Origin of the sequence: Thauera sp., from assembly GCF_035444905.1 — a bacterium.
GTDB lineage: Bacteria > Pseudomonadota > Gammaproteobacteria > Burkholderiales > Rhodocyclaceae > Thauera.
Genome location: NZ_DAOMPS010000001.1, coordinates 1 through 56005, shown reverse-complemented (window position 1 = coordinate 56005; position 56005 = coordinate 1). Strand labels below are relative to the sequence as shown.

The 56005-nt window shown below is 70.4% G+C and carries 50 protein-coding genes (1 of these 50 cut by a window edge); 23 read left to right on the top strand and 27 right to left on the bottom strand.

The features are described from left to right. Positions 1–1167, top strand: partial view of a multifunctional CCA addition/repair protein gene (locus PLC66_RS00250; protein WP_324536713.1) — the 3' portion only. The gene continues 63 nt to the left of window position 1, outside the view; 1167 of the gene's 1230 nt are visible here — the last part of the coding sequence; its start codon lies off the left edge, out of view; its stop codon occupies positions 1165–1167. Then, positions 1164–1967: an alpha/beta hydrolase gene (locus PLC66_RS00245; protein WP_324536712.1), complete on the top strand. Its 804-nt coding sequence runs from the start codon at positions 1164–1166 to the stop codon at positions 1965–1967. Before PLC66_RS00250 ends, PLC66_RS00245 begins: the two co-directional genes overlap by 4 nt. Positions 1968–1991: 24 nt before the next feature. Here PLC66_RS00245 and PLC66_RS00240 read toward each other — a convergent pair whose 3' ends face one another. Next, positions 1992–3167 (bottom strand): class I SAM-dependent methyltransferase, encoded by a 1176-nt coding sequence (locus PLC66_RS00240; protein WP_324536710.1) that lies wholly within the window; start codon positions 3165–3167, stop codon positions 1992–1994. 71 nt (positions 3168–3238) lie between these two features. On the opposite strand from PLC66_RS00240, the gene PLC66_RS00235 reads away from it, so the two are divergent. The 3 genes from PLC66_RS00235 to PLC66_RS00225 are packed head-to-tail and all read left to right on the top strand — an operon-like array spanning position 3239 to position 5907. Continuing rightward, on the top strand, positions 3239–4027 hold the full coding sequence (locus PLC66_RS00235; RefSeq protein WP_324536708.1) for a pteridine reductase: 789 nt from the start codon (positions 3239–3241) through the stop codon (positions 4025–4027). A 60-nt stretch (positions 4028–4087) separates the two neighbouring features. Next, positions 4088–5035: a tRNA 2-thiocytidine(32) synthetase TtcA gene (gene ttcA / locus PLC66_RS00230; protein ID WP_503012160.1), complete on the top strand. Its 948-nt coding sequence runs from the start codon at positions 4088–4090 to the stop codon at positions 5033–5035. Next, a complete protein-coding gene (locus PLC66_RS00225; RefSeq protein WP_324536706.1) occupies positions 5035–5907 on the top strand; it encodes an FHA domain-containing protein in 873 nt (290 codons plus the stop codon). The genes ttcA and PLC66_RS00225 overlap by 1 nt, the downstream gene beginning before the upstream one ends. 40 nt (positions 5908–5947) lie before the next feature. Here PLC66_RS00225 and PLC66_RS00220 read toward each other — a convergent pair whose 3' ends face one another. Beyond that, complete coding sequence (locus tag PLC66_RS00220; RefSeq protein ID WP_324536704.1) at positions 5948–6358, bottom strand: PsiF family protein; 411 nt, start codon at positions 6356–6358, stop codon at positions 5948–5950. Between the two features lie 140 nt (positions 6359–6498). Between PLC66_RS00220 and PLC66_RS00215 the strand changes: the two genes are divergently transcribed. The 3 genes from PLC66_RS00215 (at position 6499) to PLC66_RS00205 (ending at position 11318) form a co-directional block, all read left to right on the top strand. Then, positions 6499–6900, top strand: a complete 402-nt coding sequence (locus PLC66_RS00215) for a YqaA family protein (protein ID WP_324536702.1) — start codon at positions 6499–6501, stop codon at positions 6898–6900. A gap of 91 nt (positions 6901–6991) precedes the next feature. Further along, entirely contained in the window at positions 6992–7345 is a 354-nt protein-coding gene (locus tag PLC66_RS00210; RefSeq protein ID WP_324536700.1) for a RidA family protein, read from the top strand. Between the two features lie 94 nt (positions 7346–7439). Continuing rightward, positions 7440–11318 carry a DUF3683 domain-containing protein gene (locus tag PLC66_RS00205; RefSeq protein WP_324536698.1) on the top strand — a complete coding sequence of 1293 codons (3879 nt, stop codon included), beginning with the start codon at positions 7440–7442 and terminating at the stop codon, positions 11316–11318. 79 nt (positions 11319–11397) lie between these two features. Here PLC66_RS00205 and PLC66_RS00200 read toward each other — a convergent pair whose 3' ends face one another. From PLC66_RS00200 to pyrE, 4 genes are read right to left on the bottom strand one after another with little or no spacing between them, the layout of a single operon-like run. After that, positions 11398–12183 carry an NAD-dependent deacylase gene (locus PLC66_RS00200; RefSeq protein ID WP_324536697.1) on the bottom strand — a complete coding sequence of 262 codons (786 nt, stop codon included), beginning with the start codon at positions 12181–12183 and terminating at the stop codon, positions 11398–11400. Further along, positions 12180–14261: a molybdopterin-containing oxidoreductase family protein gene (locus PLC66_RS00195; protein ID WP_324536695.1), complete on the bottom strand. Its 2082-nt coding sequence runs from the start codon at positions 14259–14261 to the stop codon at positions 12180–12182. Before PLC66_RS00195 ends, PLC66_RS00200 begins: the two co-directional genes overlap by 4 nt. A gap of 52 nt (positions 14262–14313) precedes the next feature. Next, positions 14314–14958: a cation:proton antiporter gene (locus PLC66_RS00190; protein ID WP_324536693.1), complete on the bottom strand. Its 645-nt coding sequence runs from the start codon at positions 14956–14958 to the stop codon at positions 14314–14316. Further along, positions 14939–15583, bottom strand: coding sequence for an orotate phosphoribosyltransferase (gene pyrE / locus PLC66_RS00185; RefSeq protein WP_324536691.1), 645 nt, complete (start codon positions 15581–15583; stop codon positions 14939–14941). Before pyrE ends, PLC66_RS00190 begins: the two co-directional genes overlap by 20 nt. A 41-nt stretch (positions 15584–15624) precedes the next feature. Between pyrE and PLC66_RS00180 the strand changes: the two genes are divergently transcribed. Continuing rightward, positions 15625–16407, top strand: coding sequence for an exodeoxyribonuclease III (locus PLC66_RS00180; RefSeq protein ID WP_324536689.1), 783 nt, complete (start codon positions 15625–15627; stop codon positions 16405–16407). Positions 16408–16435: 28 nt separating this feature from the next. Here the strand turns inward: PLC66_RS00180 and rquA are convergent, their stop codons facing one another. Beyond that, positions 16436–17128: a rhodoquinone biosynthesis methyltransferase RquA gene (gene rquA, locus PLC66_RS00175; RefSeq protein ID WP_324536687.1), complete on the bottom strand. Its 693-nt coding sequence runs from the start codon at positions 17126–17128 to the stop codon at positions 16436–16438. Between the two features lie 248 nt (positions 17129–17376). On the opposite strand from rquA, the gene PLC66_RS00170 reads away from it, so the two are divergent. From PLC66_RS00170 to PLC66_RS00160, 3 genes are read left to right on the top strand one after another with little or no spacing between them, the layout of a single operon-like run. Further along, the gene (locus PLC66_RS00170; protein WP_324536685.1) at positions 17377–17688 is read left to right on the top strand and encodes an ElaB/YgaM/YqjD family protein; all 312 of its coding nucleotides are present in this window, start codon (positions 17377–17379) and stop codon (positions 17686–17688) included. 14 nt (positions 17689–17702) lie between these two features. Continuing rightward, positions 17703–18095, top strand: coding sequence for a phage holin family protein (locus tag PLC66_RS00165; protein ID WP_324536683.1), 393 nt, complete (start codon positions 17703–17705; stop codon positions 18093–18095). Then, on the top strand, positions 18064–18507 hold the full coding sequence (locus PLC66_RS00160) for a YqjK-like family protein (RefSeq protein ID WP_324536681.1): 444 nt from the start codon (positions 18064–18066) through the stop codon (positions 18505–18507). The genes PLC66_RS00165 and PLC66_RS00160 overlap by 32 nt, the downstream gene beginning before the upstream one ends. On the opposite strand, the gene PLC66_RS00155 is transcribed toward PLC66_RS00160, so the two are convergent. Beyond that, positions 18440–19687, bottom strand: a complete 1248-nt coding sequence (locus PLC66_RS00155; protein WP_324536679.1) for a uracil-xanthine permease family protein — start codon at positions 19685–19687, stop codon at positions 18440–18442. The two genes, PLC66_RS00160 and PLC66_RS00155, sit on opposite strands and share 68 nt — an antisense overlap. 115 nt (positions 19688–19802) lie before the next feature. After that, complete coding sequence (gene upp, locus PLC66_RS00150) at positions 19803–20435, bottom strand: uracil phosphoribosyltransferase (protein ID WP_324536677.1); 633 nt, start codon at positions 20433–20435, stop codon at positions 19803–19805. A gap of 134 nt (positions 20436–20569) precedes the next feature. Here upp and PLC66_RS00145 point away from each other — a divergent pair, with 134 nt between their 5' ends. The 3 genes from PLC66_RS00145 (at position 20570) to PLC66_RS00135 (ending at position 21963) form a co-directional block, all read left to right on the top strand. Continuing rightward, entirely contained in the window at positions 20570–21127 is a 558-nt protein-coding gene (locus PLC66_RS00145; protein WP_324536675.1) for a hypoxanthine-guanine phosphoribosyltransferase, read from the top strand. Between the two features lie 20 nt (positions 21128–21147). Beyond that, positions 21148–21495, top strand: a complete 348-nt coding sequence (locus PLC66_RS00140) for a DUF1840 domain-containing protein (protein WP_324536673.1) — start codon at positions 21148–21150, stop codon at positions 21493–21495. 72 nt (positions 21496–21567) lie between these two features. Then, a complete protein-coding gene (locus tag PLC66_RS00135; RefSeq protein ID WP_324536671.1) occupies positions 21568–21963 on the top strand; it encodes a putative zinc-binding protein in 396 nt (131 codons plus the stop codon). Here the strand turns inward: PLC66_RS00135 and PLC66_RS00130 are convergent. The 4 genes from PLC66_RS00130 to PLC66_RS00115 form a co-directional block, all read right to left on the bottom strand. Then, positions 21952–22539: an NADPH-dependent FMN reductase gene (locus PLC66_RS00130; RefSeq protein ID WP_324536669.1), complete on the bottom strand. Its 588-nt coding sequence runs from the start codon at positions 22537–22539 to the stop codon at positions 21952–21954. The two genes, PLC66_RS00135 and PLC66_RS00130, sit on opposite strands and share 12 nt — an antisense overlap. 32 nt (positions 22540–22571) lie before the next feature. Continuing rightward, the gene (locus PLC66_RS00125; RefSeq protein ID WP_324536667.1) at positions 22572–22862 is read right to left on the bottom strand and encodes a hypothetical protein; all 291 of its coding nucleotides are present in this window, start codon (positions 22860–22862) and stop codon (positions 22572–22574) included. 6 nt (positions 22863–22868) lie between these two features. Beyond that, positions 22869–23144: a hypothetical protein gene (locus PLC66_RS00120; protein WP_324536665.1), complete on the bottom strand. Its 276-nt coding sequence runs from the start codon at positions 23142–23144 to the stop codon at positions 22869–22871. Between the two features lie 203 nt (positions 23145–23347). Then, on the bottom strand, positions 23348–24028 hold the full coding sequence (locus PLC66_RS00115; RefSeq protein ID WP_324536663.1) for a Crp/Fnr family transcriptional regulator: 681 nt from the start codon (positions 24026–24028) through the stop codon (positions 23348–23350). Positions 24029–24092: 64 nt separating this feature from the next. Here PLC66_RS00115 and PLC66_RS00110 point away from each other — a divergent pair, with 64 nt between their 5' ends. The 8 genes from PLC66_RS00110 (at position 24093) to PLC66_RS00075 (ending at position 41921) form a co-directional block, all read left to right on the top strand. Next, complete coding sequence (locus tag PLC66_RS00110) at positions 24093–26081, top strand: CHASE2 domain-containing protein (protein ID WP_324536660.1); 1989 nt, start codon at positions 24093–24095, stop codon at positions 26079–26081. 98 nt (positions 26082–26179) lie between these two features. Then, positions 26180–29614 (top strand): FecR domain-containing protein, encoded by a 3435-nt coding sequence (locus PLC66_RS00105; RefSeq protein WP_324536658.1) that lies wholly within the window; start codon positions 26180–26182, stop codon positions 29612–29614. 67 nt (positions 29615–29681) lie between these two features. Next, positions 29682–30140, top strand: coding sequence for a hypothetical protein (locus PLC66_RS00100; RefSeq protein WP_324536656.1), 459 nt, complete (start codon positions 29682–29684; stop codon positions 30138–30140). Positions 30141–30340: 200 nt separating this feature from the next. After that, positions 30341–33595, top strand: coding sequence for a trypsin-like peptidase domain-containing protein (locus PLC66_RS00095; RefSeq protein WP_324536654.1), 3255 nt, complete (start codon positions 30341–30343; stop codon positions 33593–33595). 30 nt (positions 33596–33625) lie between these two features. Continuing rightward, positions 33626–35377: a hypothetical protein gene (locus PLC66_RS00090; RefSeq protein ID WP_324536652.1), complete on the top strand. Its 1752-nt coding sequence runs from the start codon at positions 33626–33628 to the stop codon at positions 35375–35377. A 275-nt stretch (positions 35378–35652) separates the two neighbouring features. Continuing rightward, positions 35653–40146, top strand: coding sequence for a glutamate synthase large subunit (gltB, locus tag PLC66_RS00085; protein WP_324536650.1), 4494 nt, complete (start codon positions 35653–35655; stop codon positions 40144–40146). Continuing rightward, positions 40143–41615 (top strand): glutamate synthase subunit beta, encoded by a 1473-nt coding sequence (locus PLC66_RS00080; RefSeq protein ID WP_324536648.1) that lies wholly within the window; start codon positions 40143–40145, stop codon positions 41613–41615. Before gltB ends, PLC66_RS00080 begins: the two co-directional genes overlap by 4 nt. Before the next feature lie 123 nt (positions 41616–41738). Next, a complete protein-coding gene (locus PLC66_RS00075; RefSeq protein WP_324536646.1) occupies positions 41739–41921 on the top strand; it encodes a hypothetical protein in 183 nt (60 codons plus the stop codon). Positions 41922–41975: 54 nt separating this feature from the next. Here PLC66_RS00075 and PLC66_RS00070 read toward each other — a convergent pair whose 3' ends face one another. From PLC66_RS00070 to PLC66_RS00005, 14 genes are all read right to left on the bottom strand, one after another. Then, positions 41976–42980, bottom strand: a complete 1005-nt coding sequence (locus tag PLC66_RS00070; RefSeq protein WP_324536644.1) for an adenosine deaminase — start codon at positions 42978–42980, stop codon at positions 41976–41978. A gap of 91 nt (positions 42981–43071) precedes the next feature. After that, positions 43072–43647, bottom strand: coding sequence for a HupE/UreJ family protein (locus PLC66_RS00065; protein WP_324536642.1), 576 nt, complete (start codon positions 43645–43647; stop codon positions 43072–43074). Positions 43648–43728: 81 nt separating this feature from the next. Continuing rightward, positions 43729–44361 (bottom strand): urease accessory protein UreG, encoded by a 633-nt coding sequence (gene ureG / locus PLC66_RS00060; protein WP_324536640.1) that lies wholly within the window; start codon positions 44359–44361, stop codon positions 43729–43731. Continuing rightward, positions 44358–45056 (bottom strand): urease accessory protein UreF, encoded by a 699-nt coding sequence (locus PLC66_RS00055; RefSeq protein WP_324537075.1) that lies wholly within the window; start codon positions 45054–45056, stop codon positions 44358–44360. The genes ureG and PLC66_RS00055 overlap by 4 nt, the downstream gene beginning before the upstream one ends. Positions 45057–45058: 2 nt before the next feature. Then, on the bottom strand, positions 45059–45550 hold the full coding sequence (gene ureE / locus PLC66_RS00050) for an urease accessory protein UreE (RefSeq protein ID WP_324537073.1): 492 nt from the start codon (positions 45548–45550) through the stop codon (positions 45059–45061). 86 nt (positions 45551–45636) lie between these two features. Beyond that, the gene (gene ureC / locus PLC66_RS00045; RefSeq protein WP_324536638.1) at positions 45637–47388 is read right to left on the bottom strand and encodes an urease subunit alpha; all 1752 of its coding nucleotides are present in this window, start codon (positions 47386–47388) and stop codon (positions 45637–45639) included. After that, a complete protein-coding gene (locus PLC66_RS00040) occupies positions 47388–47693 on the bottom strand; it encodes an urease subunit beta (protein WP_324536636.1) in 306 nt (101 codons plus the stop codon). The genes ureC and PLC66_RS00040 overlap by 1 nt, the downstream gene beginning before the upstream one ends. Before the next feature lie 184 nt (positions 47694–47877). Next, complete coding sequence (ureA, locus tag PLC66_RS00035) at positions 47878–48180, bottom strand: urease subunit gamma (RefSeq protein ID WP_324536634.1); 303 nt, start codon at positions 48178–48180, stop codon at positions 47878–47880. Positions 48181–48219: 39 nt separating this feature from the next. Continuing rightward, positions 48220–49089, bottom strand: coding sequence for an urease accessory protein UreD (locus tag PLC66_RS00030; protein WP_324536632.1), 870 nt, complete (start codon positions 49087–49089; stop codon positions 48220–48222). 193 nt (positions 49090–49282) lie between these two features. Next, positions 49283–50914 carry a sulfatase-like hydrolase/transferase gene (locus tag PLC66_RS00025; RefSeq protein WP_324536630.1) on the bottom strand — a complete coding sequence of 544 codons (1632 nt, stop codon included), beginning with the start codon at positions 50912–50914 and terminating at the stop codon, positions 49283–49285. A 167-nt stretch (positions 50915–51081) separates the two neighbouring features. Beyond that, entirely contained in the window at positions 51082–51237 is a 156-nt protein-coding gene (locus PLC66_RS00020; RefSeq protein WP_324536628.1) for a DUF2474 family protein, read from the bottom strand. Beyond that, positions 51237–52244, bottom strand: coding sequence for a cytochrome d ubiquinol oxidase subunit II (gene cydB / locus PLC66_RS00015; protein WP_324536626.1), 1008 nt, complete (start codon positions 52242–52244; stop codon positions 51237–51239). Before cydB ends, PLC66_RS00020 begins: the two co-directional genes overlap by 1 nt. Before the next feature lie 5 nt (positions 52245–52249). Beyond that, positions 52250–53677, bottom strand: a complete 1428-nt coding sequence (locus PLC66_RS00010) for a cytochrome ubiquinol oxidase subunit I (RefSeq protein ID WP_324536624.1) — start codon at positions 53675–53677, stop codon at positions 52250–52252. A gap of 159 nt (positions 53678–53836) precedes the next feature. After that, complete coding sequence (locus PLC66_RS00005; RefSeq protein WP_324536622.1) at positions 53837–55690, bottom strand: MFS transporter; 1854 nt, start codon at positions 55688–55690, stop codon at positions 53837–53839. Positions 55691–56005: the final 315 nt, after the last annotated feature.

Below are 56005 nucleotides of genomic sequence, written 5' to 3'. Positions count from 1 at the left end.
CGCGACTGGGTCGTCGTCGGCAGCACCGCGGAAGCCATGCTCGCGCAGGGCTTCCGGCCGGTGGGGCGCGACTTCCCGGTGTTCCTGCACCCGGACAGCAATGAGGAATACGCGCTCGCACGCACCGAGCGCAAGTCGGGGCGCGGCTACACCGGCTTCGTCTGCCATGCTTCGCCCGAGGTCACGCTCGAGGAGGACCTGCGCCGGCGCGACCTCACCATCAATGCCATCGCCCGCGATGCCGACGGGCGACTGATCGACCCCTATGGCGGCGTCGCCGATCTCGAGGCGCGCCTCTTTCGCCACGTCTCGCCGGCCTTCGCCGAGGACCCCTTGCGCATCCTGCGCGTGGCCCGCTTCGCGGCGCGCTTCACCGACTTCAGCATCGCGCCCGAAACGCTCGCGCTGATGCGCCAGATGGTGGCTGCCGGCGAGGTGGACCACCTGGTCGCCGAGCGCGTCTGGCAGGAGCTCGCGCGCGGGCTGATGGAAACACGCCCCTCGCGCATGATCCGCAGCCTGCGCGACTGCGGTGCGCTCGCCCGCATCCTGCCCGAACTCGACCGCCTGTTCGGCATCCCCCAGCCGGCCCGGCACCACCCCGAGATCGACACCGGCGAGCATGTGCTGATGGTCATCGATCAGGCCGCGGCCGCGGCACAGCCGCTGGCGGTGCGCTGGGCCTGCCTGCTGCACGACCTGGGCAAGGGTGACACGCCCGCCGCCGTCCTGCCGCACCACTATGGCCACGAGGCCGCCAGCGCGCGGCGCGCACGCGAAGTGTCGGAGCGTCTCAAGGCACCCGCCGACTGCCGTGAGCTGGCCGAAATGCTGGCGCGCGAACACGGCATCCTCGGCCAGGCTGCCAGCCTGCGCGCAGACACCATGGTCAAGCTGATCGAGCGCTGTGACGCACTGCGCCGCCCCGAGCGCTTCATGCTGATGCTGCAGGGCGCGGCCTGCGACCACGCCGGACGCGGCGACCAGCGGGAATCCGTCACGGACTGGCCGCCACTGGCGCGCTGGGCGGCAGTGCTTCACGCGGTGCGCGGGATCGACGCGGGTACAATCGCCCGCAATTGCCGTGACAAGGCACTGATCCCGCAGGCCCTTCACGCTGCCCGCGTAGCGGCCGTGAAGGCGCTCGACCGCAAGGAAGAACAATGAATACCACCCGCTTCGGTGAGCTCGAGGTGCTGTGCCACGCACCCGCCCGCCCCACTCACACCGCGCCGCTGCTGTTCGTGCATGGCGCCTATGTCGCCGCCTGGTGCTGGGAAGAGCATTTCCTGCCCTGGTTCGCCGCGCGCGGCTGGTCCGCCTATGCGCTGTCGCTGTCCGGCCACGGCGGCAGCCGCCAGCGCGAGCACCTCGACTCCTATTCGATCGACGACTACGTGCGCGACGTCGCCGAGGTCGCCGCCAAGCTGCCGGCCGCGCCGGTGCTGATCGGCCACTCGATGGGCGGCATGGTGGTGCAGAAGTACCTCGAGCAGTACGACGCGCCAGCCACCGTGCTGATGTCCTCGGTGCCGCCGCAGGGGCTGATGGGCTCGGCCTTCGGTCTCATGTTGAAGCGCCCCGCCCTGCTCTCAGACCTCAACGCCATCATGGCGGGCAACGACGTCAACATCGAGAGCCTGCGCGAAGCCCTGTTCCACCAGCCGGTCGATGCCGCCGACCTGCGCCGCTACTACATGCTCAGCCAGCCCGAGTCGCACCGTGCGATCTGGGACATCTCGCTGTTCAACCTGCCGCACCCCGCACGCATGCACCAGGCGCCGATGCTGATCCTCGGCGCCAGCCACGACGCCCTGATCCCTGCCGACCAGGTGCATATGACGGCGGCCACCTATGGCCGTCGGGCCGAGATCTTCCCCGACATGGGCCACGGCATGATGCTCGAGCACGGCTGGCAGGACGTCGCCGCCCGCATCGAGGCCTGGCTGGTCGAGCGCCAGCTCTGAGCCCCAAGCGGCGCGGCCTGTGCGCTACAGGGTGTGCAGGCGGTCACCGCGCGCAAAACCGAGCAAGGGCGCATCGAGCCCCCTGGTGAAGGCCAGCACCTTGAACAGCTCGCCCATCTCCTGCGGCGCGGTCAGACGATGGACCGCGCGCGCCGCCCGGATGTAGTCCGCGCCTTCACGCGGCCCGCGCCGCTCCAGGCACTCGAGCACGCCGCAGTTGAACAGGAACTGCGCCTGCGTGGCATAGCCCTGGACCTGCAGCCCGGCATCGAAGCCGGCGGTGGCGACCGCGGTGAAATCGACGAAGGCGGTAATGTCGTTGAGTCCAGGCCACAGGAAGGGGTCGCCATGGGCGTGATGGCGGTAGTAGCACAGCAAGGTGCCATTGGCGCGCGAAGGCAGGTAGTACTCGGCACGCGGATAGCCGTAATCGATCAGCAGCATCAGGCCGCGCTGCAGACGCTCGGCCCAGGCCTGGACCCAGGCATTGCCCGCCAGATTCAACTCGCTGACGTATTCGCCCTGCGCCGGCACCGGCAGCTCGAGCGCGCGCGCGGCGGCCAGCACCGCGCCGGCGGCGGGCTGGTCGGCCCAGCACAGCCGGCGCACACCAGCGGCATCGCGCTCGAACGCGACCCCGCGCTCGAAAAGCCCCTCGGCACGCGACACGACCAGATGCACCGGCATCACGTCGAGCACCTCGTTCGCCACCACCACGCCTTCGAAGTGGTCAGGCAGGGCGTCGAGCCAGCGCACGCGCGCGGCGAGCTTGGGCGCCCGCGCCGCCAGGGTGTCAAACTGACGCGCACGCAACTCGCCCGACAGCTCGAGGATGCCGTAGGCTTGCGGCAGACAGCCACGCCGCTCGAGCTCGAGCAGCATGTCGGCGGCGAGCAGGCCGGTACCGGCGCCGACCTCGATCAGCTCGGGCGCGCTCGCGCGCAGCCCCTGTTCGACCTGCGCCGCCAGGGCCTGACCGAACAGCGGCGTCAGCTCGGGCGCCGTGATGAAATCGCCGCCCGGCCCGAACTTTCGGGCGCCGCCGCTGTAATAGCCAAGGCCGGGCGCATACAGGGCCAGCTCCATGTAGCGCGAGAACGGGATCCAGCCCCCCGCCGCGGCGATCTCGGCGACGATCAGTTCGAGCAGGCGCGCGCTCTGGGCGCGCGCATCGGCAGTGGGTTCGGGCAGGGAAGACATGGCAGGATCGATGCGGCGCGACGGAAGTCCGCGATTGTAATGGCAGGCCGAACAACCGAGTTGGACAAGCGATGACGCCCCCTCCCCCTTTCGCCTCGACACAGGCCGTTGACGACGCCAGCAACACCGCGCCGCTGATCCTCGTCACCGGCGCCGCACGCCGGGTTGGCGCCGAGATCGCGCGCCAGCTGCATGCGGCCGGCGCGCGCGTGGCCCTGCACTACCGCCGCAGCGCGGACGAGGCCGAGACCCTGGCGGCCGCCTTCAACCGCCAGCGCCCCGACTCCGCCTTCACCGTCGGCGGCGACCTCGCGCGCTTCGGCGCCGCGGAGGACATCGCCGCCCAGGTCCTGGCCCGCAGCGCGCAGGTCGATGGCCTGGTCAACAACGCCTCGAGCTTCTTTGCCACCCCGCTCGGAAAGATCGACCGCGCCGCCTGGGACGAGCTCATGGGCTCCAACCTGATGGGGCCGCTGTTCCTGTCGCAGGCGCTCGCGCCGGCGCTCCGGGCCAGCGCCGGCGCGATCGTCAACATCGTGGACATCCACGCCGAACGCCCGCTGCAGCGCTACCCGCTGTACAGCGCGGCCAAGGCCGGGCTGGGCGCGCTGACCCGCGCCCTGGCCATCGAGCTCGCGCCCCGGGTCAGGGTCAACGGCGTCTCGCCCGGACCGATCGACTGGCCCGAGGACGAGCAGTTCTCCGCCGCCGAGCGCGCGCAGATCATCGAGCACACCTTGCTCAAGCGCGTCGGCAGCGCCGACGACATCGCCCGCACGGTGCGTTTCCTGATGTTCGACGCGCCCTACATCACCGGCCAGATCATCGCCGTCGATGGCGGACGCAGTGCGCATCTGTGAGGCAGCCGCAGCGGGCAGGCGTATAATTCGGCTCGTTTTTCCCGTCGATCGAGTTAGCCCGTGTCCCTTGCCACCGCCCCTGCCGCGCCCCCCGTCGCCCCGCCTGCCCCGGTCGGCAGCGAGGCCGACGTGCGCCACTCCAATACCTTCCTGCGCCTGAAGAAGAAGCTCGAACGCAGCGTCGGCGAGGCGATCGGCGACTACAACATGATCGGCGATGGCGACACCGTGATGGTGTGCGTCTCCGGCGGCAAGGACTCCTACACCCTGCTGTCCTGCCTGCTGGCGCTGCGCGAGCGCGCACCGGTGGATTTCCGCATCGTGGCGATGAACCTCGACCAGAAGCAACCCGGCTTCCCCGACCACGTGCTGCCCGACTATTTCGAGTCGATCGGCGTCGAGTACCGGATCGTCACCGAGGACACCTACTCGATCGTCAAGGACAAGATCCCTGAGGGCAAGACCACCTGCTCGCTGTGCTCGCGCCTGCGCCGCGGCATCATCTACCGCAGCGCCAGGGAGATCGGCGCCACCCGCATCGCGCTCGGCCACCACCGCGACGACATGCTCGAAACCCTGTTCCTCAACATGTTCTTCGGCGGCAAGATCAAGGCCATGCCACCCAAGCTGGTGAGCGACGACGGCCAGCACGTCGTCATCCGCCCGCTCGCCTACTGCACCGAGGCCGACATCGCCCGCTTTGCGCGCACGATGGACTTCCCGATCATCCCGTGCAATCTGTGTGGTTCGCAGGAGAACGCCCAGCGCAAGCAGATCAAGGCCATGCTGCAGGGCTGGGCGCGCGACTACCCGGGCCGCATCGAATCGCTCGCCACCGCGTTGAAGAACGTCGTGCCCTCGCATCTGGCCGACGCGCGCCTGTTCGACTTCGTCGGCCTCAGCCGGCAGACGGTAGTGGATGAGGGCGACACTGCCTTCGACCCGCCCGAGCTGCCCCCCGCCCAGGCCGCCACCGTGCGCCTGCTGATGCCCGGGGACCAAGCCTGATGTCCGAGCGGAAGAACCTCTGCGTCCTCGTCGCGCTGCACCGTGACAACGGGCCGCTCGCCACGCAGTTGGGCGAACAGGAGGCTCTTCACGCCGCCGAGCGCTGCGCCAACCGCATCGAGCGCGCGATCGCCGCACAAGGCGGACGCATCGTGCTCACCGCGACCGGCACCACCATTGCCTGCTTCGAGCGCTGCGACGCCGGCGTGCTCGCCGCCCACGACGCACTGCAGCGCATCCGCAGCTTGCCGCCGCTGCGCGGCGCCCGCCAGCCGGTACGCCTGGGGTTGCACTACGGCATCGTCGAGCTCACCGATGCAGGCCCCGCCGGCGAGGGCGTCAGCTTCGCCCTAGAGCTCGCTGCCCTGTGCGCCACCGAGCAGGCACTGGCCTCGGCAACCGCGGCGATGCTGCTCACCAGCAGCGCGCGCCCCCTGCTGAGCAGCAAGCCGCTCGCCGAAGCGGCCTTCAGCCGGCTGCCCTTCGAAGTCTTCGCCATCGGCCAGCGTGGCGGCCTGGTCACCTCCATTCCGCCGACGGCGCGGCTGTCGCAGCGCCTGCGCCTGCGCCATCAGGAAGAAGTGCTGTTCGTCGAGGAGCAGCGCCCGGTGCTGTTGCTGGGCAGGGAGCTGGGCAATGACCTCGCGATCATGGACCCGCGCGCGTCACGCCAGCATGCGCGCATCGAGCGCAGGCGCGAGGGCTTCGTGCTTTTCGACCAGAGCACCAACGGCACCTTCGTCGCCCTCGACGGTCAGCCGGAGCGCTGCATCAAGCAGGACAAGCTGGTGCTCAACGGGCCGGGTCGCATCGGCTGCGGCTTCTCGGCCAACGAGATCGAGCGCGACCTGGTGTTCTTCGACATCGTTTGAGGCCGGCGCGGGGCCTTGCCCCACGCCGTGCCGCGCGCGATCAGCCCTTCATGCACTCGCTGAGAAAGGCCTTGCGCTTGGCGCCCTTGAGCGACTGCTCGGTGGCCGCCTGGTTGCAGGCTCGGGTGCGCGCCTTGTCGTCCACCGCCTCATCGGCAACATCGTCCGCCGCAGCCACGACTGCGGGCACGGCTGCAGCCGACACCGGGCTGGACTGGGCAGCGCCCGCCCCTGCGCCCGCCTCCGTCGCCGGCTGCGCTGCCCCCGCGTCGTGACGCCCCTTCAGGCACCCGCTCATGAAGGCCTTGCGCTCATCGCCCTTGAGCTGCTGCTCCTTGGCCTCGGCATTGCAGCGCCTCATGCGTTCGTGCTGAGGATTGGCCATGGCCTCGGCGGGCGCCAGCATCATCATCACCAGCGTCGCAGCAGTGGCGCACAGAATGGTCTTCATCGGAACTCCTCCTTGTCCAATTTACGCGAAATGCGTAGCCGGATTCTGCGTTTGTCATATTTTCGTGTCAATGCCAAAGTCATTGACACGGATCGCTCGGCGGTGCCTGGCGGGTGTGCTGCGGGCGGAGGTGCTGGCCAGTGATCACGAGCGAGCTGGCCGCGCTCGGCGGCCTCGCCGTGGCGGCCTTCCTCGCCGCGACCCTGCTGCCCGGCGGCTCGGAAGCCGTGTTCGCCGGCGTGCTCGCACTACACCCTGAGCTCGGCCTGGCTGCCCTGCTCGTCGCCACCCTGGCCAACACCGCCGGCGGCATGAGCACCTACCTGCTCGGCCGCCTGCTGCCGCGCAAGGAAGTGCCCGCAAGACTCGCCACCGTGCAGCGCTGGGGCAGCCTCAGCCTGCTGCTGTCCTGGGCGCCGCTGCTTGGCGATGCGCTGTGCGCCGCCGCCGGTGTGCTGCGCCTGAACTGGCTCGCCTGCATGCTGTGGATGGCGATCGGCAAGGGCCTGCGCTACGCCGCGATCCTGTGGCTGATGGCCTGAGCACCTCGGCGCCGGCCGGCGGTCCAACTCGTGCTGGCCTATACTCGGGGCCACCTCGTCGTTTCCCGCCACACCCGCAACAGGAGCCCGCATGTCCGACATCGAACGCCATGGCACCACCGCGCGCTATGCCGACGCCGTCATCCACAACGGCGTGATCCACCTCGTCGAGGTGCCCACGCACAGCGACGGCGACATCCGGCAGCAGACTCAGGAAGTGCTCGACAGCCTCGCTCGCCAGCTCGAGGCGCTCGGCAGCGACCGCTCGCGCATCCTGATGGCCACCCTCTACCTCACCGACCTCGCCGACAGCGACGGCATGAACGCCGTGTGGGAGGCCTGGCTGCCACCCGGCTGCGCACCGTCGCGCGCCTGCGTGCAGGTGGCCGGCCTGGTCGACGCGGGCTGGCGCATCGAGATCGCCCTGACGGCCGCACTCAACTAAGCCACACCATCGATAAGGTCTTGAATTTTGCTGCATGGTGCACTGCGGTTCGCTAGAATTGGCGGCTCCCTGCAGCAGTTTCCCCGGTATCCCCATGAGCCAACGTCTGCGCGAAATCCCCTACAACTACACCTCGTTCTCCGACCGCGAGATCATCATCCGCCTGCTCGGCAGCGAGGCATGGGCGGTGCTCGACGAGTTGCGCACCGAGCGCGTCACCGGCCGCTCCGCGCGCATGCTGTACGAGGTGCTGGGCGATATCTGGGTGGTGCGGCGCAACCCTTACCTCGAGGATGACCTGCTCACCAGCCGCGAACGCCGCGAGGCACTGATCGGTGCCCTCCACCACCGCCTGAACGAGGTCGACAAGCGCCGCCAGGGCAATGACCGCGTCGCCATGCTGATCGTGCGCGGGCGCGAGGCGGTGTCGGACTTCGAGCGCTGGTTCGACGACAGCGCGCGCCGGCGCAAGGCGGTGCTCAAGGCGCTGTCCAGGCACACCCGCCGCGACAACATCTGCTTCGACGGTCACGCCCGCGTCTCCCACGTCACCGATGCCACCGACTGGCGCGTCGAATACCCCTTCGTCGTGCTCTACCCCGACACCGAGGAAGAGATGGCGCCGCTGGTGCGCGAATGCATCTCCCAGGGCCTGACCATCATCCCGCGCGGCGGCGGCACCGGCTACACCGGCGGTGCCGTGCCGCTCGACGCCAGTTCGGTGGTGATCAACACCGAGAAGCTGATCTCGATCAGCGCGGTCGAGGACATCGTGCTGCCGGGCGTCGATGGGCCGATGAGCGCGTCCTACCCGACCATCCGCACCGGCGCCGGCGTGGTCACCGAACGCGTGTCCGAAGCCGCCGCCGCGGCCGGTCGCGTGTTCGCGGTCGACCCGACCTCGGCCAGCGCGTCCTGCATCGGCGGCAACATCGCCATGAACGCCGGCGGCAAGAAGGCCGTGCTGTGGGGTACCGCGCTCGACAACCTGGCGTGGTGGAAGATGGTCACGCCCGACGGCAACTGGCTCGAGGTCGAACGCCTGGATCACAACTTCGGCAAGATCCACGAGCAGCAGACCGTCCGCTTCCGCCTGCGCCGCTTCGACGGCCTCAACTACCGGCCGCTCGGCGAGGAGATCCTGTCGATGCCGGGCGCCGCCTGCCGCAAGGTCGGGCTGGGCAAGGACGTCACCGACAAGTTCCTCGGCGGCGTGCCCGGGGTGCAGAAGGAAGGCACCGACGGCCTGATCGTCGCCGCGCGCTGGGTGCTGCACAAGATGCCGCCCCACACGCGCACGGTGTGCCTGGAGTTCTTCGGCCAGGTGCGCGAGGCCGTGCCGGCGATCGTCGAGATCACCGACTACTTCAAGCCGGGCGGTGCCGGGCATGCCACGGGCGTCCAGCTCGCCGGCCTCGAGCACCTCGACGAGCGCTACGTCAAGGCGGTGGGCTACGCCACCAAGGCCAAGCGCCACGGCCGGCCGAAGATGGTGCTGATCGGCGACATCGTCGGCCACGACGAGGACGCGGTGATGAAGGCCGCCTCCGAGGTGGTGCGCATGACCAATGCGCGCGGCTCGGAGGGCTTCATCGCGGTCAGCGCCGAGCAGAGGAAGCGCTTCTGGCTGGAGCGCTCCCGCACCGCGGCGATCTCCCGCCACACCAACGCCTTCAAGATCAACGAGGACGTGGTCATCCCGCTGCCGCGCATGGGCGAATATTGTGACGGCATAGAGCGCATCAACATCGAGCTGTCGACGCACAACAAGATCGCGCTGTGCGACGCGCTCAGCGCGTTCCTGCGGGGCGAGCTGCCGCTCAATACCGGTGACGCCGACGTCGGCCGCGAGGAGCTGATCGGCGATCGTCGCCATGCCGCGCTCGAGCAGATCGCCGCCATGCGCCGACGCTGGCAGTGGCTGCTCGACAACCTCGACCTGCCGCTCGCCGAGGCCGAATCCCGATTCGCCGAGTACGGCATCGAGGCCGGCGAGCTGTCCAACCGCGCCGACAATCCGCGCCTGTTCCACCGCCTGCAGGACTACTCGATCCGCGTGTCGTGGAAGCAGGAGCTGCGCCCGCAGCTGCGCAGCATCTTCGACGGCAACGTGTTCGCGCCGGTGCTCGCGCGCATCCAGGACATCCACAAGGAGATCCTGCGCGGCCGCGTCTTCGTCGCCCTGCACATGCATGCCGGCGACGGCAACGTGCACACCAACCTGCCGGTCAACTCAGACCACTACGAGATGCTGCAGACCGCCAACCGCGCGGTCGACCGCATCATGGCGCTGGCACGCAGCCTGGATGGCGTGATCTCGGGCGAGCACGGCATCGGCATCACCAAGCTCGACTACCTCACCGACGACGAGATGGCCAACTTCTGGGCCTACAAGGAAAAGGTCGATCCGGAAGGTCGCTTCAACCGCGGCAAGCTGATGCGCAAGGGCCCGATCCGCGGCAACCTCGACAACGCCTACACCCCCAGCTTCAACCTGATGGGCCACGAGTCCATCATCATGGAGCAGACCGACGTCGGCGACATCGCCCACGACATCAAGGACTGCCTGCGCTGCGGCAAGTGCAAGCCGGTGTGCTCGACGCACGTGCCCTGCGCCAACCTGCTGTACTCCCCGCGCAACAAGATCCTCAGCACCTCGCTGCTGATCGAGGCCTTCCTGTACGAGGAGCAGACCCGCCGTGGCGTGTCGCTCGCGCACTGGGCCGAGTTCGAGGACGTCGCCGACCACTGCACGATCTGCCACAAGTGCGAGAAGCCCTGTCCGGTGGACATCGACTTCGGCGACGTGTCGATCAAGATGCGCAACCTGCTGCGCAAGCAGGGCAAGAAGTCCTTCAACCCCGGAAAGGCCGCGGCGATGGCCTTCCTCACCATCAAGGACCCGGCGACGATCAAGGCGATGCGCGTCGGCATGATGGATTGGGGCTACAAGGCGCAGCGCTGGGCACACGAGATGGGCAAGAAGTTCGGACTCATCCAGCCGCAGGTGAAGACGCCGCCGGCCACGCTCGGCAAGGCGCCGATCAAGGCCCAGGTGATCCACTTCATCAACAAGCCGATGCCCGGCAACCTGCCCAAGAAGACCAGCCGCGCGCTGCTCGACATCGAGGACGACAAGGTCATCCCGGTGATCCGCGACCCGAAGAAGGCCAACGGCGACTCCGAGGCGGTGTTCTACTTCCCGGGCTGCGGCTCCGAGCGCCTGTTCAGCCAGGTCGGGCTGGCCACCCAGGCCATGCTCTACCACGTCGGCGCGCAGACCGTGCTGCCGCCAGGCTACCTGTGCTGCGGCTACCCGCAGACCGCCGCCGGCGAGGAGGACAAGGGCCAGAAGATCACCACCGACAACCGCGTGCTGTTCCACCGCGTCGCCAACACGCTGAACTACCTCGACATCAAGACCGTGATCGTGTCCTGCGGCACCTGCATGGACCAGCTGCAGAAGTACGAATTCGAGAAGATCTTCCCCGGCTGCCGCCTGCTCGACATCCACGAGTACCTGATGGAGAAGGGCGTCAGGCTCGAGGGCGTGAATGGCGTGAAGTACATGTACCACGAGCCCTGCCACACGCCGATGAAGGTGCATTCGGGCATCAAGGTGGTCAACGAGCTGATGGGCACGCGCGTCGACCTGTCCGAGCGCTGCTGCGGCGAATCCGGCACGCTCGCGGTCGCCCGCCCCGACATCTCGACCCAGGTGCGCTTCCGCAAGCAGGAAGAGATCGAGAAAGGCGCCGCCGCGCTGCGCGAAGGCGACCCCAGCGCCAAGGTCAAGATGCTGACCTCCTGCCCGAGCTGCCTGCAGGGCATGCACCGCTACGCCAACGACGCCGGCGGCATCGAGCCCGACTACATCGTGGTCGAGCTGGCCAAGCATTTGCTTGGCGACAACTGGCTGCCGGATTATGTCGCCAAGGCCAACAGCGGCGGCATCGAGCGCGTGCTGCTGTAAGCGCGCAAGCACTGACGGCGACGGGCCGGACGGGCGCCAGCCCTCCGGCCCGTCTCACGCCTGGCACCCCGCCTGGCGTTCAGCCTTCGGCCGGCTCGCAGGGATGCATGCGCCGCCACAGCTCCGGCAGCGCCTCGGCGGCACGCATGCGCAGGCGGTGAGTGACGATGGCGCTGACCTCGGTGTCGCCGGGATTGATCTCCACGCTGGGCACGCCGCTGCGCCAGGCCCACACTACCGGGCCGGCGATGTAGGGGAAGACGCTGGTGGTGCCGATCGACACCACCAGATCGAGCCCGCCCGCCAGGATGGCCTCCAGACGCTCGATGTCGCGCACGGACAAGGCCTCGCCGAACAGCACGACCTTCGGCCGCATTACGCCGCCACACAGCGGGCAGGCGGGCGGGATCTGCATGCCGGTGAAGTCGGGCAGGCTGCGCGAATGCGGGCACTCCGTGCAGCACAGCCGGTGCAGATTGCCGTGGATCTCGATCAGGTTGTTCGAGCCGGCGACGCGGTGAAAGCCATCCACGTTCTGCGTCAGCACCCACACCCCCGGGCGTTCGCGCTCGAGCGCCGCGATGATGTCGTGGGCAATGTTCGGGCGCGCGCCGCGGCAGGTGGCCTCGATCTCGGCCAGGTATTTCCAGGTGATCTCGGGACGTGCCGCCATCATCTGGCCGGACAAGGCCTGCTCGATCGTCAGCCCGTCGCCGGTGAGACGCTCGTGGTACAGGCCGCCGATGCCGCGATAGGTGGGCAGGCCGGAATCGGCCGAAATCCCCGCCCCGGTGATGAACAGGATGCGCCGGGCCTCGGCGAGCAGGGAGGCGACGGCATCGAGGGCGTGCGATTGCGCGCTCATGCCTTCGCCACTTCCACCAGGCAGTCGTAGAAAATCGGGCCGCCCCCCATGTCGGTGGCGGTCGACGCGGTCACCGCGTTGGCGTTGTTGCCATCGCCAGAGAACTTCTGCCACCAGATCGACGGACTGACGACCACACCGGGGCGCACGTCGGTGGTGACGACGGCGCAGGCGTGGAACTCGCCGCGATCATTGTGGATGCGCACCCGGTCGCCACCCACAAGGCCCCGTGTCGCAGCATCGTCGGGGTGAATCTGCAGCGTCGGGCGGCCCAGCTCGTCGCGGAAGCGCGCCAGGTTGGCAAAACTGCTGTTGAGGAAGTTGCGCGCCGGCGGCGTGATCAGCGCGAGCGGAAAGCGCGCCGCCAGCGCCGGATTGCTCACCGGCGACTCGGCCGGCGGGTGCCAGGCGGGTAGCGGGTCGAGACCGCGCCGCTCGAGCAGCGCCGAGCGGAACTCGCAGCGCCCAGAGGGCGTGCGAAAGCCGCCGTTGGCGAAGGGGACGAAAGGCTGGGCGAGATTGAGCCGTGCCCAGCCGTGGGTCTCGAGCTGCTGCGCCGTCAGCCCCAGCGCGCGCGAGTCCGTCAGACGAAAGGCGGCGGCGGCGATGTCCTCGTCGGACTCGAACAGCGCCGGCTCGGTGAAGCCCATGCGTGCGGCGAGCAGGCGGAAGACCTCGGTATTCGGCCTGGCCTCGCCCGGCGGCGCGATGGCCGGCGCGTTCACGACCACGTTGAGGTGGCCGTAGCTGGCGTGAATGTCGCGATGCTCGAGCTGGCTGGTGGCAGGCAGCAGGATGTCGGCGTAGTCGGCGGTGTCGGTCTGGAACAACTCGTGCACCACACAGAACAGGTCCTCGCGCGCGAATCCCGCCTTCACCCGGTTGCTGTCGGGCGCCACCGCCACCGGATTGGCGTTGTACACGTAGAGGGCGCGGATCGGCGGATCGCGCGCCTCGAGCAGGGCCTCGCCGATGAAGGACATGTTCACCGTCCGTGGCGGACGGCCTTCATGCTGCGGGCACAGGTCGGGCCGCGCCAGCGCCTCGCCGTCGATCGGATAGTTGCCCGAGGTCGACAGCAGCGCACCGCCGGCGGCATGACGCCAGGCCCCGGTGAGGGCGGGCAGGCAGGCGATGTTGCGCACCGCCATGCCGCCGCCCGCGCAGCGGTTGAGACCGTAATTGAGGCGGATCAGGGTGGGGGACTGGGTGCCGTAGTCGCGCGCGAGGTCGCGGATGACCTTGGCTTCGAGGCCGGTCAGGGGCGCCGCCCATTCAGGGGTGAAATCGCGCACCCGCTCGGCGAGCGCGTCGAAGCCCTCGGTGTGGTGGGCGATGTATTCGTGGTCGAGCAGGTCCTCGGCAATCAGCACCTGCATCATCGCCAGCGCCAGCGCACCGTCGGTGCCGGGCCAGGGTGCAAGATGGACGTCGCAGCGGGCGGCGGTCTCGGAGCGACGCGGATCGATGCACACCAGCCTGGCGCCACGCCGCTTCGCTTCCTGCAGATAGCGCCAGCCGTGCAGGTTGGACACCACCGGGTTGCCGCCCCAGATCAGGATCAGGCGGGCATCGACGACCGCCTCGGGGTCGGTGCCGATCGACGCCCCCACCGTGGCCCGCCAGCCCAGCGCGCCGGCCGAGGCGCAGATCGTGCGATCGAGGTGGGATGCGCCGAGGCGGTGGAAGAAGCGCCGGTCCAGGCTCTCGCCCTGCACCAGCCCCATCGTGCCGGCGTAGCTGTAGGGCAGGATGGCGCGCGGATCATCCGCGGCGATGGCGCGGAAGCGCTCGGCAATGGTGTCGAGCGCCTCGTCCCAGGAGATGCGCTCGAAGCGCCCCTCGCCCTTGCGCCCGACGCGCTTCATCGGGTGCAGGATGCGCTCCCCGGAATAGACGCGCTCGAGGTAATGCGCGACCTTGGTGCACAGCGCACCGTTGGTGAACGGCATGTCTGCCGCCCCGCGCAGCTTGACCGCGCGCCCGTCGGCCACCGTGACCTCCATCGCACAGGTGTCGGGGCAATCATGCGGGCAGGCTGCGCGCACCCGTTTTTCGGCAGGAACAGGGTCGGTCATTCGATGCTCGCAGCGGGATGCGGCTCGCGGCCGCAGGGCCCGGTCGCGCCCTTCAGTCGGGCGTGGCCGAGATCAGTTCGACATAGCGCCGGCGATGCTCCTCGAAGCGATCGAGCACGGCGTTGCGTTCGCGCAGCTTGGCGGCGATGATCCGGCTCTGGGTCACGATCTCGCTGTCGAGCGTGCGGATGTCCTCTTCCAGGCTGGCGGCGACCCCGCTGTCCTCGGTCCGCGTGGCCTCGCCGATGAGCACCTGCTGGCGCTCGATCAGCTCCGATTCGCGCTCGCGCAGTTCGCGGATGCTGCGGTCGAGGTCGCGCAGTTCGCGGTCGCGGCGGCTGTCCAGGTCCTTCAGGCTGCGGTAGGTCTCGAGCAGGGCCTGGTCGAGGCGCAGCTGGCGCAGGCGGTCGGCTTCCTCGGCGCGGCGCTGGCGCTCGGTCTCGGCACGGCGGGCGATTTCCTCGGCCGTCAGTGGCGCCGACACCGTCCGCCGCACCACGCCGGACGGGCTCATCTCGCGGTACGCACGGCCATAGCAAGCGGCCGGCAGGATGTCGCCGCACACCGGTTGGCCACCGACGTCGCAGCAATAGATCGTGCGCCCGCCCTCCTGCGCCGCGGCTTCCCCCGGCCAGGCGGAGAGGGCGAGCAGGCAGGCGAGACCTGCCAGGCCGTATTCAGCGCGACGCAATCCCATACTGCTCCCGATAAGCCTTCACCGCACCCAGGTTGGCGGCCAGCTCGGGGCTGTCGGCGAGGTAGCCGATCAGGTCCTCGAGGGTGGCGACTGTGAGCACCGGAATGCCGAAGCTCTCCTTCACCTCCTGCACAGCGGACAAGGCGCCCTTGCCGCGCTCCATGCGATCGAGCGCGATCACCACGCCGGCCGGCGTGGCGCCGGCGGCGCGGATCAGCTCGACCGACTCGCGCACCGAGGTGCCGGCCGAGATCACGTCGTCGAGGATCAGCACCCTGCCCTTGAGCGGCGCCCCGATCAGCGTGCCGCCTTCGCCATGGTCCTTGGCTTCCTTGCGGTTGAAGGCGAAGGGCAGGTCGACGCCCTCCTCGGCGAGCCGGATCGCAGTGCCCGCCACCAGCGGGATGCCCTTGTAGGCCGGGCCGAACAGCATGTCGCAGGCCACGCCCGAGGCGCGGATCGTGCGCGCGTAGTAGCCGCACAGCTCGCGGAATGAAGCCCCATCGTCGAACAGGCCGGCATTGAAGAAGTACGGCGAATTGCGCCCCGCCTTGGTGACGAAGGCGCCGAAGCGCAATACGCCCTTGCGACAGGCGAGGGCGATGAAATCCCGGCTAAAATCCACGATCTTTTGGCTGCCATGCAGCGTCATCCACAGAGCCGCCCATGTTACGCATCATCTCCCTCAACCTCAACGGCATCCGCTCGGCGGCCAGCAAGGGGCTTTACGGCTGGCTCGCGCAGCAGCAGGCGGACTTCGTCTGCCTGCAGGAGCTCAAGGCGCAGGCCGCCGACCTCAGCGCCGAGATGCGCGCGCCCGGCGGGCTCAAGGGCTGGTTCCATCACGCCGAGAAGAAGGGCTACAGCGGGGTCGGCATCTACAGCCGCCACCAACCCGATCGCGTGATCGAGGGCCTGGGCGTCGCCGACATCGACGCCGAGGGCCGCTTCCTGCAACTGGACTTCGGCAAGCTGTCGGTGGTGTCGCTGTACCTGCCCTCGGGCTCGAGTTCCGACGAGCGTCTGCAGATCAAGTTCGCCTTCATGGCGCGCTTCCTGCCCCACATGGCGGCGCTGTTCGCCAGCGGTCAGGAGGTCGTGGTGTGCGGCGACTGGAACATCGCCCACCGCGAGATCGACCTCAGGAACTGGAAATCGAATCAGAAGAACTCGGGCTTCCTGCCCGAGGAGCGCGAATGGCTCAGCCGCCTGTTCGACGAGCAAGGCTGGGTGGACGTCTATCGCCGCCTGCACCCCGAGGCCACCGATGACTGCTACACGTGGTGGTCGAACCGCGGCCAGGCCTGGGCCAAGAACGTGGGCTGGCGCCTGGACTACCAGATCGCCACCCCCGAGCTGGCGGGCACGGCCTTGCGCAGCGCGGTCTACAAGGAACAGCGCTTTTCCGACCACGCCCCGCTGACGGTCGACTACGACTGGTCGCTGTAGCGCGTACGCGCGGTGCCGCGTGCAGCGCTCAACACCGCGTGGCGACGACCCGCTGGTACAGCCCGCCGAAGCACGTTTCCTTGCGCCATTCGAAGTCCCGCGCCGCCTCGGCGAGGGATTCGATCGGGGTGTCCAGCAGGGAGCCGGCGAAGGGCTCGAGCCAGCGGAAAACCAGCCCCATCACCGGACGCAGGGGGTGCCAGGCGCGGACGCGATGGTAGTCGACGAACACCGCGCGTCCGCCAGGCCGCACCGCCCCCAGCAGGTTGGCGACAATGCGCCGGCGCTCATCGACTGGGACCTCGTGGAGGAGGAAGAAGCAGCACACGGCATCGAAGCGCTCATCGAGCGGCAGCGCAAGATTGGCCACACGCGCCTCCGCCTGTGGCAGGCCGGCCAGCTTGCGCCGCACGTTGTCGATCTGGATCGGCGCCACGTCGCGAATCGCGAGGTGACCCGAGCTCCCCAGCCGGCGCGCCAGCAGCGGCGAGAAGTCGCCATACACGCAGGCCGCCTGCAGCACGCGCTCGCCCGGTGCAAACTGCGCCACCGCCCAGCGCATCAGCCGACCGGCATTGCCCCACAGGATCGCCGACACGACCGGCGCGCGATCGAGCCAGGGCAGGATGCGCGGGTCGAGATAGGCCCAGGTATAGGTGCGGCTCAGGTAGTCGGGAAGTGCGGCTCCTGGCTGCACCGGAATCTCGGACGAAGGAGGCATGTGTTTCTGAATCTTGAAGCGGTTGATCCGTCTGTCGGCACGCCGCCGCCGCGGCGAAGCGCCAGGCCACGGGCAAACCACCCTGCATCAGCGCTCCACCATACGCCCCTTATTGCACTGCAGCATGACAAACTCCCAAACACACGCCCGCTGGGCAAAATTGCCATCGCCCCCCAATCGGACTAGCCTAGACGTTGACGCCGCAAGCGCACGGACATTGTCATAGCCACTCACTCACAGGAGGCATCATGAGCACGACGACCGAGAGGACCAAGGACAAGCTGATCGACGATCTGAAGAGCCTCATCAGCGACGCCGAAGAGCTGCTCGAACTCACCGCGACCGACGCCAAGGGCAAGGCCGCCGATGTGCATGGGCGTCTCGGCGCACGCCTGAACCTGGCCAAGGAGCGGCTCAAGGACGCCGAGGACGCGATCGTCGACAGCGGCCGCAAGGCGGTCCGCGTCACCGACGACTACGTCCACGACAAGCCCTGGCAGGCCGTGGGCATCGCTGCCGGCGTGGCCTTCCTGCTCGGCCTGTTGTCCGGTCGGCGCTGAGACCCGCCGCGACGATGAGCGACGCGCGCAAGCCGCGCCTGGCCGAAACCCTGCGCGGCATCATCGATGCCGGGCTGCAGACCGTGCAGACCCGGCTCGAGCTGCTTGCCGTCGAGATCCAGGAAGAGAAGCTGCGCCTCACCGCGCTCACGCTCAACGTGGTGCTGTGTGGCTTGCTGCTCGGCTTCGGGCTGGTGTTCCTGCTCATCTTCCTGACCGTGCTGTTCTGGGAGGAGCACCGCCTGCTGGCGCTCGGCCTCGCGACACTGGCGTGCCTGGGCGGCGGCGTGTTCGCCGCCACCAATGCCGCCCGTGAGCTGCGCCGGGGCAGCCGCCTGTTTGCCGCCAGCCTGGCCGAACTGGCACGCGACCGTCATGCCGTGCAGCGCCGCGAGCGCGAGGACTGAGGCCGCCAGCGGCATGGACGAACGCCTGATCGACATCGCGCTGAAGAAGCAGCGCCTGCAGCTGCGCGCCGCCGCCCAGCGCGACAATCTCGCCTGGCGCCTCGATGGCATCGAGGGCGTGCTCGATCGCGTGGACGGCGTCCGCGATCACTTCGCGTGGGCCAGGGAGCAGGCGCCCTTGCTGTCGGTCGGCGCCCTCGTGCTGCTCTTTGCCCGCCCCCGCTTCACCGCCCGCGTGGCCAAGCGCGCCTGGCTCGGCTGGCTGCTGTACAAGCGCCTGCGCGGCACGCCGGCGGCCCTGCTGCCGGCGCTCGCCCCTGCCCTGCGGGTGGCGCTGCGCGCCCTCAGGCGCGCCCTTGGCGATTCGGCAGAACCAGATTCAGCACCACGGCGACGACGCCGCACAGGCTGACGCCCTGCAGCGTGAGACCGTCGAAGTTCAGCGCCAGCCCGCCGATCCCCATCACCAGCACCGCTGACACGATCACGAGGTTGCGCGGCTCGTCGAGATCGGTGCGTGCCTTGATCAGGGTATTGAGGCCCACGCTCGCCACCGAGCCGAACATCAGCATCATGATGCCGCCCATCACCGGCACCGGGATCGAGGCCAGCAGCGCATTGAACTTGCCGAAGAAGGCCAGGATGATCGCCAGCACCGCCGCCCAGGTCATGATCGCCGGGTTGAAGTTCTTCGTCAGCGTCACCGCGCCGGTGACTTCCGAGTAGGTGGTGATCGGCGGCCCGCCGATCAGCCCCGAGAACAGCACCCCCACCCCGTCGCCGGCCAGCGTGCGATGCAGGCCGGGCTTCTCGGTGTAGTCCTTGCCGGTCACGCCGCCGATCGCCAGCACATCGCCCACATGCTCGATCGCCGGCGCCAGCGCCACCGGCAGCATGAACAGGATCGCCGCGAGCTCGAAGCTGGGGGCGACGAACTGCGGCATGGCAAACCACGGCGCCGCCGCCACCGCGGCGAAATCGACCAGGCCGAACAGCACGGCCGCGACATAGCCCGCCCCCACCCCGGCCAGAATGGGCACCAGCTTCAGGAAGCCACGCGCGAAGATCGCCACCACCACGGTGACGCCGAAAGAGATCGCCGCCACCGTCATCGCCGTCGCATAGGGCACGAGCTCGATCTTGCCGTCGCCCGAGCGCCCCATCGCCATATTGACGCCCACCGCCGCCAGCGACAGGCCGATGATCATGATGATCGGCCCCACCACCACCGGTGGCATGTAGCGGTGCACGATCTCGGCACCGTGCTTCCACACCACGCCGGCGAACAGGAAATACATCAGCGACACGCAGGCGAGCGCCCCCATGGTCGCCGACAGGCCCCAGGTCTGCATGCTGAAGATGATCGGCGCGATGAAGGCAAAGCTCGAACCCAGGAAGATCGGCACCTGGCGGCCGGTGATGAGCTGGAACAGCAAGGTGCCGACGCCGGCCCCCAGCAGCGCGAGGGCGGGGTTCAGCCCGGTGAGCAGCGGTACCAGCACCAGCGCGCCGAAGGCGACGAACAGGATCTGGGCGCCGGAGACGGCCTGCCGCCACAGCGGCTCGGCCAACTGGATGGGGATTTCACGCATGGAGGTTCTCCGCCGGGCAGTCGCGGCGAGCCCGCCGCACAGCCGGCATGGTTGTCGTTATCGATGAAGCGCCGAGGAAGGGCGCCAGGGGCCTCGCCGCGGCGCCGCCACAGCGTCAGTTGTGCCGGGTGCCGAAGATCTTGTCGCCCGCATCGCCCAGGCCGGGGATGATGTAGCCGTGCTCGTTGAGGTGGCTGTCGATGCTGGCGGTGTAGATGTCGACATCCGGGTGTCTTGCGTTCATCAGGGCAATCCCCTCGGGCGCGGCCACCAGCACCAGGGCACGCACATGGGTGCAGCCCTTGCGCTTGAGCATGTCGACGGTGGCCACCATGGAGCCGCCGGTCGCCAGCATCGGATCGATGATCAGGGCCATGCGCTCGTCGAGCTGGCCGACGAACTTCTCGAAGTAGGGCGCCGGCTGCAGCGTCTCCTCGTCGCGCGCGATGCCGACCACGCTCACCTTGGCGCTCGGCATCATGTCGAGCACACCATCGAGCATGCCGAGGCCGGCGCGCAGGATGGGCACTACGGTGACCTTCTTGCCCTTGATGCGCTCGACCTCGACCGGCCCGGCCCAGCCCTCGATCTCGACCGTCTCGAGCGGGAAGTCCTGGCACGCCTCGTAGGCGAGCAGGCGGGCAATCTCGGCGGTCAGTTCGCGAAACTTCTTGGTGCTGATGTCGCCCTCGCGCATCAGGCCGATCTTGTGGCGCACGAGCGGGTGGCGGACTTCGTGGATGGGCATGGCGGCATTCCGGCAGGAGCGAAGACCCGCACCTTTTACCGCGGCGCAGCAGCCCGCACAAGCACCCATGCCGCTTCGGCGCTAAAATGCGGGGCCCATCCCCGACCCGGCCCCCGGCCTTCAGGACTTCGCCCATGCCCATCGACCTCGACGAACTCAAGCGCGCGCGCGAAGAAGCCGACTGCCTGGCCGACGACGCCACCGTCGAAACGGCACTCGACCGCATGGCCGGCGAGATCACCGCGCGCCTGGCCGATCGCAACCCGCTGGTCTATGCGGTCATGAACGGCGGCCTCATCTTCGCCGGCCGCATCCTGCCGCGCCTGCCCTTCCCGCTCGAGGTGGCCTACCTGCACGCCACCCGCTACGGCCATGCCGTGCAGGGCACCCTGCTCGACTGGCGCGTGCGCCCGACGCAGGACCTGCGCGGCCGCACCGTGCTGGTGCTGGACGACATACTCGACGAGGGCCACACCCTGCAGGCCATCATCGAGCACCTGCGCCAGGAAGGCGCGGCCGATGTCCTGTCGGCCGTCCTGGTGCACAAGGTGCACGAGCGCAAGGCCTATCCCGGCATGCGCGCCGACTTCTCCGGCCTCGACATCGCCGACCGCTTCCTGTTCGGCTGTGGCATGGACTACAAGGGCTACTGGCGCAACGCGCCCGGCATCTACGCGGTCAAAGGTCTCTAACCCGAAAAAGGATGGATTCCATGCTGGTCACCTTCAAGTCCAACGCCAGTGCCGACGTCATCATGTTCGGCGAAACCGCCAGGAAGCTGATCGCCATCCTCGGCAAGGACCCGGCCGACGGCAAGGGGATCGTCACCGTCGAGCAGATTCCCGAGGCCATCGCCCGCCTCAAGGCCGCCATCGAGGAAGACCGCCGGCGCCAGGCCGAGCTCGAACGCCAGCGCACCGAGGACGACGACGAGGCCGACAAGGAAGCCGGCCGCAGCGGCATGAACGCGCCCGTCGGACTCGCTCAGCGCGCCTGGCCGCTGCTCAACATGCTCGAGGCGTCGCTGCGCGAGGAAACGCCCGTCGTGTGGGGCGTGTAGCCGCCTGCTGGCCCACCCCGCCGCGGCGCGCGAACCCGAGCCTGGCGCCCACCACATCGAAGGAGTCACCCGATGGCCGGTCGCAACAAGCATCTACCCCTCGTCTATTCCTGCTCCGGCTGCTCCAGCGCCGCGCAGATGGCCAATCACGTCGCCTTGCGCCTGGACCGTGAGGGCGACGCCGAAATGTCCTGCATTGCCGGCGTCGGCGGCAACGTGCCCCATCTGGTGCGGATCGCCCAGTCCGGCCGTCCCATCCTGGCGATCGACGGCTGCGCGCTGCAGTGCACCCGCAGCAGCCTGGCGCAGCGCGGCGTGCAGCCGGATCAACACCTCCTGCTCAACGAGGAGGGGGTCAAGAAGCGCTACGCCAGCGATTTCGACGCCGACGAGGCCGAGCGCGTGCTGCAGCAGGCGCGCGACCTGCTGCGCACCCTGAAGCGCGAGGTAACGGGCTCAGGCACGTAGGCGGCGCGCAGTATCGACGAGCGCCGCGGCCAGCTTGTCGAGCATGGCCTGCTGCGCCGGGTCCCTGAGGTAGCCGTCCTCGCCCACCGCCTCGCCGGCCTTGGCCACCGCAACCTGCTGCGGGATCACCTGCATGCCGAGATAGCCGAGGATGTCGCGCACATGGAAGAGCGCGCGCATGCCGCCCAGCGCGCCCGGCGAACTCCCCACCACGGCAGCCGCCCGCCCCGCATACACCGCGCCGCCCGAGCGCGCCGGATCGGCCGGGTTGGGGCGCGAGCACCAGTCGAGGGTGTTCTTCATCAGCGGCGTGATGGAACCGTTGTATTCCGGATTCACCAGCAGCAGGCCGTCGCTCGCATGGAGCTTGTGCTGCAGGCGCACGATGCACTCGGGCAGGCCGTGCGCCGCCTCCAGGTCACCGTCGTAGAGCGGCGCCGGGTAGTCGGCGAGTTCGATCGGGTCGACCTCGGCCCCGGCCGCCTCCAGCGCCTGCGCGCAGGCGCGGGCGACGGGACGGGACAGCGCATTGGCACGGCGGCTGCCGGCCATCACGACGATGCGGGGGGTCTTCATGGGCATGCACTCCTCTGCACTTGGGGCGCCTATTAGACCTCAGCCGGCAGGAAAGTTGGGCTGCCGCATGGTGGCCCCGCCGGCATAGCGATGAGTACGGCGCACGTGCTGCACCGCCGGCCGGTGATCACGGCCTTGATATGGGTGAGCCGCGTGTGGCCGGCGGTGACCCGAAACACATCGATGATCAGGAAGGCACCCACGGTGTGCCGCTGCGCCACATGCTGCCGGCTGCGGCCGTCGGGCATCAGCGCCTTGAACCGTCCCCAGAACAGCACCAGCGGGCCCGAAATCCACCCCGGCGGGTTGACGGGCCGCTTCACGCCGAGCTAGGCGATGCGCCGCAGCGGGTCGTGCTTGCGCTCGACGGTGATCGTGCAGGGCTGGGTCGCGCCGGTGAAGATGCCATAGGCGTCGCACTTCACCATGCAGTCGATGTCGCTCCGCGTCGGCACGTGCTGCTCCGACTGCCCGCTGACGAAGTGCCAGAAGTTGGCCAGAATCCGAAGCCCGATCGGCACGCAGGCCGCCACGTCGTGCCCCACGACCGCGCAGCGGAAGTCGAGCAGGCCATGGCTGCCGTGGATCGCGAAACCGGCGACCACAGCAGGGTGATGATCAGCGCCGCGGCGCGCGAACGCGGGGATGGGGGACGTTCATGTCAGTCCACCGCAATCCGGATCAACAAAGGTTCCGATTAGGACGCCTCGCTACTTCGGCTGTTGATAATCATCCAAGGTCGAGCTGATTGGCAGCGCTCCGGCGCTGACCGGAGCGGCCGCGTTGTCTAAGATGAAGGCGGGCGAGGCTACCAGCGTGCCGGGAGCTTGCGGTGCAGCACGATGTGGTGGTGGTCCACCGACACGTAGCCGCCGATCACCAGATCGCGCAGGATCCGGTTCACCATTTCGCGCGAGGAACCGACGAGGTTGGCAATGTCCTGTTGCGTCAGTTGCCGCTCGATGACCCAATGCCCATCGCGCTCCACGGCGAGGGATTCGAACAGTCGGGCGACCCGCCCGAACACGTCGACCAGGGCGAGCGCGCGCACGCTGTCGGTCAGGCTGCGCACCCGCCGCACGAGGTTGCGCAACAGCGTCAGCATCAGTGTCGGGCTCTGCTCGACGACGGCAAGAAAGGCGGCGCGCGAGATCTGCAGCAGCTCGCAACGCTCCAGGGCCATCACCGAGGCCGAGCGCGGCGCGGCATCGAGCAGCGCGAGCTCGCCGAAGTACTCGCCCGGGCCGAGCAGGGACAGGGTGAGCTCGCGGCCGCTGTCGTCCACCACAAAGGCCTTGAGCGCGCCGCGCTGGACGACGAACAGGCCAAGGCCCTCGTCGCCCTCGCTGACGATGATGGCGCCGCGCGCGAACACCCGCAGGCGGGCGCTGCCGGCAATGGCCGCGAGCTGTTCCGGCTCGAGGCCGGCGAACAGATCCACCTGGTCCAGAGCGCCCATGTCGGCATCCTCGCGTGGGGATTGAGCCATGCCCTCCCCGGCGCCCTCATCCGCGCAGCATCGCCGGGGCTGGCTCGGACTCGCGGCGGCGGCCATGGCCCTCATCGCCGCACTGTGGCTGTCGCCGCTGGCCGAAGTCGAGAACGGGCCGGGGCTCGACCTGCTCTACGCCTTGCGCGGGGTGCGGCCGGCCTCTCCCGATGTCGTGATTGTAGCCCTCGACACCGCCTCGGCCCAGGCGCTCGGCCTTGCCGACCGCCCCGAGCGCTGGCCGCGCAGCCTGCACGCCCGCCTGATCACCGGACTGGTGGCGCACGGCGCCGCGGTGATCGGCTTCGACATCCTGTTCGCGGAGGCGCGCGAGCCGTGTGAAGACCTGGCCCTCCGTGATGCCCTGCGCGCCGCCGGCAACGTGGTGCTGGCCGAGACCATCCATCGCGAGACCATCCGCGATGCCGACGGCCGGACCCTTGCCACCGCCGACCGGCGCATCCTTCCATTGCCGCTGTTCGCCGACGCCGCGATGGCGACCGCCCCCTTCGTGCTGCCCAAGACGCCGCAGGGCATCCTTGAGTTCTGGACCGTCGTGCCCACCGCAGCGGACCGGCCCGCGCTGCCGACCGTGTTGGCGGCACGCATGCTCGAGCGCCGCCAGGCCGCGACCGGCACGGCCCTCAGCCCCCCCTTCGGCGCCCCGCCCGCCCCCCTGCTGACGCCGCCGCGTCGCATCCTCAACCTGCATGGCCCGCTCGGCACCATCCCCACCATCCCTTACGCGCAGGCCCTCGAGCTGCTCGCCGACCCCGCCGCCGGTGCTGCCGCCTTCGCCGGCAAGGCGGTCCTGGTGGGCTACTCCGAGCCGAACCAGTCGCGCCAGATCGACGCCCATCCGACGCCCTACAGCGGCGCCGACGGGGTCGACGTGAGCGGTGTCGAGCTGTGTGCGACGGCGGTCGCCAACCTGCTGCAGCAGGCCTCCCTGCGGCGTCCGCCGGCGGCGGCGACGCTTGCGCTGGTGAGCCTGCACGCCGCCATGCTGGCCCTGCCGTGGGCCTGGCTGCGGGCGCGCACGGCGCTGGCGATCACACTGGGCCTGGCCCTGGGATGGGTGTGGATCGCCCACCTGGCCTTCGCCGCCTTCCTGTGGCTGCCGCTGGTGGTGCCGGTGCTGGTCTCGCCGCTGGTGGCCATCGTGCTGGGGATGGTGGCGCAACGCCGCCGCGACCGGCGCCACCAGGCCCTGCTCGAGCAGGCGGCCGAACTGGGCCTGCCGCGCCGCGCGATGGAGCGGCTGGCGGCCGTGCTCGGCGACGTGCGCAGCGGCAGGACGGTGTTCGCGGTGTGCCTCTGTACCGACATCGTGGGCTACACCCCCTTGTCCGAGGCCCTCAGCCCGGAGGCTGCGCGCGACGCGCTCAACCGTTATTTCGCGCGCTTCGTGCCCATCGTCGAGCGCCACGGCGGCTATGTGGCGGACATGGTCGGCGACGCCGCGCTGGCGCTGTGGGTCGCCGATGACGAGCCACAGTCCGCGGTGGACCAGGCCTGCCGCGCTGCCCTCGCGCTCGACCAGGCGATGAACGCCGCCGGCGCTGCAGCCGCCGAGGGCGCACTCCCCACCCGCCTCGGCCTGCACTGCGGCCCGGTGTTCTTCGGCGAGGTCGGTGCCGACGGCCGGCGCGAGATCCGCGCCGTCGGCGACATCGTCAACACCACCAGCCGCATCCAGGGCGCCAACAAGTACCTGCACACCCGCGTGCTCGCCTCGGCCGAGGTCGGCGCCCGGCTCGATGCCGGTCTCACCCGCCGGCTCGGGCGCTTCCTGCTCGTCGGCAAGGCGCACACGCTCGAGCTCATGCAGGTGTCGCACGAAACCGTGCCGCGGGCGGCCGCCGAGCGTTTCGCGCTCGGGCTGGCCGCCTTCGAGCAGGCCGACTTCGCCGCCGCCGGTGCGCACTTCGCCGCCGCCCGCGAGGCCGGCGACACGGGCCCGGCCGCCTTCTATGCCGAGCACTGCCGCCAGCTTGCCGCCGATGCGCCGGGCGCATGCTGGCGCGGCGCGGCCATCCTGCCGGGCAAGTAGACCGCGCTGCCAGCGCACACCGCCGACATGGCGATCCTCATTCCGCGTGACTAAGATGAGTTCAGCCCTTCAACCCGCGGACGGAGCGCCAGCCGACGATGAGCAGCACGTCTTCATGCCGTTGCGGTTTTTCCCGGAGCCGGCTCATCGGTGCGCTGAGCAGCGCGGCCGTGTGCGCGCTGCTGTCCCTGTGCCCGCCGGCGCTCGCCTGCGAGCCCCCCGCCGGCCGCCTGCTGTCGGCGCAGGGGGTGGTCGAGCGGCGCGCGGCCGGCAACGACGGCTGGACGCGCATCGCGCCGCCGCAGCCGCTGTGCGAGGGGGACCAGATCACCGTGCGCGCACCGGGGCGGGCCGCGATCGCGCTCGGCGATGACGTCCTCGTGCGCCTGGACGAGAACACCACCCTGCAGCTCGCGCGCGTCGCCCCCGAAGCCGACGTCGCGCTCGGACTCGGCCGCGGCATTGCGCATGTCCTCACCCGCCTGCGTCAGCGCTTCGAGGTGGTCACGCCCTTCGTCAACGCGCTCGTCGAGGGCACGGAATTTACCGTCGGCAGCACCGCTGCAGGCGCCCAGGTGGTGGTGGCCGAAGGCGCGCTGCGGGTGCACAACGCGCTCGGTGTACGGCACCTGTCCAGTGGCGAAGCTGCCCAGGCAGAGGCCGGGACGGCCCCGCGGGCGATCGACGTGCGCCCGCTCGATGCGGTGCGCTGGGCGATCCACTACCCGCAGGTCGTGTGGCTCGACGCCGCCGCGCGCGCCGCCCTCGAGCCGGCCGCGGGCGAGGCGGTCGCCGCCGCGCAGCAGGCGATGGCAGCCGGGCGCGCGAGCGAGGCGCTCGCCCTGCTCGAAGCCCTGCCCGCGGCCGCGCCGGTCGCCGCCGTCGAGGCGCTGCGCATCAGCCTGCTGCTGGCATTGGGGCGGGTCGACCGCGCCCAGGCGTTGCTCGATGCGCGCGCGCCCACCGGCGACGTGACCACGGGCGCACTCGCGGCAGTGATCCACGTCGCCCGCAACGACCCCGGCAGCGCCCTCGTCGCGGCCCGCCAGGCGGTGGCGCAGCCCGGCGCGAGCGCCGCCGCCCACCTTGCGCTGAGTCACGCCCTGCAGGCAGGCCGCGCGCTGCCACAGGCGCTGGCGGCCGCGCGCGAGGCGGTGCGCATCGCCCCCGAGCATCCCTTCGCCTGGGCCCGCCAGGCCGAACTCGAACTGTCGCTGGCACAGGTCGCCGCCGGCCGCGCATCGGCGCAGCAGGCCCTGGCGCGCGCGCCCACGCTGCCGCGGGCGCGCGCCCTGCTCGGCTTTGCCACCCTGCTGGAGGGCGACACCCGTGTCGCACTGGCGCACTTCGGCGCCGCCGTCGCCGACGACTCGACCGACCCGCTGCCCCGCCTCGGCAGCGGTCTCGCCCATGTGCGCAACGGCGAGCTGGCGCGCGGCCGGCGCGACATCGAGCTCGCCGTGATGCTGGACCCCGGCAATGCCGAGCTACGCAGCTACCTCGGCCGCATTTATGTCGAGGAGGATCGCTCGGCGCTCGGTGGCGCGCAGTTCGCGCTCGCACGCCGGCTCGACCCGGCCTCGCCGACGCCCTGGTACTTCGACGCCTTCCGCAAGCTGCGCGACAACGATCCGCTCGGGGCCATCGCCGACGCCGGCGAGGCGATCGCACGCAACGACAATCGCGCCGTGCTGCGCTCGTCGCAGCTGCTCGACAGCGACCGCGCCGCACGCAGCGCCACGCTGGCCGCGGCCTACGGCGAGGTCGGTTTCGAACAGCCGATGCTGGCGGCGGCGATGCGCACACTGGACGACGATGCGCTCGCAGCCGCCGGCCATCGCCTGCTCGCCCATGCCTATGCCGACACGCCGCGCTTCGAAAGCGCCCGGCTCAGCGCGCTGCTGCAGGCGCAGGTGCGCCAGCCGATCGGCCAGGCCCCGATTCCGCCCCAGTTCCTCAGCCGCGATCTGCCGATCGTGGCCGGGCCGCGCGCACTCGCACCCGACGAGGCGGCGGCGCTGTTCGAGCGCCGGCCCTCGCACCTGGCCGCCACCCTGCTCGGCGGCAGCCACCACACCCTGGGCGACAGCCTCGTCGGCGCCCACTCGGGCGCGCGGGCGCAGGTCTCCTTCGGGCACTTCGATTACCGCCACGACGGCCTCGGCGACCGTGACGACACCGACCTGTCGGGCAGCCGGCTCGGCGCCCAGTTTGCCGCCAGCGCCGAGACCATGCTCTACGCCGAGCTCGGCCATGACGAGCGCCGCGGCGGCGACGTCGTCCCGCGCCTTCTCGAAGGCGCCGCGCTGGCCTGGGACCAGCGCGTGAGCCATGAGGTGCGCACCGACCGTGGCCGCCTGACGGTTCGCCACACGCCCGACGTGAATCGCGAGTACCTGCTCAGCGCCGGCTGGCAACACGCGCGCGAAGCCACGCTGGACCGGCTCACACGCTCGCTGTTCGGCTTCGACGTCGAAGCCGAGCTCGACGTCCGCACCCGGCTGCAGGCGCGCGAGCTGGGTCTCCTGCACGGTGCCCGGGGTCCGCAGCACAGCCTGGCGATGGGGCTGGGGAGCTACCGCGAGAGCCGACGGCAGACGCTCGAGGACCGCTTCAACGTCGTCGGCTTTCCGTCGCCAGCACCCGCCCCCGAGCGCACGCGCGAAGCGCTGGAACATCACAATGCCTTCGCCTACCTCGACCTGCGCCCCGCGCCCTGGGCCACCGTGCACCTCGGCGGCGCCTATGCCGCCCTGTCGGGCAGCCCGGCGGTCGCGCACCAGGGCTTCAGCGCCAAGTTCGGCGCCAGCTTCCAGCCCGCGCCCGGCACCACGCTGCGGCTGGCCACGCTGCAGGGGCTGAAGGGCCCGAAGTACCAGGACCAGACGCTCGAGCCCACCCAGTTCGCTGGCTTCAACCAGCTCTTCGACGACCTCGACGGCACGCGCTGGCGGCGCACGGCGGCCGGCCTCGATCATCGCTTCGCCAGCGGCCTCATGGCCGGGCTGGAGTGGTCGGCGCGCACGCTGTCGGTGCCCGGGCTCGGCTGCAGCGACACGGACTGCCGCGCACGCTGGCGGGAGCGCCTGCATCGCGCCTATGTCGCGCTGCCACTCGGCCAGCGCGCCGCGCTGTCGGCAGCGTGGCGCTACGAGCGGGTGCATCTGGAGGGCGACGCCGCCGCGCTCGTGAGCCTGCCGCACGACACCCGTAGCGACGCGCTGCCGCTGGCGCTGTGGCTCAGGCTCGATCAGCGCTGGAGCACCGCCTTCGAGGCGCTGCGGGTGCGCCAGCACAGCGCCGTCACCGACAGCCTGCAGGGCGGCTCGGTGCAGCGCAGCGAGCGCTTCTGGCTGGCCAATGCCCGCCTCTCCTACGCCGGCCCGGGGCGCCGCAGCGCGCTGTCGGTGTCGGTGCACAACCTGTTCGATCGCCGCTTCGCGCTGCAGGACACCGACCTCAACGGCAATCCGCGGGTGCCGCTGTACTTCCCGCGCCGCACCGCCCTGCTGCAGCTGCAGCTGCGCTTCTAGCCGCCGCCGGCGACGCCGCCTCCAGCGGCGTGCCGGGCGGCGACATCACGCCCCAAGGAGACGTCTCATGCCCACCCCACAGACCCCACAACCCGTCCGCGCATCGTTCGTCCGCACGGCCTGCGCCGCGCTCGCGCTCACCGCGCTGGCCGGCTGCGTGCCCCGCGCCGCCTGGGAGCCGCCCGTTGCCGGCAGCGCGCCGGTCGCCGGCAACGTCCTGTCCGGGGGCGGGGCAATCGGCGGCGTGCTGGTCGGCGCCAGCGGCGAGCTCGTCGTGGTCGATGCCGCCGGCCGGCCGGCGATGCCCTGCCGCCTGCCCGACCCCGAGCGCACGCAAGCCGGCACGGCGACGCAGGTGCCCGAATGCGCCAAGCTGGTCGGCACCACCGTCACCCGCCTGCAGTCGGTCGGCGTCCTCGGCCACACCGGCTCGCACTGTGTGCTGATCGGCCCCTTCCAGACGGTGTCCGCCGGCGGCGTGGTCACCACCACCTACTACCAGCTGCCGCCGGGCTGCCGCCACTGAGTGGCGCGCCCCGCTCCGGCCCTCGCCGGCGCGGGGCGGCGACGCGCGCCGGCCCGCGCGCGGATAGTCCCCGCCTGCCCGAGCCTCAAGGTAAATAAGTCACATCCGGCCCGGCACTGACGCACTGCAGCGTCGGTGGCCGCCGCCCTAGCATGGCCTCACTGCGAAGTCCCCCTCGCAGTGCATAGCAGGAGGCCATCATGTCCCACGCCACCGGCACCCTTCAGATCATCGCGCCCATCACCATCGGGCCCGATGGCGGCGCCCCAGCCGACGCCCCCGACACCTGGTCGCACGCCTTTGCCCACACCCCGGCGCCCGGCGGCACCAAGTTCGTCATCCTTCATTTCCAGAACGTCAGCCTGCCGGCAGGCAATCGGCTGGAAGTCGATCTGGGCTACGACACCGACCTGTTCACCGCCGCCGACGGCGGCCAGTTCTGGACGCGGCCGATCAACCTCCACGCCCTCGCCGGCGGCCTGGTGCCGATCCGCTACGTCGCCAGCGGCGCGGCCAGCGGCAGCGTGCAGATCGACCGCTACGGCCGCGGCGAGCGCCATGCCGGCATCCAGGATCCGGGCGCGCTGTCCAACTGCGACCCCTTCCTCGGCGACGCCGTCTACGTCGAGCCGATCTACGACCCCTTCTGGTACTGCAGCGAGCCCCCCAACTGGGAGAACGTGGCCTGCGTGCCGACCGACGTCCGCACGCAGGTCGCGCGCAGCGTGGGCATGATCGTGTCGATCCACGGCGACCACGTGTCCACCTGCTCGGTGACCCTGGTGGACGCCGACAAGGTCATCACCGCCGGCCACTGCATCACCACCGCCGAGGCCGAGACCGCGTCCGTGGTGTTCGACTATCAGACCGACTGCGCGGGGAACCGCCCGCCGGCCTACGACGCCCGCTTCCACAAGGTCAGCGCGGTGCTGCAGCGACGCTGGGACGGCACCCACGACTACGCCCTGCTGCAGCTGGCGACCGCGCCGGCCGGCATCCCCGCGCTGCAGATGCGCCACGACGTACCGGCCGCCGGCGAACAGGTGTTCGGCATCCATCACCCCAACGGCGCGGTGAAGAAGCTGTCCATCCCGCATCCCGGCTTCGCCGCGGTCAGCGCCAGCAATGCGCTGGCGATCGCGGTGCCGGCCGACTTCGACGTCTCCGGCGGCAGTTCGGGCTCCGGCCTGTTCGACCTCGCCGGGCGCATCGTCGGCATCCTGTCGCATGGCAACCCCTGCGCCGGCGGCGCGCTGCTCTACTACCCGACCGCAGCCTTCTTCGTCGACACCGTGCCGGCACCGCCGCCGCCGGTGACGCGTGACGTGATGGTGGTGTTCGACCGCTCCGGCAGCATGATCGAGGACGATGGCAGTGGTCGCAGCAAGATCGAGGCCGCACGCGACGCCGTGTCGCTGTTCGTGCAGCTGGTGCAGGCCGGAACCGGCAATCGCGTCGGCCTGGTGTCCTTCGCCACGACGGCCACCAGCCCGGTCGATTTCCCCATCGCCGCCGTGAGCAATGCGAGCAAGAACAGCCTCATCGGCGGCCCGCCCTTCGCCGGCGGCGTCGTCGGCGGCCTGCTGCCGGGCGGCGCGACCAGCATCGGCGAGGGCCTGGACGCGGCACGCCTGCAGTTCCCGGCGCCGGGCGCCAACCCGCGCGCAATCCTGTTGCTCACCGACGGCATGCAGAACCGGCCACGCTTCATCGACGAGGTCGAGGGCGAGCTGGGCGCGATCGCGGTGCATGCGATCGGCTTCGGCACCGAGGCCAACCTCGACGGCGAACTGCTGACCGCACTCGCGGCCGGGCATGAGGGGCTGTACATGCGGGCCGGCAACGGCCTCGCGCTGGAGAAGTTCTTCACCCAGGCCTTCGGCAGCATCTTCGAGGCCGGCGTGCTGTTCGACCCCGAGTTCGCGCTGGCCGCGAACGCCGACGGCGAGGCGATCGGCTTCCCGGTGTGCGCCGAGGACGTCATCACCGCGGTGATCGGCTGGGACCGGCCCGACGCCAGCCTGCGCATCGAGCTCACCACGCCCGGCGGCGCGGTGGTGTCGCCCGCGGCGGCCGGCGTGCTCACCGCCACCGGGCGCACCTGGAGCTTCCTGCGCGTGCCGCTGCCGCACGGCGGCGAGCGCAGCGGTGCGTGGCAGGTGCGCGTGCGCCGTCCGCCCGGCAGCGGCGAATTCCCCCCGCCGGGACCCGCGCTGCGCTACTTCGTCAATGTGATTCCCGGCGGCGGCCCGCACCTGCTGCCGGTAGCCGGTACGGGCCGCCGTCGCTACTACACCGGCGACACGATCAACCCCTTGCTGATGCTGCGCTACGACGACGGCAGCTGGCCCGAGCACGCCGCCATGACGCTGACGCTGTCGCGGCCGACACGCGGCATCGGCAACCTGCTCACCACCACCGGCCTGCAGCCGCCGGTGGCACAGGCCGGCGACACGCTCGACGCGGTGCACGCCAGCCTGCGCGCTTACGAGGCCACGCATGGCGAGCCGGCGGTGAGCTACGCGGAGCAGGTGTTCGCGCTGACCGACAGACCGGCCGACACCGGCGGCCTGTTCGAGGCCGGCGGCATCTACGGCCGCGCCCTGGCCGAGCAGCTGACCATGGAGGGTCACTACACGGCGCACGTCAAGGCCGGCTTCGAGGCGCCGTGCGCGAGCGCGCGCGAGCTGAGCTGGAGCTTCGTGGTGGCGGTCGGCATCGACGCCGGGCGCACCGAGCTCAGCAGCACGCCGCTGGGCCCGGGGCCCGACGGCAGCGAATGCCTGCTGCTGACGATCACGCCGCGCGACCGCTACGGCAACCACCTCGGCCCCGGCCGCGCCCAAGCCTTCGCCATCCAGGCGCAGCCCGGCACGAGTCTCGCCGGCGCACTGAGCGACCTTGGCAATGGGGCCTACCGCATCAAGCTGTGCTGGGATCCGGCCGCGGGCGAGCCGCCCGCCGTCGGTCTCGTCCAGCCCGAGCGCCCCGTCGTCGTGGTGACGCCGCCCGACCTGCGACGCTACGTGTACAGCGTCAAGTTCCTGTGCGGCGAGCAGACCGAGGCCTGCGCCCCCTGCGCCCCGGCGCGCCCCGGCCGCTACGCCACCGAGATCACCGTGCACAACCTGCGCGACCGCCCGGTGAACATCGTCCGGCGCGTGATCCCGCTGGTCCTCGCCGGCGCCGTGCGTGCCCGCAACCCGCAACTGGCCGCCGCGGCCAGCACCGACAAGCTCACGCTGCTCCCACACACCGCGACCATGGAGGACTGCTGCCGGATTCTCGAGTCCAGCCTCGGCGCAAGGCCGGCCGGCACCGTCCCGCTGAGCACCGGCGTGCTGGAGATCACGAGCATGGTGGAGCTGGGCATCACCGCCACCTACACGGTGACCGACCCCGCCAGTGGCGCCACATCGATCGACGTGGTGCATGTGACGGCGACGCCGTCCTGACCCCTACAACCACACATGAGGACCGAAACCATGAAAACCCACGATCTGGATGCGCTCAAGCGCGTCGCCCTCAAGACCCTCGCGGCCAAGGCCGAGATCAGGGAACCGGTGCTGCGCGACGTCGCCGAGGACGTCCTCGCCACCACCGGCAAGCCCGTCTTCCGCTTCACCGCGACCGCCGCCGACAAACCCAATGACCCCGGCGTCAGCGTGCTGCTGGACGACGCCGGCACGGTGGTCGACACCAGCGGCCTGCGCGCCGCCGACGGCCGTGCGCTGTTCAGCCCCAAGCTCCCCGACTTTCCGTTCGAGGCGCTGGAGCCGCGCCGGATCAAGCTCGACCCGTCGCGCAACGACCTGCGCCTGGGCGAATGCGATCGCCTCGCCGAGACCATCACGGTCACCATCCCCAGGAGCAGCGCGGTGTCGAAGGCCGACATCTTCTTCCTCGCCGACACCACGGGCAGCATGGGCAGCATCCTCGCCGCGGTGAAGGGCGGCGCCGCGAACATCCTCAACGCGCTCGGTGCGCTCGGCCTCGATCTGGCCTACGGCGTGGGCAACTACAAGGACTTCCCGTCCGACCCCTATGCCTTCGCGGCGCAGCAGGCGGTCACCAACGTCCAGGCCGCCGTGCTGGCGGCCATCAACGCGTGGACCGCGAGCGGCGGCGGCGATGCGCCGGAGGGCCAGTTCTTCGCCCTCGACCAGCTCGCCGTCCCGCCCGGCGGCGGTTCGATCGGCTGGCGTGCCGGCGCCAAGCGCATCATCGTCTGGTTCGGTGACGCGCCCGCGCACGACCCGGTGTGCCAGGCCCTCTCCGGCCTGCCCTACGCCATCAGCGAGGCCAGCGTCACCAACAAGCTGGTCGGCGAGGACATCGCGGTGATCGCCATCAGCACCGACACCGGCACCGCCGGCGCGCTCGATGCCGACCCGGTGCCGCTGTCGACCGACTACGCGGCGGCCTGCGGGGCTGCCGGTGGCGCGGCCGGACAGGCCACCCGCATCGCCAACGCCACCAGCGGCAAGCACGTCAGCGGCATCGACGCGCTGTCCATCGTCAACACCATCATCGACCTGGTGAAGGCGGTGGTCGGCTCCATCGACAAGGTCAGCCTGGTGCCCGACGCCGCGATCGCGCCGTTTGTCGAGTCGATCACGCCGGCCGCCGGCTACGGCCCGCTCGCCGGCGACGAGGACCACGTGCTCAAGTTCGAGCTCGTCTTCAGCGCCGGCGGCGTGCGCTGCAGCACCGAGGACAAGGTCTTCAGCGGCTTCCTCAACGTCGTCGCCGACGACACCGTGGTCGCCAGGAAGCCCACGCGCATCACCATCCCGGCCTGCCGCTTCAGCTACAGCGTGAAGTTCGTCTGCGGCGTGCAGCAGGACTGCGAATGCGCCTGCGCCCCGGTGCGCCCCGGCGTCTATGCCACCGAGATCAACATCCACAACCACAAGTGCCGTGACGCCGAGGTCGAGAAGTGGCTGATGCCGATGGTGCTCGCCGGCGCCGCGCTCGGCCGCGAGCCGCACGTGGTCAAGCGCCGCCTCGGCGACCGCATCAGGCTGCCCGCCGATTCGGCGACCATGGACGACTGCTGCCGCATCACCGAGATGCTGCTCGGCGCCCCGTCGAGCGCACCGATGCCGCTGACGATCGGCTTCATGGAAATCGTCAGCAACGTCGAGCTCAACGTCACCGCGGTCTACACCGCCACCGACCTGAAGTCGAACGGCCTCAGCATCGACGTGCACAGCGTCACGCCACGGCTCAAGTAAGCCCCTCGACGAGGGCCTGCGCGCCCGGCCCCAGGCCGGGCGCGCTTTCGATGCGGCGCGCCCTGCGCCCTCCACCCTCGCCCCGGACCCGGCCCGCGACCGGCCGGCGCCACATCCGGTCCGGCAAAGCGGCTGCGCCTGACTAGAATGCAGTTTGTACGCCGCGCACTGCGGCGCATCACGGTCCTGCCATCCGGGCCCGCAGCGGGCCGGTCGGCGCCGGGCAGGGCTGTTCGCGAGACGGCGCCAAAGGAGCGCAGCGAGGCGAAGCAGCGATGGATGCAGCGAGCCCCTGGCCAGGCCTTCACGATCGCCGCGGCGGGCGCGCCAGTTGCGGCGTGGGCGCCATCGTCGACCTGGGCGGCGGCGCCAGCCACCGTGTCGTCGCGCTGGCACTGGCCGCCCTGCAGCGGCTCGGCCACCGCGGCGCACGCGGCGCCGACGAAGCCTGCGGCGATGGCGCCGGCATCCTGCTGCAGAAACCGCATGCCTTCTTCGCCCGCATACTGCCGGGCTTGCCGGGCGCGGACGCCTACGGCGTCGGCCAGATTCTCGCCGCCCAGGACAGCGCGGGCGAAGCGATGCGCCGCCTGGTGGAGCGCGCGGCCGCCGACGACGGCTTCGAGGTCCTGGCGTGGCGGCGCGTACCCACCGAGCCCGGCGTGCTGGGACGCGCCGCCCGCCTCAGCGAGCCCGCGGTGTGGCAGTGCTTCGTGGCGCCGCGCCGGGCCTTGCCGCCGGCCACGCTGGACCTGCGCCTGTACCTGCTGCGCAGGCTCATCGAGCAGCGCGCCCGCGGCGAGCCCCCCGGGCTCTACGTCTGCTCGCTCGACCGCCGCCGCCTCGTCTACAAGGGGCTGCTCACCAGCGCCCAGCTCGCGGCCTATTACCCGGACCTGGGCGATCCGGACATGGCCTCCGCGCTGGCCCTGGTGCACGCGCGCTTTTCCACCAACACGCTGGGCGCCTGGCCGCTCGCCCACCCCTACCGCTGCATCGTGCACAACGGCGAGTTCAACACCCTGCGCGGCAACCGCAACTGGATGCGGGCGCGCGAGCAGGCCCTGGCCAGCCCGCACTTCGGCGCCGACGTCGCGCGCCTGCGCGCGCTCATCGACGAGCGCGCGAGCGACTCGGCCAGCTTCGACGCCGTGCTCGAGCTGCTGCTGCTGGGCGGACGCAGCCTGCCCCATGCATTGCGCATGATGATTCCGGAGGCCTGGGAGGGCGACCCGTCGATGGACGCCGGGCGACGCGCCTTCTACGCGTACCACGCCTGCCTGATGGAACCCTGGGACGGCCCGGCCCTGGTGGTGGCCAGCGATGGCGAGCAGGTCGCCGCGGTACTCGACCGCAACGGCCTGCGCCCCTGCCGCAGCGCGCTCACCGCCGACGGCCTGCTGGTGCTGGGCAGCGAGGCCGGACTGCTCGCGCGGCCGCCCTCGGCCTTCGTCATGAAGGGCCGGCTCAAGCCCGGCGAACTGCTGGTGGCCGACACCCGCAGCCGGCGCATCGTGCCGGAACACGAGCTGTTTGCCGGACTGACGACGGCCGCCCCCTACGCCGAGTGGCTGGCGCGCGAGCGCGTGCAGCTGGCCGCCCCCAGCCCGGCGCCCACGCCCGCGGCGACACCCTCGGCGCAGGCGGTGGCGCGCTGGCAGGCGGCTTTCGGCTACAGCCTCGAGACCTTGCGCTGCCTGCTGCAGGCGATGGCGGCCGAGGGCAAGGACCCGCTCGGCTCCATGGGCAGCGACACCCCGCCGGCCTTCCTGTCGGCGCGCCATCGCCCCCTGTTCCACTATTTCAGCCAGCTCTTCGCCCAGGTCTCGAATCCGCCCATCGATCACCTGCGCGAGGCCGTGGTGACCTCGCTCGGCGGCCAGCTCGGCCCCCAGCGCAACCTGCTGGCGGCCACGCCCGCCCACTGCCGGCGGCTGCGGCTCGAGTCGCCGCTGCTCGACGGCGACGGCCGCGCCGCCCTCGATGCCCTCCGCCCCCGCTTGCCGCTCGCCTGCCTGGACACCACCTGCGCGCCGGACGAGACCCTTGCCGCCGCGCTCGACCGCCTCGAGGCGGCAGCGCAGGCGGCGTTGGCCGGCGGCGCCGCCCTCCTCGTCCTGTCCGACCGCGACGTCGCCGCCGCGCGCATGGCGATCCCCAGCCTGCTTGCCCTGGGCGCCGTCCACCATCACCTGCTGCGTCAGGGCCTGCGCGCTGCGGCCGGCCTGGTGGTGGAGAGCGGCGAGCCCTTCGCCGTGCATCACTTCAGTACCCTCATCGGCTACGGCGCGGATGCGGTCTTCCCCTGGCTCGCCTGGCACAGCGTGGACCGGCTGGTGGCCGACGGCGAGCTCGCGGCCGACGCCGTCCTCGCCCGCCGGCGCTACCGCGCGGCGGTCGAGGGCGGGCTGCTGAAGGTCATGGCGAAGATGGGCATCTCCACGCTCGAGGCCTACAAGGGCGCGCAGCTGTTCGAGGCCGTCGGCCTCGCCCCCGAGCTGGTGCGGCGCTGCTTCGAGGGCACCAGCTGCAGCGTGCCGGGCGTGGACCTCGACGGCCTTGAGCGCGAAAGCCGCGAGCGCCATCGCCTGGCCTTCGCCAGCGGCGCTGCGGACAGCCCGGCGCTCGAGGCCGGGGGCGACTACTACTGGCGCCGTGCTGGCGAGCAGCACGCCTGGAACCCGCTGTCCATCGGCCGCCTGCAGCAGGCGGTGCGCAACGAGGACTACCGGGCCTTCACCGCCTACACCGCCGAGGTCGACGGGCTCGAACTGCCGCCTGCCAGCCTGCGCGCCCTGCTCGAGTTCGTGCCCGACCCGGCCGGCGGCATCCCGGTCGACGAGGTCGAGCCGGTGGAGGCGATCCTGCCGCGCCTGTCGACCGGCTCGATGTCCTTCGGCGCGCTGTCGCGCGAGGCGCACGAGGCGCTGGCCATCGCCATGAACCGGATCGACGGCAAGGCCGGCTCGGGCGAGGGCGGCGAGCATCCGGAGCGCTTCGGCACGGCGCGCGCCTGCTCGATGAAGCAGGTCGCCAGCGGGCGCTTCGGCGTCACCATCGAGTACCTCGCCGGCGCGCGCCAGATCGAGATCAAGATGGCCCAGGGCGCCAAGCCCGGCGAGGGCGGCGAGCTGCCCGCCGGCAAGGTGGATGCGGACATCGCCGCCGCGCGCCACACCACGCCGGGGGTGGGGCTGATCTCGCCGCCGCCGCACCACGACATCTACTCCATCGAGGACCTGGCCCAGCTCATCCACGACCTCAAATGCACCAACCCCGGCGCCGAGGTGCACGTCAAGCTGGTGGCCGAGGCCGGCGTCGGCACCATCGCCGCCGGCGTGGCCAAGGCCCGCGCCGACGCCATCCTGATCAGCGGCGACAGCGGCGGCACCGGGGCGGCCCTGAAGACCTCGATCAAGAACGCGGGCGCGCCGTGGGAGCTCGGCCTGGCCGAAACCCAGCAGGTGCTGCTCGCCAACGGCCTGCGCTCGCGCGTCCGGCTGCGGGTCGACGGTGGCCTGCGCAGCGGCCGCGACGTCGCCATCGCCGCGCTGTTCGGCGCCGAGGAGTTCGGCTTCGGCAGCGCGGCCTTGGTCGCGCTCGGCTGCATCATGTTGCGCAAGTGCCACTGCAACACCTGCAGCGCCGGCATCGCCACCCAGGACCCGGCGCTGCGGGCGCGCTTCGCCGGGCGACCGGAACATGTCGTCACCCTGATGCGCTTCATCGCCCGGCAGCTGCGCGAGATCATGGCGCGCCTGGGCTTTCGCCGCGTCGATGACATGATCGGCCGCGTCGACCGCCTGCGCCAGCGCCCGGTGGCCCTTGCGAAGGGGATCCGCACCGACCTGTCGCGCCTGCTGCACCGCCCGCTGGCCGAGGACGCACCGCGCTGCACCCGCCAACAGGATCACCAGCTCGAGGCCCAGCCCGACCACCGGCTCGTAGCTGCGGCCGCGGCGGCGATCGCGCGCGGCGAGGCGGTGCACCTGGCCCTCGAAGTCGGCAACGGCGACCGCGCCGTCGGCGCCCTGCTGTCGGGCGAGCTCGTGCGCCGCCGCGGCCGCGCCCCGCCGCTCGCAGCCGCCACCGTGAGCGTGCACTGCCACGGCACCGCAGGCCAGAGCTTCGGCGCCTTCCTCGCCACCGGCATTGAGCTGCGGTTGCGCGGCGAAGCCAACGACTATGCCGGCAAGGGCCTGTCGGGCGGGCGCCTGGTGGTGGCGACGCCGGCCGATGCGGGCTACGCCGCCGCGGCCAACATCATCGTCGGCAACGCGGTGCTGTACGGTGCGACCAGCGGCGAGGCCTATTTCAACGGCCTGGCCGGCGAGCGCTTCGCGGTGCGCAATTCGGGCGCGCTGGCCGTCGTCGAGGGCACGGGCGACCACGCCTGCGAATACATGACCGGCGGGGCGGTGGTGATCCTCGGCGCCACCGGGCGCAACTTCGGCGCCGGCATGAGCGGCGGCGAGGCCTATGTGCTGGACGAGGACGGACGCTTCCCCACCCGGCTCAATGCCGACATGGTCCGCCTCGAGACCGTCGAGGACGCCGACGACCTCGCCCTGCTGCTGCACCTGCTGCGCAACCATGTCGCGCTCACCGGCAGCGCCCTCGCCCGCCGCGTGCTGGCGCACTGGCCCACGCTGCGCCCGTGCTTCGTCAAGGTCATGCCGCTTGCCCACGCGGCCCGGCTCGCGCGCGCACGCACGCCGGCGCGCGCGCTGCCCGCCGCCACCGCCGTGCCCGAGGCCGACAGCCGATGAGCGAACGCCATCCCGACGGCTTCCTGAAGCGCGGCCGCCAGCCGCTCGCCTACCGCGACCCGCGTCAGCGCATCGCCGACTACGACGAGATCCTTGCCGGCTGGCAGGCGGACGCCATCCAGGCCCAGGGCGAGCGCTGCATGGATTGCGGCGTACCCACCTGCATGGCGGGCTGTCCGCTGGGCAACCTGATCCCCGACTGGAACGACCTGGTGAGCCGCCAGCGCTGGCGCGAGGCCCTGGTACGCCTGCACGCCACCAACAATTTTCCCGAGTTCACCGGCTACACCTGCCCGGCGCCGTGCGAGCCGGCCTGCGTGCTGGGGCGCGACGACGAGGCGGTGAGCATCAAGGCCATCGAGCGGGCGATCGTCGACATGGGCTGGGAGCAGGGCTGGATCCGCCCCGAGCCGCCACCGCATCGCAGCGGCCAGCACGTCGCGGTGGTGGGCAGCGGGCCGGCGGGGCTGGCCTGCGCGCAGCAGCTCAACCGTGCCGGCCATGCGGTCACCGTGTTCGAGCGCAGCGAGGTGGTCGGCGGCCTGATGGCATTGGGCATCCCGGACTTCAAGATCGCCAAGCACCGCGTGGCGCGCCGCGTGGCCCAGCTCGCCGCCGAGGGCGTGCGCTTCCTGACCGGGCACTGCGTGGGCCGCGACCCCAGCCTCGCGCAGCTGCGCGCCCGCTTCGACGCGGTGTGCCTCGCCATCGGAGCGGGCGCCGCGCGCGATCTCGCGCTGCCGGGGCGCGGCCTGGCGGGGGTCGACCTGGCGATGGACTTCCTCGTCGCCGAGAACCGCCGTCAGGCCGGACGCGCCGCCGCCCCGCACATCGACGTGCACGGCCAGCGCGTACTGGTGCTCGGCGGCGGCGACACCGGGGCGGACTGTGTGGCCACCGCCCACCGCCAGGGCGCCTGCGCCGTGACCCAGGTGAGCGTGCGCGGCGCCCCGCCCTTGCAGCGCGCGCCCGGCAATCCCTGGCCGCAGTGGCCGCGCATCCGGCGCCGCAGCTATGCGCTCGAGGAGGGGGGCGAGGAAGCGTTCGCGCTCGACGCCGTGGCCTTCCTCGAGGCCGCCGGCCGCGGCCGCGTCGCCGCCATGCAGTTCGAGCGGGTGGCCTGGACCTACGACGGCCAGGGGCGGCGACGCGGCCGGCAGGTGCTCGACCCCGAGGTGGTGCTGCCCGCCGACCACGTGCTGATCGCCATCGGCTTCGCCGGGCCGGACCTCGCGCCCTTCGCCGGCACCGGACTCGGACCCGGCCCGCGCGGCACCCTGGCCACCGATGCGGCGATGATGAGCAGCCTGCCCGGCGTGTTCGTCGCCGGCGACGCCCGCCGCGGCGCCTCGCTGGTGGTGTGGGCGATCGGCGAGGGACGCGACGCCGCGCGCCAGATCGACCTCTACCTGCGCGGCCACAGCGAGCTGCCGGCCAGCCTGATGAGCCCCAATCCGCCGCTGGCCTGAGGCGGCGCGCGCCCGGCGCGAACGATCGCGAATCAGGGATCGCGCCGGGCCGCTCGGCACTCTAAACTTAGGTCGGACCATCACGAGGGTCCGCATCCGGAGATCCTGATCCAGGAGAAGGACATGAACGCCCAGCCCATCGTCGACCAACCGGGCGCCCCCACCACGGACGAACTCAAGGAATCCTACGAGGCGGCCCTGCGCATCACCCGCGCCCGCCTCGAGAAGGATCGCCGCCTGAAGGAAGTGGAGCGCGAGACGCTGCAGAACAGCCCCCACGAGGTGCACACCGCCATCGGCGACTGAGGGCCGTCGCCAGCCGCCCTCCCCGTCCGGCCGTCCACCGGCGCGCGACGCGCCTCAGGCCGGCATCGCGTCCAGGCGCTCGAGCCAGGGCGCGCGCAGCCCTTCGGGCACGAAGCTGGCTTCCAGGCTGTTGCGCGCAATGTGCTTGAGCTGGGCACGGGTCAGGCCCAGCGCCTGCGCGGTGTCGATGTAGTTCTGTGCGATGTAGCCACCGAAATAGGCCGGATCGTCGGAGTTGATCGTGACCCTCAGGCCGGCGTCGAGCAGTTGGCCGAGGTTGTGTTGCGCAAGCGTCGGGAACACGCACAGCTTGACGTTCGACAGCGGACACACCGTCAGTGCCACCTGCTCGCGCGCCAGCCGTTCGAGCAAGGCGGGATCCTCGGCGGCGCGCACGCCGTGGTCGATGCGCTCGACACCGAGGATGTCCAGGGCCTCGACGATATAGGCTGGCGGCCCTTCCTCGCCGGCATGGGCGACGACATGCAGGCCGAGCTCGCGGCAGCGCGCGAACAGGCGCGCGAACTTGCTCGGCGGATGGCCTTTCTCGGACGAGTCCAGGCCTACGCCGTGGATGCGTGCCAGATGCGGCAGCGCCTGTGCCAGCGTGGCCAGGCCCTCGTCCTCGCTCAGGTGGCGCAGGAAGCACAGGATCAGCCGTGAGCTGATGCCCCAGCGCGCCTGCGCCTCGCCACAGGCGCGCTCCAGGCCGTCGAGCACGGTGTCGAAGGCGACGCCGCGGGCGGTGTGGGTCTGCGGGTCGAAGAACAGTTCGGCATGTACCACGCCGTCGGCGTGGGCGCGCTCGAAGTAGGCCAGCGCGAGCTCGAAGAAATCCTGCTCGTGGATCAGCGCCGCCGCACCGGCGTAGTAGAGATCGAGAAAGCTCTGCAGATCGCTGAAGGCGTAGGCGGCGCGCGTGGCCGCGACGCTGTCCCAGGGCAGCGCCACGCCGTTGCGGCGGGCGAGCTCGAACATCATCTCGGGTTCGAGCGTGCCTTCGATGTGCAGGTGCAGCTCGGCCTTGGGCAGGCTGCGAACGAAGTGATCGAGATCCATGGCGCCCTCCTTGCAGATCACCGCATGCTAGCGCCAAACGCCCGGCGGCGGCGCCTGCCGCCGCATCGGGCGCAGGCGCGGACGGGCGGCATCAGGCGCCGAGCAGCACAGCGCCGGTACCGGCGATGGCGCCGCCGGCCACGCGCCGGATGCGCTCACCGCCCCGGGTCTGCGGCGTCCACCGCGCCAGCGCATAGCCGGCGCCATGCAACAGGGCGGTGGCGAGCGCAAAGCCGACGGCGTAGGTGGCGAGGCTGGCGCCGCCCATCTCGGCGTGGTGGGCGTGGCCGTGGAACAGCGCGAAGACCGCCACCAGCGGCAGGCTCGCTGCCAGCGGCAGGCGCGCGGCGAGCGCGATCAGCAGGCCGAACACCAGCACCGAGGCGGCGATGCCGGCCTCGACCGCGGGCAGGGCGAGGCCGAGCACGCCCAGTCCGGCACCGGCCAGCATCGCCAGCACGAAGCCGGCCGGCAGCATCCAGCGCGCGCGGCCCGACTGGCGCGCGGCAAGCAGGCCCACGGCGAGCATCGCGAGCAGGTGATCGAGGCCGCCGAGCGGGTGGGCGAAGCCGGTGACAAAGCTCGCGGCCTCATGGCCCGGGTGGGCGAGCGCGGCGCCGGAGCTGGTGGCGAGCACCACGGCGGCGAGGGCGGAAGGGGTTCTCATGGCGGGGACTCCTGCGGTTACGTGATCGGTGGGCGGGCAGCGGTGGGCGGGCAGCGCCGGGCTGGCGTCCTTGGGCTGGCGTCAGGCGGCGACGAGCAGGCCCTGGCGCTCGATGAAGTCGATGATATCGGCAAGCCCCTGGCCGGTCTTCTGGTTGGAGAAGACGAAGGGGCGCGCGCCGCGCATCTTGCGCGCATCGCGATCCATGACCTCGAGCGAGGCACCGACCAGGGGCGCGAGGTCGATCTTGTTGATGACGAGCAGATCGCTGCGGGTGATGCCGGGGCCGCCCTTGCGCGGAATCTTGTCGCCGGCGGAGACGTCGATGACGTAGATCGTCAGGTCGGACAGCTCGGGCGAGAAGGTCGCCGCCAGGTTGTCGCCGCCGGACTCGACGAAGATGATGTCGAGCCCCGGAAAGCGCGCGTTGAGGCGATCGACCGCCTCGAGGTTGATCGAGGCGTCCTCGCGGATCGCGGTGTGCGGGCAGCCGCCGGTCTCGACGCCGATGATGCGCTCGGGCGCGAGCGCCTCGTTGCGCACCAGGAACTGGGCGTCCTCGGCGGTGTAGATGTCGTTGGTGACGACGGCGATGTTGTACTTGTCGCGCAGCGCCAGGCACAGCGCCAGGGTCAGCGCCGTCTTGCCGGAGCCGACCGGCCCGCCGATGCCGACACGCAGCGGGCCGCGGTGCTTGGGAAAGTCCATGCTCATGATCTGAACAGCCTCGTGTATTGGGTTTCGTGCCGGCTGCTGGCGATCGCCAGGCCGGGGGTGTAGTTGCTCCAGCGCGCCTCGGGCAGGTTCAGCGCCTGCTCGACCAGCGCCGGGATGCGCTCGCCGAGCGTGGCGAGCAGGCGCTGGCCGGCGCTCTGGCCGAGCGGCACCGCCTTCACCGCCGCCATCACCTGGTTCTCGGCCCAGGCCCAGAGGTAGGCGGCCAGCGCCTGCGCGACCGGCACCTGCCAGGCTGCGGCCGCGGCCGACCAGGCGCTGGGGAAGCAGGGCGTGTCGATCGCCAGCAGGCGCGCGCGCCAGCCCGGCAGCGCGGCAAAGGCCTCGAGCTCGGTCAGCAGCTTGACCAGCGACCAGCCCATCTGCACCGTCTCGGCGCGCAGCTCGGCGGTCTCGCGGCTGGCGAGGAAGTCGGCGTTGAGCCGCAGCACCTCCGCGTCATCGCCAGCGCCCCAGGCGGCGAGCTGCCCCGCCAGCAGCGGCGCCTCGAAGCGCGCCACGCTCCACGCCAGCAGATCGCCGATCCAGGCCGCAGCGTCCGCCTCCCTGGCCACCACGCCGCTCTCCACCGCCCACTCCAGGCCTTGCGAGTAGGTGTAGGCGCCGACCGGCAGCGCAGGGCTGGCCAGCTGCAACAAGCGCAACAGGGGCAGCAGCGGCGCCGCCGCGTGCATGCTCACTGCCCCGCCATCAGGTGGATGCGCGCGCCGCTGCCGTCGCCCGGGTGCTGGTGGCCCGGCGCGTAGGCGCCCGCCTCGGGCTCGAAGGGCGCGCGCAGGGAGCTGACCAGCGCACCCAGCCCGACCAGCATGCCCTCGAGCACATGGTCGGCCTGGATGCGCAGCCAGTCGCCGCCGGCGTCCCGCCCGACCTGAACCGCGACGTGGCGGTTGCCCAAATGAAAGGCCGCGCGGGCCAGATCCGTGGAACTCGCGCAGCGCGCTTCGAGCAGATCCTCGTCGGCCGCGACCACGGCGATGACCCGGCCGTCGTTGGCGCGCAGCCTGTCGCCGCCGCGCAGGACGGTGCCGCGCGGCAGGAACAGGCCGACCTCCGCGCCCGAAGCCAGGCGCGCGCGCAGGCGACTCTTGGTCCGTGTGTTGAAGTCCAGCTCGAGGCGATCGGTGGCCGGCGCATCATCGCAGCACAGCCCTTCGACAAGGCACATCGCCCCGGACGGCGGGGCCGGCGCGGCGACCGGCACGACCGCGGCAGGCTGGGAGTCGATCAGGGTGGGAGCAGTCATGAGGGTTCTCAGAACAGGAAATAGCGCTGCGCCATCGGCAGCACCTCGGCGGGTGCGCAGCTAAGGTGCTCGCCGTCGGCGCGCACGATGTAGGTCTCGGGATCGACCTCGATCGCCGGCGTGGCGTCGTTCAGCACCATGTCGGCCTTGCTCACCTTGCGGCAGCCCTTGACCGCCACGAGCGGCTTCTGCAGCCCGAGCGCGGCGACCTCGGCGTTGTGCAGGGCGGCCTGCGACACGAAGGTCACCGAGGTCTTCACCGCCTTGCCGAAGCTGCCGAACATCGGCCGGTAATGCACCGGCTGCGGGGTCGGGATCGACGCATTGGGGTCGCCCATCGCCGCCGCGGCGATCATCCCGCCCTTGAGGATCAGGCTCGGCTTGACGCCGAAGAAGGCCGGACGCCACAGCACCAGGTCGGCGAGCTTGCCGGGCTCGATCGAGCCCACCTCGTGCGCGATGCCATGGGTGATCGCCGGGTTGATCGTGTACTTGGCGATGTAGCGCTTGACGCGGAAATTGTCGTTGAGCGCACTTTCCTCGATCACCGCGACTGCGTCCGGCACTGCCGCCGCGGCGCTGCGCCTCGGCGCCAGCCAGCCGCGCTGCAGCTTCATCTTGTGCGCCGTCTGCCAGGTGCGGATCACCACCTCGCCCACCCGGCCCATCGCCTGCGAGTCCGACGACATCATCGAGAACGCCCCCGTGTCGTGCAGGATGTCCTCGGCGGCGATGGTCTCGCGCCGGATGCGCGACTCGGCAAAGGCCACGTCCTCGGCGATGCTCGGGTCGAGGTGGTGGCACACCATCAGCATGTCGAGGTGCTCGTCGATGGTGTTGACGGTGTACGGCCGCGTCGGGTTGGTCGACGACGGCAGCACGTTGGGCCGGCTGATCGCGCGGATGATGTCCGGCGCATGGCCGCCGCCCGCGCCTTCGGTGTGGAAGGTGTGGATGGTGCGGCCCTTGAACGCGGCGAGCGTGGTCTCGACGAAGCCGGACTCGTTGAGCGTGTCGGTGTGGATGGCGACCTGGATGTCCATCTCGTCAGCCACCGTCAGGCAGTTGTCGATCGCCGCCGGCGTCGTGCCCCAGTCCTCGTGCAGCTTGAGGCCGATCACCCCGGCCTGCACCTGCTCCTTAAGCGGCGCCGGCAGGCTGGCGTTGCCCTTGCCGAAGAAGCCAAGGTTCATCGGAAAGGCCTCGGCCGCCTCCAGCATGCGGTGGATGTGCCACGGCCCCGGCGTGCAGGTGGTGGCGAAGGTGCCGGTCGCCGGCCCGGTGCCACCGCCGAGCATGGTGGTGACGCCCGACATCAGCGCCTCCTCGATCTGCTGCGGGCAGATCCAGTGGATGTGGCTGTCGATGCCGCCCGCGGTGAGGATCATGCCCTCGCCGGCGATCACCTCGGTGCCGGCACCGATCGGGATCGTCACCCCGGGCTGGATGTCCGGGTTGCCGCCCTTGCCGATCCGCCAGATGCGCCCGTCCTTGAGTCCGACGTCGGCCTTCACGATGCCGACCACCGCATCGACGATCAGCGCGTTGGTGATGATGGTGTCCGCCACGTCGGCGGCCACGCCCTGGCCCTGGCCCATGCCGTCGCGGATCACCTTGCCACCGCCGAACTTCACCTCCTCGCCGTAGATCGTGAAGTCGTGCTCCACCTCGATCACCAGCTCGGTATCGGCCAGCCGCAGCCGGTCGCCCACCGTGGGGCCGAACATCTCCGCGTAGGCGCGGCGCGAGATCTCCGCCATCACAGTGCTCCCATGACCAGGCCGTTGAACCCGTACACCTCACGCTCGCCATCGAGCGCCACCAGCTCCACCGTGCGCGACTGCCCGGGCTCGAAGCGCACCGCGGTGCCCGCCGCGATGTTCAACCGGAAGCCGCGCGCCGCGCCGCGGTCAAAGTCGAGCGCGGTGTTGGTCTCGGCGAAGTGATAGTGCGAACCGACCTGGATCGGGCGGTCGCCGGTGTTGCTGACGACGAGGGTCAGCGTAGCGCGACCGACGTTGAGTTCGATGTCGCCATCGGCGACGAAATACTCTCCGGGGATCATCCGTTCTTCTCCCAGTGGCAGCGAAGCGGGGCGGTCGCACGATGCGGTAGCAATCGGCATGTCGGGTGTTTGCAGAGCAGGCGAGGACTGTCCGAGCCCGCAGGGCGAGTTCCGCAGCCTGCGGCGCAAATACCCGGCGTGGCGATTGCGGGCAGCGCGCGAAAAGACAACATGTCCAGGCGCCTCAAACGATCGGGTTGTGCACCGTGACAAGCTTCGTCCCGTCCGGAAACGTCGCCTCCACCTGGATGTCGGGAATCATCTCCGCCACCCCCTCCATCACTTCGTCCCGCGTCAGCAGCGTCGCCCCATCGCTCATCAGCTCGGCCACGCTGCGGCCATCGCGCGCGCCCTCCAGGATCGCGCAGGTGATCAAGGCCACCGCCTCCGGATAGTTCAGCTTCAGGCCGCGGGCGCGCCGGCGCTCGGCCAGCAGGCCGGCAGTGAAGATCAGCAGCTTGTCCTTCTCGCGTGGGCTCAGTTCCATCGTGTCCTCCACGGCGCCCCTGCGCCGCTCGTGCGTTGTTCAGGTGTTCCAGATCCGCGGCGTCCGCGCCGCACGCCCGCCAACGGCCGGTCGCGCACTCGCCCACAGGCGCGCGAACCACTCGCGCCCCGGCTCGCATGCCGGCCCCAGCCAGCGCGCGACCAGCAGGCCGGGCAGCAGCGTCACGCCGCCCTCGCCCGCCAGCGGCACAGCCTCGCGCCACGCCGCCAGCAAGCCCGCATCGCAGCGCGGCGAGGCGACCACGAAACTGGCGCTGACCGGCTGCGCCTGCAGCCCGACCGACGCCCCCAGCAGCGCCCCGCCGCCGCCGACCACGCCACGCTCCAGCCACAGCGGGCGCCCGTCGCGCTCGATACGGGTGCGCAGCGCCAGTTCGCCGTGGCCGAAGCGCTCGCCCGAGGCCGTGCGGCCGAAGCAGAGCATCTCGCTGCCGATGAAGCAGGCATCGCCATGCAGGCGCACCTCGGTGAGCAGCTCGCCGCGCGCACCGTCATAGACGATGCTCTCCTGCGGCAGGAACTCGCACACGCCACCCGCCGCCACCTCGATACGCTGCTCCAGACGGCCCTGCGGGCCGGCACTGCGATACCACTTGCCCGCCCCGGGCGTCGTCACCAGCACATGCGCCCCGTCCTCCAGCGCCAGATCGACACGCAGCGCGTCACCGCCTGCGATGCCGGCCGGTGGATGCACCAGGATGGTATGGCATACCGCGTCACCTTCCGGATACAGCGATCGCTGCACCCGCAATGGGCCGCGATGGGCATTGCGAACCAGCACCGTGCGTCCGCCGCGACGCTGATAGCGCAGCTGCAGCTCGGCCTGCCAGCCGCCGGGGGCGGGACAGCCAGTCTGCAAAGGGGCGCGTAACTCGCTCACGGCGTTCATGCCGATCCATTAAGCAAACAACGGGCCAAGTCTATGCAGACGCCGCCAGGGCCGTGATTGCATCCGCAACCCCTCGCGCCGGCGCGCGCCCGGCGACAGCCGGGAAGGCGCTCGGGTGCACTCGCCGCAGACGCATGCACCAGCGCGGGGCGTGCGCGCACTCATGCACCACATCGGTGCATGCACCTTCCCCTCAGGGATCGATATGCTGCTCGCGACGCACTGGATCACCCGACCCGGGCGCATGGCCGATGCGTGTCATCTGCACCGCCTCAGTGACCGCGGTTGCCGCCGGAACCACGGCGACCGGCGCCTCGGGCAGCGGCTCCCACAGCGCCCGGTAGGCCGGGCTGTCGTTCATCAGCTGCTCGCTCATGCGCGCAATCCGATCCGCCGGACGCTGCGTGCGCAGCGGCCCGAGCGCGGAATAGCCCAGACCGGCGCGATCACCCTTCACTTCGAGGCCGACGAAATCGAGCAAGGTCGGCAGCATGTCGAAGTGCGTGAGCACCCCGGTGTTGGGCGCCAGCTGGTGGTCGTCGCTGATGAACAGGTTGAAGATGCGGCGCTCGGGGTTCTGCACCAGCCGGGGCCAGGACGTGTTGCCCATCGCCAGGTGGTCGCCCTGCACGACGATGGCGACGCGATCGAGCCAACCGCGGGCGATGATGTGCTCGATGAAGTCCGCCACCAGCCCGGCGGTGCACTCGACGAGGCCATCGAAATCCTGATACCCCTGACGCCGGCAATGCGGCGACAGGTGACCGTAGGGGTGGTGGGTGTCGATCGTCAGCAGCGTGAGGTTGAACGGCCGCCGCGCGGCCATCAGGTGCTCGAGCTCGCTGCTTGCGTGCGCGAACAGGTCGGGGTCACGCAAGCCCCAGGCATTCATGCCGGCCTCCGGCTCGCCGGCGGCGATCCACTCCTCGCGCCCCATCACCTTGTGGTAGCGGTGGTCGCGGAAAAACTTGCCCACGCCGGCGAACTCGAGGCTGGGGCCATTCAGGAACACGTTGGTGTAGCCCTCGGCGGCGAGGATGTCGCCCAGGCAGCGCGCCCGTGGCAGGTAGCGCTCGAGCCGCTCGCCCTGCACGTTGCCGCCGTACATGGCCACCGACTTCAGCGGCAGGCCGCATTGCGTCGCCACCAGGCTGGCTATGGTGAAATGGGCGCCCATCAGCTCTCGGTAATCCTCGAACTGGATCACGCCCGGCCGCGCCTTGAGGGCATTCAGGCGATGCAGCAGATCGCGGCCGAACAGCGCCGGATCGGCGTAGCTGTTTTCCAGGCTCTCGACGTAGATCAGCACCAGGCTCTTGGGCGGCTTGCGCCCGCGCTCGAGCGTGATCCGCGCCGGATCGACGTACGCGTACGTGAAGTAGTCCTCGCCAAAATAGCCGCGAACATAGCGCGCCACCGAGAAACCATCGACGAAGAACGCGACACCGGCGCCGAGCACGACCAGCGGCACGATCCGCGGCAAGGTATGTTGCGCGGCATGGCGCAGCACGACCAGCAGTCGCTGCCCGGCGGCACGCAGCCACGGTCGCGGCCAGGCCTCGGGATGCGCGCGCAGATACCGCACCCACGCATCGAGCCCCCACAGCAACGCAGCCAGCGCGAGCGGCAGCACAAGACCGCGCCACAAGAAACGATGAAGGATCTCTGGGTCGCTTGTGAGGACCCCCGCGGCCCCGAAACGCAGGTGATAGAGCACCTGGTCGATGCTGACCCGACCGAACTCCTCATGCAGCCAGCGCGGGATCGCATACAGCAGACAGCCAAGCAGGATGGCCAGAAATCTGAGCAGTTTTCCGACGCGCATGCAGCCCCCGCGAAGGCAGTACCCGGTGCAATCCTGAAAATCGTCGCACGCACAAGCGTCTGTAATGGTACTGCAACGCCCTTGCAATACGGGCGACATTTGTCACCGCGTGTGGCAAGACCGCGCGCTCGTCGGCTCAAAAGCCTATCGGCGTGGGAAACGCGACCTCAGCCCTTCATGCCGATCGCGTCCATGGCCAGGCGCAACAGCCAGGCCGCGAGGCCAAGGGCCAGCACGCCGCCCGCCCAGATCGCGACGAACCACGCGAGCCGCCGCCAGGATGAGCCCGGCGCCGGCTCAGGCTTGTGCTGTCGATTTTCCATCAGTGATAGCCGTCCTCCGGGCGAACCTTGCCGCGGAACACGTAGTATGACCAGGCGGTGTACATCAGGATGAAGGGAATGATGAACAGCGCCCCCACCAGCGTGAAACCCTGGCTCTGGGGCGGAGCGGCAGCGTCCCAGATGGTGATATCGGGCGGGATGATCATTGGCCACACGCTGATCGCCAGGCCGGTGTAGCCCAGGAAGACCAGCCCCAGCACGTAGAGGAAGGGCGCCGCGTGCGGCGCGCCGCGCAGCGAACGCAGCAGCTGCACCGCGCAGAACACCACCAACAGTGGCACCGGCGCGAACCAAAGCAGCTGGGGCCACGCGAACCAGCGTGCGGCGATGCCCGGGTGGGCGAGCGGCGTCCAGATGCTGACCGCGACGACGAAGGCAAGCAGTGCCCACAGCAGCGGTCCGGTCAGCCGGATCATCGCTGCCTGCAACGCGCCTTCGGTCTTCAGGATCAGCCAGGTGCTGCCGAGCACGGCATAGGTCACGACCACGCCCAGCCCGGCAAACAGCGGGAAGGGCGCGAACCAGTCGAAGGCGTCGCCGGCGAAGGCGCGGTCCACCACCGGAATGCCCTCGATGTAGGCACCGAGCGCGACACCCTGGAAGAACGCGGCCGCGACCGAACCGACGATGAAGGCCTTGTCCCACAGGTGGCGTTCATGGTCATGCGCCTTGAAGCGGAACTCGAAGGCCACGCCGCGCAGGATCAGCCCGAGCAGCATGAAGATCAGCGGCAGGTAGAGCGCGCTCAGCACCACCGCGTACGCCAGCGGAAAGGCGGCGAGCAGCCCGGCGCCGCCCATCACCAGCCAGGTCTCGTTGCCGTCCCACACCGGGGCGACGGTGTTCATCATGACGTCGCGGTCATGGCGGTCGGGCGCGAAGGGGAAGAGGATCCCGATGCCGAGGTCGAAGCCGTCCATGACGACGTACATCATGACCCCGAAGAAGATGATCAGGATCCAGATCAGCGAGAAATCGATACCCATGGTCTTCAGCTCCTGTGCGCCGCGGCGCGGAGGTCGTCGTCGGTTGCGGCCGAGATCGGACGCATCTGCTGGCGCTCATGCCCCGGTCCGCCGACCAGGCCGGTATCGCCCTCGTGCAGTTCCGGCCCCTTGCGCACCAGGCGCAGCATGTAGGCAATGCCGACGCCGAACACGACGCAATACACGACGATGAACAGCCCGAGCGAGATCGCCAGCGGCAGCGCCTCGTGATTGGACACCGCATCGGCCGTGCGCTGCAGGCCATACACCACCCACGGCTGGCGCCCCACCTCGGTGGTGAACCAGCCGGCGAGGATCGCGATCAGGCCGGTCGGCCCCATCCACAGGGTGGCGCGCAGGAAGGCTCGCGAGCGGTAGAGCGCTTCGCCACGCCGCAGCAGCAGGCTCCAGGCGCCGAGCAGGATCATCAGCACGCCGAGGCCGACCATGATGCGGAAGGACCAGAACACCACCGCGACCGGCGGCCTGTCCTCGCGCGGGAACTCCTTCAGGCCGGCAAACTGGCCGTCCCACGAGTGCGTCAGGATCAGGCTGCCCAGGCGCGGGATCTCGATCGCGAAGCGATTCTCCTCGCGCTCCTGATCGGGCCAGGCGAAGACCACCAGGGGCACGCCCTCGCCCGGATGGTTCTCCCAGTGCCCCTCCATCGCCGCGATCTTGGCCGGCTGGTGCTTGAGCGTGTTGAGGCCGTGGAAGTCGCCGATCACCGCCTGGATCGGCGCCACCACCACAAGCATCCACATTGCCATCGACAGCATCTTGCGGATCGCCGGATTGTCACGGCCGCGCAGCAGCTGCCAGGCCGCGGAGGCCGCCACGAACAGCGCGGTGGCAAGGAAGGCCGCCACCGTCATGTGCAGCAGCCGGTAGGGGAAGGACGGGTTGAAGATCACCGCCAGCCAGTCGACCGGCACGGCGCGGCCATCGATGATCTCGAATCCGGCCGGCGTCTGCATCCAGCTGTTGGAAGCCAGGATCCAGGTGGTCGAGATCAGCGTGCCGATCGACACCATCAGGGTGGAGAAGAAATGCAGCCCCGGGCCGACCCGGTTCCAGCCGAACAGCATCACGCCGAGGAAGCCGGCCTCGAGGAAGAAGGCGGTCAGCACCTCGTAGGCCAGCAGCGGGCCGGTGACGCCGCCCGCAAAATCGGAGAAGAAACTCCAGTTGGTGCCGAACTGATAGGACATCACCAGCCCGGAGACGACCCCCATGCCGAAGTTGAGCGCGAAGATCTTGGACCAGAAATGGTAGAGATCGCGATACAGCGTCTGCCGCGTTCGCAACCAAAGGCCCTCGAGTACGACCAGGTAAGCCGCCAGGCCGATGGTGATGGCCGGGAACAGGATGTGAAACGATACCGTGAAGGCAAACTGGGCCCGGGCGAGCTCCAGTGCGGTGAATCCGAACATTCGTGTGCTCTCCGTAACTCAGCCTGGAGCGTCTCTCAGGCGAAAGGCTGATCGCGCCGGGCCTGGCGGCTCGCAGCGCAGGACGTCCCCCTGCGGGACGCACCAAAAACAACAGCCCCGGCCGTGACGATCGGGGCTGGTGTCTTGATGCGACAGCGCTTACTGCGTCGAGCGCGCGATCAGCACCGCCATCTTCGGGTTCTGCCTGGCCACCTCCTGCGCGAGCTCGGCCTTGGCACGCTGGCCGCCTTCCTCGGTGTTGAGGATGATCAGGTCGCAGCGCAGTTGCTCGGCGAGGTCGACCACCGCCTTGCCCCGACCGAACAGCGTGGACGTCAGGATCTGGCCTTCGGCCGGCACGCCCTGGGCGTTGACCTCGTTCACATACTGCTGCAGGTTCGCCACGTGCTTCGGATCGATCGCCTTGTCGGTCTGGTTGACCTCGGCGGACAGCACGTGCTCGGGCGCGAGATACACCAGGTGGACCTTGGAGCCCGTCAGCGACACGAATTCCGACACCCGCTCGCGCGTCAGCTTGTTCCCGGTGTGATCGACCACGGCCATGATGGTGCCGTACAGACGCGACTTGGTGGCAGGCACGGCCGCCGCAGGCGCCGTGGTCGGCGCCACCGACTGCGCGACCGCCGCGGCCTTGCTCTTCGGAATGATCAGCGTGAGGGCAAGGCCGATGAGACTGATGCCACCGAGCACATAGAAGATGCTGTGCAGCTCGCCGGCGAACTTGACCGCCAGGAAGGCACCGAAGATCGGCCCGAAGATACCGCCGATGCGGCCGAAGGCAGCCGTCCAGGCGACACCGGCACCACGCACGTTGGTGCGGTAGTAGTTGGCGGCCAGGCCGTAGATCAGGGTCTGCGTCCCCGAGGTGCCCAGGCCGGTGATCGCGATCGTGAGCAGCAGCAGGGCCACGGCGATGCCGCCGACGTTGGCGAGCTGCTGGACTTCGCCGGCCTTGGCGACCGCAGGGACGTCGATCGTCGAGGCGATCATGCCGATGGCACCCATGGCGAGCGCACCGACGAGGAAGCCCAGCGCCACGATGCGCTGCGGACTGTGCTTGTCGGCCAGGGTGGAGCCGTACAAGGTACCGACCATGGCGCCGGCGTTGAGCACCAGCAGCAAGGCCAGCGAACCGTTCTGGCCCATGATCGGGAGCATGATCTTGGGCAGCCAGGTGTTCAGCGAGTACACCAGCAGCAGGCAGAACGCCGACACGAAGCCGATGACGATGGCAGGCACCAGATAGACGGTGAACAGACCGGCCCAGCCCGCACGCGCGTCGGCGGCGCTGGCGGCCGCGCTCTGCTGCGGCTTGATCTCGGTCTCGGGGATGGGCACGCCGGTGCGCTCGGAGACGCGGCGCGCTTCGTCCAGCCGGCCGCGCGAAGCCAGCCAGGCCACCGACTCGGGCATCTTCCAGATCGCCAGCGGCAACAGGGTGACAAGCGGCAGCGCACCGATCAGGAACATGCCCCGCCAGCCGATGATCGGCAGCAGGAAGATCGCCAGCAGCGCCGACAGCAGCGAACCGAGCGGGATGCCCGCATAGCAGAAGGCGGTGGCGAGGTTCTTCTTCCCCGGCGGGGCGAACTCGGCCGCCATCGCACCGGTGGTGCCGGCCAGCGCGCCGACGCCCAGGCCGGTGATGAAGCGCCAGATGCCGAAGGCGGCAACCGACTCGGTCATGGCCGACACCGCCATGGCGATCGAGAACCAGGCGATCGAGACCAGCATGACCTTGCGGCGGCCGATCAGGTCGCCCAGGGTGCCGGCGACCAGCGCGCCGAGCATCATGCCGATCATCGCGTAGGAGCCGAGCATGCCGGCCTCCTGCGGCGTCAGCGCACGGTCGCCGATCCACTTGGCGGCGTCCGGGCCCATGAAGCCGGGCAGCACGGCGCCGTAGACGACGAGGTCGTAACCATCAAAAACCAGGCCGACGAAGGCCAGGGCGATCACCCAGAAGATGGTACTGCGCCGCTTGCGCGCCATTTCCGGGCTCTCAATGGGAGCGTTCGGGTTCAAGATCTTGCCTCTCTACAGTATGTGTTGTTGGTTTGGGGCACGGGGTCGCTGAGTGCTGAAACCCCGGGGCGCAGCTCGGGAGGGTGCTGCGAAGCCTGCATTGCATCTTCAGGACAGGGGACGCGGTTTCAGGTGCCGATGCCGAACGTGTTGCGGTTGGTGACGCAGGTGATGTCGTCGTCGGAGCGCCGCGCAAGACCGGCCTGAGCTGCTTGTCTGTCCGGAGCGGGGCGGGGTCGCCGCAGCCGGCGCCCCGCCCTCGTTATCAGACGTGATAAACGT

What these genes read in the sequence shown, in the direction of transcription:
- PLC66_RS00235 (WP_324536708.1), top strand. Translation starts at nt 3,239, where the DNA reads ATGACGCCCCCTCCCCCTTTCGCCTCGACACAGGCCGTTGACGACGCC.
- PLC66_RS00170 (WP_324536685.1), top strand. Translation starts at nt 17,377, where the DNA reads ATGAGCACGACGACCGAGAGGACCAAGGACAAGCTGATCGACGATCTG.
- ureC (WP_324536638.1), bottom strand. Translation starts at nt 47,388, where the DNA reads ATGGCGGAGATCTCGCGCCGCGCCTACGCGGAGATGTTCGGCCCCACG.
- PLC66_RS00020 (WP_324536628.1), bottom strand. Translation starts at nt 51,237, where the DNA reads ATGGAAAATCGACAGCACAAGCCTGAGCCGGCGCCGGGCTCATCCTGG.
- PLC66_RS00220 (WP_324536704.1), bottom strand. Translation starts at nt 6,358, where the DNA reads ATGAAGACCATTCTGTGCGCCACTGCTGCGACGCTGGTGATGATGATG.
- PLC66_RS00025 (WP_324536630.1), bottom strand. Translation starts at nt 50,914, where the DNA reads ATGCGCGTCGGAAAACTGCTCAGATTTCTGGCCATCCTGCTTGGCTGT.
- PLC66_RS00140 (WP_324536673.1), top strand. Translation starts at nt 21,148, where the DNA reads ATGCTGGTCACCTTCAAGTCCAACGCCAGTGCCGACGTCATCATGTTC.
- gltB (WP_324536650.1), top strand. Translation starts at nt 35,653, where the DNA reads ATGGATGCAGCGAGCCCCTGGCCAGGCCTTCACGATCGCCGCGGCGGG.
- PLC66_RS00080 (WP_324536648.1), top strand. Translation starts at nt 40,143, where the DNA reads ATGAGCGAACGCCATCCCGACGGCTTCCTGAAGCGCGGCCGCCAGCCG.
- PLC66_RS00160 (WP_324536681.1), top strand. Translation starts at nt 18,064, where the DNA reads ATGCCGTGCAGCGCCGCGAGCGCGAGGACTGAGGCCGCCAGCGGCATG.
- PLC66_RS00105 (WP_324536658.1), top strand. Translation starts at nt 26,180, where the DNA reads ATGAGCAGCACGTCTTCATGCCGTTGCGGTTTTTCCCGGAGCCGGCTC.
- PLC66_RS00195 (WP_324536695.1), bottom strand. Translation starts at nt 14,261, where the DNA reads ATGACCGACCCTGTTCCTGCCGAAAAACGGGTGCGCGCAGCCTGCCCG.
- PLC66_RS00205 (WP_324536698.1), top strand. Translation starts at nt 7,440, where the DNA reads ATGAGCCAACGTCTGCGCGAAATCCCCTACAACTACACCTCGTTCTCC.
- PLC66_RS00200 (WP_324536697.1), bottom strand. Translation starts at nt 12,183, where the DNA reads ATGAGCGCGCAATCGCACGCCCTCGATGCCGTCGCCTCCCTGCTCGCC.
- ureG (WP_324536640.1), bottom strand. Translation starts at nt 44,361, where the DNA reads ATGAGCATGGACTTTCCCAAGCACCGCGGCCCGCTGCGTGTCGGCATC.
- upp (WP_324536677.1), bottom strand. Translation starts at nt 20,435, where the DNA reads ATGCCCATCCACGAAGTCCGCCACCCGCTCGTGCGCCACAAGATCGGC.
- ureE (WP_324537073.1), bottom strand. Translation starts at nt 45,550, where the DNA reads ATGTGCCTTGTCGAAGGGCTGTGCTGCGATGATGCGCCGGCCACCGAT.
- PLC66_RS00165 (WP_324536683.1), top strand. Translation starts at nt 17,703, where the DNA reads ATGAGCGACGCGCGCAAGCCGCGCCTGGCCGAAACCCTGCGCGGCATC.
- PLC66_RS00225 (WP_324536706.1), top strand. Translation starts at nt 5,035, where the DNA reads ATGTCCGAGCGGAAGAACCTCTGCGTCCTCGTCGCGCTGCACCGTGAC.
- PLC66_RS00210 (WP_324536700.1), top strand. Translation starts at nt 6,992, where the DNA reads ATGTCCGACATCGAACGCCATGGCACCACCGCGCGCTATGCCGACGCC.
- PLC66_RS00010 (WP_324536624.1), bottom strand. Translation starts at nt 53,677, where the DNA reads ATGTTCGGATTCACCGCACTGGAGCTCGCCCGGGCCCAGTTTGCCTTC.
- PLC66_RS00030 (WP_324536632.1), bottom strand. Translation starts at nt 49,089, where the DNA reads ATGAACGCCGTGAGCGAGTTACGCGCCCCTTTGCAGACTGGCTGTCCC.
- ureA (WP_324536634.1), bottom strand. Translation starts at nt 48,180, where the DNA reads ATGGAACTGAGCCCACGCGAGAAGGACAAGCTGCTGATCTTCACTGCC.
- PLC66_RS00155 (WP_324536679.1), bottom strand. Translation starts at nt 19,687, where the DNA reads ATGCGTGAAATCCCCATCCAGTTGGCCGAGCCGCTGTGGCGGCAGGCC.
- PLC66_RS00135 (WP_324536671.1), top strand. Translation starts at nt 21,568, where the DNA reads ATGGCCGGTCGCAACAAGCATCTACCCCTCGTCTATTCCTGCTCCGGC.
- PLC66_RS00090 (WP_324536652.1), top strand. Translation starts at nt 33,626, where the DNA reads ATGAAAACCCACGATCTGGATGCGCTCAAGCGCGTCGCCCTCAAGACC.
- PLC66_RS00055 (WP_324537075.1), bottom strand. Translation starts at nt 45,056, where the DNA reads ATGCACGCGGCGGCGCCGCTGCTGCCCCTGTTGCGCTTGTTGCAGCTG.
- PLC66_RS00040 (WP_324536636.1), bottom strand. Translation starts at nt 47,693, where the DNA reads ATGATCCCCGGAGAGTATTTCGTCGCCGATGGCGACATCGAACTCAAC.
- PLC66_RS00075 (WP_324536646.1), top strand. Translation starts at nt 41,739, where the DNA reads ATGAACGCCCAGCCCATCGTCGACCAACCGGGCGCCCCCACCACGGAC.
- PLC66_RS00180 (WP_324536689.1), top strand. Translation starts at nt 15,625, where the DNA reads ATGTTACGCATCATCTCCCTCAACCTCAACGGCATCCGCTCGGCGGCC.
- cydB (WP_324536626.1), bottom strand. Translation starts at nt 52,244, where the DNA reads ATGGGTATCGATTTCTCGCTGATCTGGATCCTGATCATCTTCTTCGGG.
- PLC66_RS00190 (WP_324536693.1), bottom strand. Translation starts at nt 14,958, where the DNA reads ATGGGATTGCGTCGCGCTGAATACGGCCTGGCAGGTCTCGCCTGCCTG.
- PLC66_RS00245 (WP_324536712.1), top strand. Translation starts at nt 1,164, where the DNA reads ATGAATACCACCCGCTTCGGTGAGCTCGAGGTGCTGTGCCACGCACCC.
- PLC66_RS00070 (WP_324536644.1), bottom strand. Translation starts at nt 42,980, where the DNA reads ATGGATCTCGATCACTTCGTTCGCAGCCTGCCCAAGGCCGAGCTGCAC.
- PLC66_RS00145 (WP_324536675.1), top strand. Translation starts at nt 20,570, where the DNA reads ATGCCCATCGACCTCGACGAACTCAAGCGCGCGCGCGAAGAAGCCGAC.
- PLC66_RS00095 (WP_324536654.1), top strand. Translation starts at nt 30,341, where the DNA reads ATGTCCCACGCCACCGGCACCCTTCAGATCATCGCGCCCATCACCATC.
- PLC66_RS00065 (WP_324536642.1), bottom strand. Translation starts at nt 43,647, where the DNA reads ATGAGAACCCCTTCCGCCCTCGCCGCCGTGGTGCTCGCCACCAGCTCC.
- PLC66_RS00130 (WP_324536669.1), bottom strand. Translation starts at nt 22,539, where the DNA reads ATGAAGACCCCCCGCATCGTCGTGATGGCCGGCAGCCGCCGTGCCAAT.
- PLC66_RS00110 (WP_324536660.1), top strand. Translation starts at nt 24,093, where the DNA reads ATGGCCCTCATCGCCGCACTGTGGCTGTCGCCGCTGGCCGAAGTCGAG.
- PLC66_RS00240 (WP_324536710.1), bottom strand. Translation starts at nt 3,167, where the DNA reads ATGTCTTCCCTGCCCGAACCCACTGCCGATGCGCGCGCCCAGAGCGCG.
- PLC66_RS00115 (WP_324536663.1), bottom strand. Translation starts at nt 24,028, where the DNA reads ATGGCTCAATCCCCACGCGAGGATGCCGACATGGGCGCTCTGGACCAG.
- PLC66_RS00005 (WP_324536622.1), bottom strand. Translation starts at nt 55,690, where the DNA reads ATGGCGCGCAAGCGGCGCAGTACCATCTTCTGGGTGATCGCCCTGGCC.
- rquA (WP_324536687.1), bottom strand. Translation starts at nt 17,128, where the DNA reads ATGCCTCCTTCGTCCGAGATTCCGGTGCAGCCAGGAGCCGCACTTCCC.
- PLC66_RS00100 (WP_324536656.1), top strand. Translation starts at nt 29,682, where the DNA reads ATGCCCACCCCACAGACCCCACAACCCGTCCGCGCATCGTTCGTCCGC.